Source organism: Streptomyces sp. NPDC048269, from assembly GCF_040652395.1.
GTDB lineage: Bacteria > Actinomycetota > Actinomycetes > Streptomycetales > Streptomycetaceae > Streptomyces.
Window position 1 is genome coordinate 114080 of record NZ_JBEZLW010000012.1, and the last position, 56461, is coordinate 170540.

Genomic DNA, 56461 nt, shown 5'->3' on the forward strand with positions numbered 1-56461 from the left:
CGGCCGGTCGAAGCCCGCCCAGTCGCCCTGCGGCACGGTGGCCGCGTCCGGGTTGCGGGCGGCGAACTCCGGCGGCACGGTACCGAAGTAGCCGGGCAGCACCGGGGTCATGCCGAGCCCGCGCAACTGGTCCGCGAGCCGGCCGCCCAGCTCGGCGCGCTCGCGCATCAGCCGCTCCGAGACCGGGCCGCCGAAGCCGCTCAGGTTCTGCAGCAGCCACCAGCTTTGGTGGCCGGGGCCGGGGATGAACCTGCGCAGCTCCTCGGCGGAGTAGCCGAAGTCCTGCAGCGCCCGGTAGTACGGGTACTCGGCGCCGACCTGGACGAACACCTCGTTGACGCCGTGCAGGGCGAGCAGGTCGATCTGCCGCTGATGCTCCTCGAAGGAGCGGTACGGGCCCGAATAGCCGTCGTCCGTGTCGTTGAGCGCGTACCGGTGCGGTACGAGCGCGCTGCGGGTCACCGGCGCCGGGACACCCGGCAGCTCGGCGGGCAGCATGCCGATGCTGTCGCCGGGCCAGCCGATGTCGGCCCCGGCGACGTGCTGGAGGTACCAGCCCACACCGGTGAGCAGGGTGGCGCCGGTGCTGCCGCGCACGGTGACCGCGCCCGGGGTGCCGGAGACGGTGAAGGTGTCGGCGGCGGCCGCGGTGTCGGGCACGAGGGTGAACTGCCCGGCGTGGCGCGGCAGCAGCCGCGCGAGGGCGGCCCGCGCGGGCGCCACGTCGAAGGTCCTGGGGCGCGGAGCCCCCGGCTGTACGGCGCCGGGTGCGGGGAGGCGTACGGGCCGCCCGGCCTTTCCGGGTCCGACCGCGTGCGCGCCTTCCCGCACGCCTTCCCGCGCACCGGTCCGCGCATCGGTCCGTACGCCGGCCTGTGCGGGCGATGCCGCGCCCGGCGCGGTCGCTCCGGGCGCGGGCGCCGCGCAGAGCAGGGCGACCATCGCCGCGGGGAGGGCGGCGAGGACGGCGGGGCGGGGGACCGGCAGCCGTCGGCCCAGCCGCACTCGCCGCACTCGCCGCACCCGCCGTGCCTCCGGCACGGGCACGGGGCCCGGCACGGGGTCCGGCGACTGCGACGGCACGGGCGACGAATCCGGCGGTCGCACCGGTTCGGCCACGGGCGTGGGCTCGGACGGGGGCACCGGCAGGAGTTCGCTTCGTGGTGCCGGTGCGGATGCCGGTGCCGGCAGGGGTAGGGGCTGGGGCTGTGACAGGGGCGTCGGGAGGCGCGCCGGAGCGGGCGCCGGCAGTGGCTCGGGCAAGGGCAAAGGCATGGGCATCGGCGTCCGGTTCGGCGTCGGGTTCGGGTTCGTCATCCGGGCGCCGTCAGGCCGGCAGGGCCCAGGCCTGGTCGACCCGGTGGTCGCCGCAGGGGGTCAGCCGCAGCCGCTCGGCCGGGGCGTCCGGGGTTGCGGCCGCGGCCGGGGCCGTCAGGCACAGTCCGCTCGCCTTCTCCACGACGGCCCCGCCGCGGCGGTGCGCCCAGCCCTGGCCCGGCTGCTCTGCCTCCGCGGACGCGCAGTCCGCCAGCTCCACCAGGCCGTCCTCGCCGGCCGACAGGCACTCGCCGGCCAGCCGCAGGCTCGCGTCCCCGCCCAGGGTCCACCGCTGGTCGGGGGCTCCGGTGCACGTCCCCATGACGACCGCGCCGACACCCGTGGTGTTGGCCCCGTCGGCGCACTTGGCGCCGTTACCGACGATCTGTCCGGTCGGTACGGCCTGGCCGCAGCCGCGCGGGGTGAGCCGCCAGACGGCCGTATCGTGACCGGCCAGCTTCCCGGTCAACGTCTCGGAGACCACCCGGCGTTCCCCGCTCCACAGGTCCCGCGCGTCGGCCGTGCAGGACGGCAGCCCGATCTCGTCCAGCGGCACGTTGATGTCCCGGGTGCTGCCCGAGCGGTTGAGCACGGCCACCGCGCGGTCACCGTTCGCGAGCGGCCGCACCAGGATCTCGAAGGTGGCGTTGGAGGAGACCACGGCCCCCTGCCGGCCCATGGGGTCCTGGTCCAGCTCGATCATCCGGGTGTTCCCGAGGGCCGCGACCCCCTCCGGGGTCAGCTTCGAGACCTCGGAGGACAGGATGAACGGCGCCGCCATCATGGCCCAGAGGGCGACCTGGCTGCGGCTCTCGGCCGCGGTGAGCCCGGGCGCGCCCGCGATCAGGAAGTCGGGGTCGTTCCAGTTGCCGGGGCCCGCGTACCGGCCCAGCCAGCGGTTGTAGCCGTAGTTGCCCATGACGGAACTCCACCGGGAGGTGGCGGGGGCGGCGGGCTTGTAGACCTGGATGTCGCGGCCCTCGCGCCACAGCTGGCCGGTCTCGCCGACCCAGTCGAGGACCTTGTGCCAGTCGGAGCCGCCCCATTCACCCTGCTGGAAGTAGGCGGGCGCGGAGGCGGACAGCACCATGTCCCGGCCGCTCGCGCGCAGGGCCGAGGCCACGGCGTTGTACGCGTCCCGGTAAGCCTGCTCCTTCGTCCTGCCCTCCGGAACCCACAGGTTGCAGCCGTCCATCTTGACGTAGTCGACGTTCCAGGAGGCGAACTGCCGGGCGTCCTGCGCGTAGTGGTCCTCGCCGCCGCCCTGCGGGGCGCCGCTTCCGGGGTACTTCTCGCAGGTGAGGGAGCCGGCGTCCTCGTAGATGCCGAACTTCAGGCCCTTGGCGTGCAGGTAGTCGCCGAGCCAGGCCATGCCGTGCGGGAACTTCTTCGTGTCGACGACCAGCGCCCCTTGCGCGTCGCGGCTCCTGGTCATCCAGCAGTCGTCGACGGTCACCGTGTCGTAGCCCTTGGCGGCGAGGCCGGTGGACACGAGGGCGTCGGCGTTCGCGACGACCTTGGCCTCGTCGATGTCGCACATGTAGTGCGCCCAGTTGTTCCAGCCCATGGGCGGGGTGAGCGCGAGCGGGGTGTCCGAGGTCGCGGTGGGCTCGGCCCCCGCCGGGGCGGGGGAGAGCGCCAGGGCGAACAGGGCGGCCGCGGTCAGACAGGGGAGCGAGGCACGCAGGCGAAGCGGCACGGAGTCTCCTTGACGTGGACGTGGGGCAGTCGTGCGCCCAGTGCAGCGATGCGACTACCGACTGTCAACACAAGTCGATGATTATCCGCCAATGACCAGCAATATGGCCGCAGTCGGTGCGCGCCGAAGGCGTGATACGGCGTATGTTACGGTGTATCTCATGCCGAGGAGATCAGCCGCCCTGGACCGGGCCACGCCCGAGACGATCGCCGTCGCCGCCTTGCGCATCCTTGACGAGGAAGGGCCCGCGGCCCTGAGCTTCCGGGCCCTCGCCGACCGGCTCGACGTCTCCCACGCCACCGTCCAGCGCCGCTGCGCCGACCTCGCCGGGCTGCTGGACCTCTGTACCGAGCACCTGGCCGCGCAGCTGCCCGACGTCCCCGCCGGAACGGACTGGGCGGACGCCGCCGAGCAGCGGTTCGGCGCGCTGTACCGGCTGCTCACCGCCCACCCCGGACTGCTGGTCCTGCGCGGTGGCCGCCCCTGGCTCGGGCGGCAGCTGCTGGCCCGGCTCGTGGAGCCCGCGCTCGCCGACAGCGTGGCCGCCGGGATGACCGCCGCGGAGGCGATGACCGTCTACCGCCGCATGTACCTGCTCACGCTGGGCAGCGCGGCCTTCGTGGACCACCGGGACGCCGCCGGGGCCACCGCCGCCTCCCGGGCGGCCCTGGCCGCGCTGGATCCGGCCGAGTTCCCGGTGCTCACGGGCGCCCTGGCCGAGGTACTGCCACCGCTGACGGACCACGAGGTGTACTACGGCGCCCTGCGCCAGTTGATCGAGGCCGCCCGGCCCGCCACGCCCGCCGCCTGAACGGGGAGACAGACCATGCAACCGGAACAGCAGCTCGACTACGCCGCCGTGCGCGCCGCCGCCGACCGGATCGCCGGAGCGGTACGGCCCGTCGCCGTGGCCCCGGCGGCCGAGGGCGTCTGGTACGCACTGGAACACCTCCAGCACACCGGCTCCTTCAAGGCCCGCGGCGCGCGCAACTTCCTCGCCGCCCACCGCGAGGCCGGCACCCTCCCGGCCGCCGGCGTCACCATCGCCTCCGGTGGCAACGCGGGACTCGCCTGCGCCTGGGCGGCCCGTGCCCAGTCCGTGCCCGCGACCGTGTTCCTGCCCGCCAGCGCCCCCCGGGTGAAGGTGGACCGGCTGCGCGGGTACGGCGCGGAGGTACGGCTCGTCGGGGACCGGTACGCCGAAGCGCTGGCCGCCTGCGAGGAGTTCGCCGCCGCGAGCGGTGCCCTGAGCAGTCACGCCTACGACCATCCGCTCATCGCGGCGGGCGCCGGCACCCTGCTCGACGAGATCCGGGCCGCCCTGCCCGGGCTGGACACCGTGGTCGTGGCCGTCGGCGGCGGGGGACTGTTCGCCGGCGTCGCCACCGCCGCCCGCGAACACGGCGTACGGGTGGTCGCCTCCGAGCCGGAGAACTGCCGGGCCCTGAACGCGGCCCTGGCGGCCGGCCGCCCCGTGGACGTCGCCGTGGACTCCGTGGCCGCCGACTCCCTCGGAGCCACCCGGGTCTCCGCCGATGCGCTGGCCGCCGCACGGGACGAGACCGTGCGGTCGGTGCTCGTCCCGGACGAGGCGATCACGGCCGCCCGGCGCGCGCTCTGGGAGGAACACCGGATCGTGGTCGAGGCGGGCGCCGCCACCGCGCTGGCGGCGCTGCGGGGCGCGTCCCGGCCGCTGGGCGAGCGGGTCGCCGTCATCCTCTGCGGGGCCAACACCGACCCCGCGGACCTCGTGGCCCCCGGGATCTGAGCGACGATCGTCGCGCCGGCCGACGACTTTGGAGGACAGCCCGCGGCCCGCGCCCCTTGCGAAGGTCGGAGTGTCCGGCGAACACCGCCGGACACGGTACGACTCGACACGGAGGAACGGGCGTGGCACAGCGCAAGGGTTGTCTGATCGGCTGCGGGGTGGCGCTGGTGCTGGGCACCGGCCTGGCCGTGGCGGCGGTCTTCGGGATGGGGAAGGTCCTCGACATGGCCGACAAGACCCTGGTCGACCCCGAGGTCTACGAGGCGGTGAAGACCGGCGACGCGGAGGGCGAGGTCCGCGCCAAGCTCCCGTCGGGCGACTCCTTCGTCAAGAGCGCCCTCAAGGAGGGCGGCCCGGCCGAGCCCGAGGGCAGCACCTGCTCCTGGTACGTATCCAGCGGCGCTCCCAAGAACGGCAAGGAGACCGTGCTCCGCTTCTGCTTCAAGGACGGCAAGCTCGCGGAGAAGACCGAGTACCCGATGAAGTAGGGGTTTAGCGGCGCGCGAGGTAAAGCGCATTAGTGCCGCGCCTCGCGAACCGTCGGTAAAGAGTCACATCATGACGGAGCGCCAGCTTCGTTATCGAATCGATACCCTCGTCAAATGCCTTGGAACTAAAGCGCATCAGTGCAGGTCGGGGTGGTTGTTCTGATGCTCTCTCCAGTGTGCGGAGGCCTTGTCATGCCATGAGGTACACGGGTGTCACCGGCCAATTGGACCTCTGCCTCATTGACGAGGTCTTGGTTTCGGACGACCGTGGGCACCGCCTCCGGCAATGAGGCCGGACTTCTGCGAAGGCGGCGACGATGAACGTTGCGAACCCGACCCGTATCGCCGTTGCCGCGCTGGCGGCAGGCATCCTCTTCTCGACCGCCGCGTGCGGCATGAGCGGCGGCTCGGGGGAGGTCGAGGAGGCCGCGAAGACGGGCCGGGTGGCCGGTGAGATCACCTTCCGCACACTCCAGTTGAAGCCCACCTTCACCGCGTACGTGCAGGGCGTGATCGACGGCTTCGAGAAGAAGTACCCCGAGGTCAAGGTCAGATGGGAGGACGTCCCGGGCGACGGCTACAACGAGAAGCTCGTCGCCGACGCCCAGGCAGGGGTCCTCCCGGACGTGGTCAACCTCTCCACCGACTCCTTCCAGCTCCTCGGCGACCGGGGCATGCTCGCCGACGTCGCCAAGCTCGACGGTGCGGTGGCCGGCGAGTACGTCCCGGGCGCCTGGGAGCAGTTCAGACTCCCGGGCAAGGGCGACGGCGTGTACGCGTACCCCTGGTACGTGACCCCGGAGATCCTCACGTACAACAGGGAGCTCTTCGAGAAGGCCGGCCTGGACCCGGCCAAGCCGCCCACCAGCGTGGAGCAGTTCTTCGACTACGCCGAGAAGATCGCCGCCTCGTCCGGCGGGCGGTACTCCGCCTTCATGGCCGATCCCAAGGGCCGGCTGCCCGGCGACTGGCAGAAGATGGGCGTCCCCCTCCTCGACGGGAAACGGGAACGGTTCACCTTCGACACCGACACCGCCGTCGCGTGGGTGGAGCGGATGAAGGACCTGTACGCCAAGGGCGCCATGCCCAAGGAGTCCCTCCTCAAGGCAGACGACATCAACCAGCTCTACGGCGGCGGAAAGCTCGTCTTCGGCCCCGGCTCCCCTGGCTTCGTCAAGGACATCAAGCAGAACGCGCCCCAGGTCTACGCGGGCACCCAGGTCGCCGGCGCCGTCACCGGCAAGCTCGGCCACATAGGCATCTACGCCCAGTGCCTCGGCATCAAGAAGGACACCAAGCACCTCGACGCGGCGACCGAGTTCGCCAAGTGGGTGACCAACGGCCCCAACCAGGTGGAGTTCTCCAAGAAGGCCACCATCTACCCGTCGAACGCCCGCGGCCTCGCCGACCCGTACTTCGCGGACAGGGGCGACGGCAAGGACGCGGAGACCCTCGCCCGCGCTGTCGGCGCCGAGCAGCTGAAGACGGCCGAACTCGACGCCAACACCCCCGTCGAGTGGACCAACCAGGTGGGCGACGCCGTCGTACGCGAGGTGCAGAAGGCGATCAAGGGGGAACAGGACGCCCGCACGGCGGTGAAAAAGGCCCAGGAGGAGGCCAACAAGCTGCTCGCCGACGCGGCCCGCAAGTGACCGGCGCGACCAGCGCGACCAGCGCGAGCGTGAGCGCGGACGGGAGCGTGGGCGTGAGCGCGGACGGGAGCCGGAGCGGCACCGGGAGCCCGACCCGTTCCGGGAGCCCGAACCGCAGGCAGCTGCGGAAGGCCAAGGCGGCCATGGAGACGGACACCGGACTGCCCCACCGCGCGTGGTGGACCCCCTACCTGTTCCTCGCCCCCGGCCTGGTGATGGTGTCGCTGTTCAGCCTCTGGCCGTTCGTCAACACCGTCATCCTCTCCCTCACCGACTCCCGGATCCTGCGCGGCGGCGCCTTCACCGGCTTCGACAACTACACCCGCGCCGTCGCCGACCCCGACTTCTGGGTCGCGACCGGCAACAGCGTCCTGTACCTCGTGGTCGTCGTGCCCTGCCTGGTCTTCCTGCCGCTGGCCCTCGCGGTCCTCGTCCGGACCAAGGTCCCCGGCATCGGGTTCTTCCGCTCCGCCTTCTACACCCCGGTGATCGCCTCCGCCGTGGTCGTCGGCCTGATCTGGCAGTGGGTCCTGCGCAGCGACGGCCTCGTCAACACCGTCTTCCTGAAGCTGCGCATCGTCTCGGAGCCGGTTCCGTTCCTGACCGACAGCACCATGCTGCTGGTCTCCGCGATGATCGTGACGGTATGGAAGGGCCTCGGCTACTACATGGTCTTCTACCTGGCGGCCCTCGGGAACGTGTCCGCCTCCCTCTACGAGGCGGCCGCACTCGACGGGGCCGGACCCGTCCGCCGCTTCTTCAGCATCACCGTCCCCCAGGTGAAGCCGATGATGCTGCTGGTCGGCACCCTCTCCGCCATCTCGGCACTGCGCGTCTTCACCGAGATATACATCCTCGGCGGCGAGAGCGGCGGTCCCGGTGGCGGCGCCCGCACCCTGCCCTTCCTCATCCGGCAGGTCGGCCTCGGTTTCTCCGGCGAGACGGGCTACGCCTCCGCGATCTCCATCCTGCTGTTCCTCCTGACGCTGGTCTTCAGCCTGCTGGGCCGCCGCCTGTCGAAGGGGGACGAGCGTTGAGGCGCCGCTGGACCGGGCCCGCGGGCCGGTACGCCACCCTGACCCTGATGCTCGGGGTCATGCTGGGCCCGATCGTGTGGCAGTTCCTGACCTCGATCCGCGGCCGTACGGAGAACGTGTACGACGGTGTGCTGCCCTCGCAGCCCACCCTCGACAACTACGTCCGGGTCGCCGAGTCCTTCCCGCTCCTGCAGTACGTGGGCAACACCCTGATCGTCGCCGTCCTCGCCGTCACCTCGAACACGCTGTTCGCCTCGATGGGCGGGTACGCCCTCTCCCGGGCCGGCTGGAAGGGCCGCAGGGCCGTCTTCACCGTCCTGGTGGCGTCCCTGATGTTCCCCTTCGAATCGGTGATGATCTCGATGTTCCTCACCGTCCGGGAGATGGGCCTGGTCGACACCCTCATCGGTGTCTGGCTGCCCGGCGCGGTCTCCGTCCTGAACATCATGATCATGCGGGCGGCCTTCCTGTCCGTACCCAAGGAGGTGGAGGAAGCCGCGGTCCTGGACGGCGCGGGCGAATGGACCCGCTTCACCCGGGTGTTCCTCCCCGCCGCCAAGGGCGCCCTGGCCGTCGTCTGCATCACCAGCTTCATGGGTGCCTGGGACGATTTCCTCTGGCCCCTGCTGGTCCTGACCAACAGCGAGCACTACACCCTGCAACTCGGCCTGAAGACCCTGGCCGGCGCCACCACCGTCAACGACCAGCGGCTCATCGCCGCCGGCGCGATGGCCGCGCTCATCCCGACGATGCTCCTCTTCTTCGCGCTCCAGCGTTTCTTCTTCAAAGGCGTGGGCGAGGGAGCCGTCAAGACCTGAGCAGATCCGTCCGCCGCCGCCCGTCAATGACCACACCTCCCCTGGAGCAGCCGTCATGCACGACGACCGCAGCATCACCGAACACCGCCTCCGCCGGGTCCTCAAGGAGCGCATCAAGCCCGCCGTCCACTCCCGCCCGGTCCCGCTGACCGTCGCGCGCTGGGAGGCCCCGGGCGAGCCCGTCCCCGTGGCCGAGGGTCTGGCGGCGGCGTACGAGCCGTGCGCGATCGGCGACACGTGGGGCCCGGCCTGGGGCACCACCTGGTTCAAGGTCACCGGCACCGTCCCGGCCGACTGGGCCGGCCGTACGGTCGAAGCCGTCCTCGACCTCGGCTTCGACCGGATGATGCCCGGGTTCCAGTGCGAGGGGCTGGTCCACCGGTCCGACGGCGGCGAGATCAAGGCGCTCAACCCGTACAACGACTGGGTGCGCGTCGCCGATCGCGCCGCGGGCGGCGAGCGCGTCGAGTGGTACGTCGAGGCCGCTTCCAACCCGATCCTGGTCGACCACTCGGCCACGTCCGAGGGCGACCGGCTGACCAGCGGCGACCAGCCCCTCTACCGGCTCGCCCGGATGGACCTCACCGTCTTCGAGACCGAGGTCTGGGAACTGGTCCAGGACCTCGAAGTCCTCCACGACCTCATGACGCAGCTCGACACCGCCGACGCCCGCCGGTACGAGATCCTGCGCGCCGTCGAAGCGGCACTGGACGCCGTGGACCTCGGCGACGTGGCAGGGACGGCGGCCGCCGCCCGCACGTGCCTGGCGGGCGTGCTCGCCGCCCCCGCCCACGCCTCCGCGCACCGGATCAGCGCGGTCGGCCACGCCCACATCGACTCCGCGTGGCTGTGGCCACTGCGCGAGACGGTGCGCAAGGTCTCGCGCACCTCGTCCAACATGGTCAACCTGATGGACGAACACCCCGAGTTCGTCTTCGCCATGTCGCAGGCGCAGCAGCTCGACTGGATCAAGACGTACCGCCCCGAGCTCTTCGAACGGATCAAGAAGAAGATCGCGGACGGGCAGTTCGTGCCGGTCGGCGGCATGTGGGTGGAGTCCGACACCAACATGGTCGGCGGCGAGGCCATGGCCCGCCAGTTCCTCTACGGCAAGAAGTTCTTCCTCGACGAGTTCGGCATCGAGACCCACAACGTCTGGCTCCCCGACTCCTTCGGCTACACCGCCGCGATGCCGCAGATCGTCAAGCTCTCCGGCTCCAAGTGGTTCCTGACGCAGAAGATCTGCTGGTCCCAGGTCAACAAGTTCCCCCACCACACCTTCTGGTGGGAGGGCATCGACGGCACCCGCGTCTTCACGCACTTCCCGCCCGTCGACACCTACAACTCGGACCTCGGCGGCGCCCAGCTGGCCCACGCCGCCCGCAACTACCGCGAGAAGGGCCGGGGTACGCGGTCGCTGACCCCCTTCGGCTGGGGCGACGGCGGTGGCGGCCCCACCCGCGAGCACCTCGCCCGCGCGAAGCGCCAGCGGGACCTCGAAGGCTCCCCGCGGGTCGAGATCGAGCGGCCGGACGCCTTCTTCGAGAAGGCGCACGCCGAGTACCCGGACGCGCCCGTCTGGGCCGGTGAGCTCTACCTGGAGCTGCACCGCGGTACCTACACCTCCCAGGCCAAGACCAAGCAGGGCAACCGGCACAGTGAATCGCTGCTGCGCGAGGCCGAGTTGTGGGCCGCCACCGCCGCGGTGAAGGCGGCGGGGTACGGGTATCCGTACGAGGACCTGGAGCGGATCTGGAAGACGGTGCTGCTGCACCAGTTCCACGACATCCTGCCCGGCTCCTCCATCGCCTGGGTGCACCGCGAGGCTCGCGAGACGTACAGGGCGGTTCGCGAGGAGCTCCAGGGGATCACCCTGGCCGCGCAGCAGGCGCTCGCGGGGGAGGGCACCGAGGAACTGGTCTTCAACTGCGCCCCGCACACTCGTCGCGGGATCCCGGCCGGAGGCGCGGGCCGCCCGGCCGAGGCGGATCAGCCCGTCACGGTCGAGGAGCGGCACGGCGGCGGGCACGTCCTGGCCAACGGCCGGCTGCTGGTGGAGATCGACGGACGCGGGCTGATCGTCTCCGCCTACGACCTGGAGGCGCGCCGCGAGTCGCTCGCGCCGGGAGCCGCGGCGAACCTGCTCCAGATCCACCCCGACTTCCCGAACATGTGGGACGCCTGGGACATCGATGCGTTCTACCGCAACAAGGTCACGGACCTCGTGGGGCTGGACGCGCTGGAGGTCACCGAGAGCGGCCCGTCCTCGGTCACCGTCCGGATCACCCGCTCCTTCGGCCGCTCGAAGGCGGTCCAGTCCCTCACCCTGCGGGCCGGTGCCAAGACGCTCGACATCGTCACGGACGTGGACTGGCACGAGACCGAGAAGTTCCTCAAGGCCGCCTTCCCGCTGGACGTGAAGGCCGAACGGACCGCCTCCGAGACCCAGTTCGGACACGTCTACCGGGCCACTCACACCAACACCTCCTGGGAGGCGGCCAAGTTCGAGATCTGCGCCCACCGCTGGATCCACGCGGAGGAGCCCGGCTGGGGGGTCGCGCTGATCAACGAATCGACGTACGGGCACGACGTGACGCGTGACGTGCGGGCCGACGGCGGCCAGACCACCACCATCCGGCTCTCGCTCCTGCGCGCCCCGCGCTATCCCGACCCGGAGACCGACCAGGGCTCCCACAGCCTGCGGTTCGCGCTCGCGCCCGGCGCGGGGATCGGCGACGCGGTCCGCGAGGGCCACGCGCTGAACCTGCCCGAGCGCGTGGTGCCGGGCGCGGGCCCGGTGGCCCCGCTGGTGGCGGTGGACGACGACGCGGTGGTCGTCGAGGCGGTCAAACTCGCCGAGGACCGCGGCGGCGACGTGATCGTCCGCCTCTACGAGTCCCGCGGCGGCCGCGCCACGGCCACGCTCACGGCGGACTTCCCGGTCACGGCGGCGATCGAGAGCGACCTGCTCGAACGTCCGCTGGAGGGCGCGGCGGTCGCCACCCCCACCCGGGACGGCGGGATCCCCCTGACCCTCCGCCCGTTCCAGATCCTCACGATCCGCCTGCGCCGCGGCTGATTACGCGGTGGGCGTGCCGCCGCCCGGCCCGCAGCGCGTCGCGCAGTGCGGCCAGGTGCGCGGTGTCCACGGGGATCCGCAGCCGTCCCGACAGGGCGATTGCTGCTCGGCCTGTGCGCGGCGACCCGGCTGCTCGCCATGGCAGCCGGGTTCGACCGGTACCTGGCCCTGGACACGCTCGGGACGAGCACGGTGCTGGGCACCGGGCCGGGCGCGGCCGGAGGCTGCCCGTCACCGCCCGGGCCGGCGGGTTCGGCGGGTCGCGGCTCCCGCCACCGATGGCCCCCGCGGCCCTCGTGGGTCGCAGGCCGGGAACCTGGTGGGCGCCGCCGCCACGACCGCGGACGCGAGGGGCGGCTCCGCGCTGGTGGCCGCGGACCTCTCTTCGCCGTCGCGGCGGGACTGGCCGTCGTCTTCGTGCGGCGCCTCTCGGCGATGCAGCCTGAGGCGTGAAGTCCGCCACAGGCGGGGAGGGGCCGGGCCCCTGGCGCCGGGGATTCCGGGCCGGACCGCTCGCACCCGGTTTTGCACCTAGTTGCAAAACCGGGCCGCCCTCGCTAGAACAGGGACATCACCCCCGCGCGAGGAGGCGCCCCCCATGTCCCAGAGCCGGTACCCGCACCTGCTGAGCCCCTTGGACCTCGGTTTCACCACCCTGCCGAACCGCGTGATCATGGGGTCGATGCACACCGGCCTCGAAGAGCACGAGGGCGGTTTCGAGCGCCTCGCCGCCTTCTACGCCGAGCGCGCCCGCGGCGGCGCCGGCCTGATCGTCACCGGCGGCATCGCCCCCAACGACGCAGGCCGCCCCTTCGAGGGCGGCTCCCGCCTCACCACGGAGGACGAGGCCGCCGAGCACCGGGTGATCACCGAGGCGGTGCACGCCGAGGGCGGGAAGATCGCGATGCAGATCCTCCACTTCGGCCGCTACGCCTACCACAAGGACCTGGTCGCCCCCAGCCCCCTCCAGGCCCCGATCAGCCCCTTCGTCCCCAACGAGCTCACCGACATCGAGGTCGAGCGGACGGTCGAGGACTTCGTCCGCGCCGCCCGCCTCGCCAAGCTCGCGGGGTACGACGGCGTCGAGATCATGGGCTCCGAGGGCTACCTGATCAACGAGTTCATCGCCGCAGCGACCAACAAGCGCACCGACCGCTGGGGCGGCGCGTACGAGAACCGCGTCCGCTTCCCGCTGGAGATCGTCCGCCGCACCCGTGAGGCCGTCGGTGAGGACTTCATCCTGATCTACCGCCTCTCCATGCTGGACCTGATCCCCGGCGGCTCCACCCTCGACGAGGTCGTCCACCTCGCCAAGGAGATCGAGGCGGCCGGCGCCACCATCATCAACACCGGCATCGGCTGGCACGAGGCCCGCATCCCCACCATCGCGACCTCCGTCCCGCGCGGCGCCTACACCTGGGTCACCAAGCGGCTGATGGGCGCGGTGGGCATCCCGCTCGTCACCAGCAACCGGATCAACACCCCCGAGATCGCCGAGGAACTGCTCGCCGACGGGCGCGCCGACCTGGTCTCCCTCGCCCGCCCCTTCCTCGCCGACGCCGACTTCGTCGCCAAGGCCGCGGCCGGCCGCTCCGAGACCATCAACACCTGCATCGGCTGCAACCAGGCCTGCCTCGACCACACCTTCAGCGGCAAGATCACCAGCTGCCTGGTCAACCCGCGTGCCTGCCACGAGACCGAGCTGGTCCTCGCCCCCACCCGGCTCAAGAAGCGCGTCGCCGTCGTCGGCGCCGGCCCGGCCGGACTGGCCTGCGCGGTCTCCGCCGCCGGACGCGGCCACGAGGTGACCCTCTTCGAGGCCTCCGGCCACATCGGCGGCCAGCTCGACATCGCCCGCCGCATCCCGGGCAAGGAGGAGTTCGAGGAGACCATCCGTTACTACGGCACCCAGCTCGCCGCCCACGCCATCGACGTCCGGCTGAACACCCGCGCCGACGTGGACACCCTCCGGGGTTACGACGAGGTCGTCGTCGCCACCGGCGTCACCCCCCGCACCCCCGACATCGAGGGCGTCGACGGGGAGAACGTCGTCACCTACCTGGACGTGCTGCGCGACGGCGCCCCGGTCGGCGAGCGCGTCGCCGTCGTCGGCGCCGGCGGCATCGGCTTCGACGTCGCCGAGTTCCTCACCGACAGTGGCGAGGGCGCCTCCCAGGACCCCGAGGTGTACTTCCGCCACTGGGGCGTCGACACCACGTACACCGGCCCCGGCGGGCTCGCCAAGCCCGAGCGCCCCGCCCCGCCGCGCCAGGTCCACCTGCTCCAGCGCAAGGAGACCAAGGTCGGCGCCGGCCTCGGCACCACCACCGGGTGGATCCACCGCGCGGAGCTCAAGCACCGCGGCGTGGTCTCGGTCGCGGGGGCGGCGTACGACCGGATCGACGACGAGGGCCTGCACATCACCGTCGGCGGCGAGCAGCGCCTCGTACCCGCCGACACGGTGGTCCTGTGCACCGGCCAGGAGCCGCGCCGCGACCTGTACGAGGCGCTGCGCGAGGCCGGCGTCGAAGCGCACCTGATCGGCGGCGCCGACGTGGCCGCCGAACTCGACGCCAAGCGGGCCATCCGCCAGGGCACGGAGCTGGCCGCGACCCTCTGAGACCCGCAGGCCGAAAGGGATTGTGGCGGCCCGGCCGGGCCGCCACAATCTCCCGGTGACGTTCTCACCCGCAGACGCAGACAAGGTCCTCGCCGACAACTTCGCCCCCTGGGTGCTCGCCCTCGGTCTCACCGTCCAGGAGACCGGCGACCGGCACGCCGTCCTGCGGCTGCCGTGGTCCGACACCCTGGCCCGGGACGGCGGCGGCCTCTCGGGCCAGGCCCTGATGGCGGCCGCCGACACCGCCACCGTCATCGCGATCTCCGCCGCGCGCGGAGCGTACGGGCCGATGACCACCGTTCAGCAGTCGACGAGCTTCCAGCGGCCGGTGGCCGGCGCCGACGTGCTGATCCACGTACGGGTCACCAAACTCGGCCGCCGGATGGCCTTCGCCGACATCACCATGACCCCCGAGGGCGCCGCCGAGCCGTCGGCCACGGCCTCCACCGTGTACGCCCTGCTCGGCTGAGCTCCTCGGCCACGGCCTCCACCGTGATGCCTTGCTCGGCTGAGCTCCTCGGCCACGGCCTCCACCGTGATGCCTTGCTCGGCTGAGCTCCTCGGCCACGGCCTCCACCGTGACGCCTTGCTCGGCTGAGCCTCGGCCATGGCCTCTACCGTGACGCCTTGCTCGGCTGAGCTCCTCAGTCACGGGCCGAGGCCGGCAGCCGGACCGCCAGCCGGGCCCCGCGCACGGACTCCTCTGCGGTGAGGGTGCCGCCGTGGTGGGCGGTCAGGTCCCGGGCGATGGCGAGACCGAGGCCCGCTCCGCCGTGGTCGCGGCTGCGGGCGTCGTCGAGCCGGGTGAAGCGCTCGAAGATCCGTTCCCGGTCGCCGGGCGGGATGCCCGGCCCGTCGTCGACGACCTCCAGCACGGCGGTCCGTCCGTGCGGTCCGCCGGTGGTGCGCAGCACGACGTCCACCCGCCCGACCGCGTACCGCTGGGCGTTGTCGAGCAGGTTGGTGACGACCCGGGTCAGCCACAGCTCGCTGCCCTCCACCTCGACGCCGGACGCCAGCTCGGTGCGTACGGGTACGCGGTCGCCCAGGCGTGAATCCACCGCGCCGCCGACCACGGCGCCCAGGTCCAGCCGGACCGCCGCGACGGGCTGAGCGGCGTCGATGCGGGCGAGCAGCAGGAGGTCGGAGGCGAGCTGCTGAAGCCGTTCGATGTCCTCCAGCGCTCCGCTGATCAGCTCCGGCCACAGCTCGGGGTCCCGGACGGCCAGGGCCACCTCCAGCTGGGTGCGCAGCACGGTGATGGGGCTGCGCAGTTCGTGGGAGGCGTCGGCGATGAACTCGCGCTGGCGGTTCCCGGCGGACTCCAGCCGGTCCAGGGTGGTGTTCATCGTCTGTGCCAGCCGGGCGACCTCGTCGCGGGTGGGCGGTACGGGGACCCGGCGGTGCAGGTCCCGGTCGGTGATCTCGGCGACCTCGGCCCGGATCGCCTCGACCGGACCGAGCGCCCGCCCGGTGACGCGCCAGGTGACGAGGGCGACGGTGGCGAGCAGCAGCGGGCCGCCGACCGCGAGGGCGGCGGTGGTGGTGTCGTCGGCGGCGTCCACATCGCGCAGCGAGGTCCCGACGAAGACGGTGACCATGCCCTGCGGGGTGTCGGTGGTGACCTGGACGACCCGCTGACGGTGCTCGCCGCCGAGCGTGCCGATCCGCCAGGTGTGGAAGGCCGTACCGGGCCGCATGGGTTTGACGGGCGCGATCGAAGGAGCCGCGGCCAGGTTCGGGGTCGCGCGCAGCACCCGGCCGCGGGCGTTCACCACCTGGACGAAGTCGACGCCGTGCAGCGGCGGCCGCATCCGTTCGAGGTCTCCGGTGGCCGCGAGCTGGGCGACCGTCTCGGCCTGCCGTTCGGCGTCGCGCTCGGCGTTGCGGAGCAGTTCGGCCTCCAGCAGCCCGAGCAGGGCGAAGGAGGCCAGGGCCAGGGCCGCGGCGACCACCACCACGGCGCCCACGGTGGCGCGGGCGCGGACGGTCGTGGGCCACAGCCGCCGCAGCGGCGGCCATCGGAGGACGTCTCGCAGGCGACGCCGACGGGCCGGGCCGGAGAGCGCTGTCTCAGCCACCGTCGGCCGCCAGGCGGTAGCCGGCACCGCGCACGGTCTCCAGGGCGGTGCGGCCGAACGGCGTGTCGATCTTGCGGCGTACGGCGCTGACGTGGACCTCGACCACGTTGGGATCCCCGGCGAAGGCGCTGTCCCACACCTGTTCCAGGATCTCCCGTTTGGGTATCACCTCGCCGGGGCGCCGGGCCAGGTACTCCAGGACAGCGAACTCCCGAGCGGTCAGCCGTATCTCGGTGTCGCCGCGGGCGCAGGAGTGCCGGGCGGGGTCCAGCGACAGGTCGCCGAACCGCATGGCCTGCGGGCCGCGCCGGCCCGTACGCCGCCCCAGCGCGCGCAGCCGGGCGACCAGCACGAGGTAGGAGAACGGCTTGGACAGGAAGTCGTCGGCACCGGTGTCCAGCGCCTCCGCCTCGTCGTACTCGCCGTCCTTGGCCGTGAGCATCAGGATCCCCGACTCGTTGCCGGCGGCGCGCAGCCGCGCGCACACCCGGTAGCCGTTCAGGCCGGGCAGCATGATGTCGAGCACGATCAGGTCGTAGTCGTGCTCGGTGGCCATCCACAGGCCCTGCGGCCCGTCGTGGGCCACGTCCACCGAGAACCCCTCCGACTGAAGTCCCCGCTGCAGGGCCACGGCCAGCCGTCGTTCGTCCTCCACCACCAGTACGCGCATGCCGACAGGGTCTCAGGCCCGGCCCGCGGCCGGCTGAAGAGGTCTTCAGCTGGCTTCAGGTGGGCTTCAGCATCCGCTCGGCATGCTCGGGAACGATCCGGGTGCGGTGCCCGGTTGTGTATGAGGAGTGCCGGTATGTCTGAGTCCGTCCCGCCGTCCGAGCAGCCCGAGACCGCCCGGGAATCCGGCGTTCGCAAGCGCGTGCCCCTGGGCCGTCTGGTGCCCCGGACCAAGGGCGCCCGCTGGGCGGCGCTGGGCGCGGCCGCGGTCATCGTCGGCGGGGGAGCCGTGGCCGTGGCCGTGGCCGAGCACCACGACGACCGGGCGAGGCCGTTCGGGGGCCCGCGCATGGCGTGGGCCGGGCCCGGTCACGAGGGTGTGGGCAAGCGCGGCCCCGGGGACGCCGCGGAGAAGCGGGAGCGCATGCGCTTCGACGTGAAGGGGCTGGGCCCGAAGGAGCTCGGCGCCCTCAAGGAGCGCGGCGGCAAGGGCGGCCACGGCGCCCCGGGAGACTCCGCGAAGGCGGCGGCGCCGCTGCCGTCGCTGGCCATCGGTCAGGCCGTCGAGAAGGCGGCCGGCGCGGTGGAAGGCGGCAAGGTCGAGAGCGTACGGGTGGTCGGCCAGGAGGGCGGCGGCAGCGCGTGGCGGGCCGTGGTCATCGGACCGGACGGGGTACGTCACGCGGTGACCGTGTCCGGCACCGACGGCACGGTCACCGGCAACACCACCCTCACCCACGGCCGGTAAGGGCGAGCCGGAGGAATAAATGCAGGGCGCACCGGGATCGCATCACGTAGCGTCCCGGTGTCGACGTCCTTTCCGTCGCACGCCACACACGCGCCGAGTGCGGAACGGGAGTTCGTCCGGTTTGACTGATCCGTGCCTTCCCCGTGAGCAGCGCCCGCTGGGGCGGAACAGGGACTTCAACATCTTCTGGCTCGGCCAGGCGCTGTCCGTCCTCGGCGGGTCCGTCTCGATGCTCGCGCTTCCCCTGCTGGTCCTCGAAGCCACCGGGTCCGTCGTGCAACTGGGCCTGATCACCGTCGTCTTCGGGGCCACCGCCATCGCCACGGGGCTGTTCGCCGGATACGTGGTGGACCGGGTGGACCGCCGCCTGCTGATGATCGTCTGTGATCTGACGCGGGCGGTGCTGCTCGGCGCCGTGCCGGTCGTCTGGTGGGCCGGCGGGCCGCGGATCTGGCTGCTGTACGTACTGACGGCGCTGGCGACCGTACTGAAGACGCTCTTCGACGTGGCCTACGTGACGGCCGTGCCGAACCTGGTACGGACGCAGGACCTCACCGCCGCCAACGCGCGGCTGATGGGCACCTTCGCCATCGGGACGCTCCTCGGGCCGGTCGCGGCCGGGTTCATCACGGCCGCGGTGGGCCCGGACTGGGCGCTGGGCGCGGACGGGGCGACCTTCCTCGTCTCCGCCGTCAGCCTGGGGTGGGTGAGGTTCCGGCGGGCCGCCGACGGCGGCGCGGACCCGGCGGGGCCGCGGGCGGGGATGCTGCGAGAAGTGTTCGTCGTGGGCTTCCGCTTCCTGTGGAGGCACGCGCTGCTGCGTCCGCTGACGGTGCTGCTCACCCTGTTGACCTTCGTCACCATGGGCGCTGTCGACCTGCTGATCTTCCACGTCCGGAGCGACCTGGACCGGGACGCCGCCACCGTCGGTTATGTGATCGCCGTCAGCGGGGCCGGCGTGGTCGCCGCGGCCCTCGGCGCCGGGAGGCTGCGCCGGATCCTCGGCTTCGGACCCTGCTGGCTGGTCTCCGTCACGTTGATCGGCGTCGCCGTGGCGGGGATCGGCGTCAGCCGCAGTGTGCCGGTGATCGCCGTGCTCGCCGCCGTGTTCATGTTCGGGATGACCCTGGGCGGGGTCTCCAGCATGACCCTGCGCCAGGAGGTGACCCCCGACCACTTGCTCGGCCGGGTCACCTCCGCCTTCTGGACGGTGCACAACGCCTCGGGCCCGGTGGGCGCGGCCGTGCTCACTGTGGTGGCCGACCGCCACGGGGTCCCGGCGGTCAGCCTGGCCGGCGGGGCGTTCTGCCTGCTGATCGTCGGCGCCGGGATGCTGACGCCACTGCGCGCCGCCCGCGGCGGTGCTGCCGGCGCCGTGCCCCCGGCCACCCGGAAGCAGGAAGTGACCTGCGACCCGGAGGGGCGTCCGGGATCGTGAAGGACGGGCGCCGGTCACCGCGGAGGGCGGCTACGACCTCGAAGCCCTCCCCGGCGACCGCACCCGGAGCCGTACCTTCAACACCCGCGAAGTCCAAGGCCCGGGCGAGTTGCTCGTCGGTTTCGCGGTGAGCGCGTCCCGCAAGGACGCCCCCGCCCCCCGGCCGCAGGATCAAGGCGGCCGCGGAGGCGTCCCTCAGGCGCTAAGCGGCTTTGGTGAAGTTGGCTGCTGATCCTTTGATTCGTGCCCGCTGACGTTCCAGGGCCTGATCGACTGCGGTGCCGACCGCTTCGGCGGTGGTGTGGACGCGCTCGGGGTAGTCCTCGTACTTCGCCGAGCGCCACACCCGCTCGATGTCGTTCAGTTCGGGGCTGCGAGGCGGGAGGTAGAAGATTTCGACGCCGTGTAAATCCTCCAGCTGGGCCCGGGCGGCCTGCTGGAGGACGGGGTCGGCCTTGTGCCGCAGCGTGTCCCGGGTCCGTTTCCACCGGAACCCGTCCCGGTGGAAACAACTCGGTGAGCCAGGCCGGCGAGACCCGCACCCCCCGTTCCGCGGCCAGCCAGTCACACAACGCGGCGGCAGGCAGGTACGGCCCTGCCGGGCGGACTCGTCCAGCAGGGCGGCCAGCGCCTCGCGGTCCTCACGGGTGACCGAGGCCGGGCGGCCCAGGCGCGGGGCGTCCGCCAACGCGTCGAACCCTCCCGCCGTGAAGCGGTGGACCGCACCACGCACGGTGACCTCGTTGCATTCGAGCAGGTCAGCCACCTCGGGCACGGTCAGGCCCCGTCCCATCAGCCGTATGCACTCCAGACGCAGTCTGGTACCGGGCACGAGATCACGTGCCCACAGGCGCTCGCGCACCTCGCGTTCCTGATCAGACGTCAACTCCACACGCAGGATCTTCGGCATGAGGCAGCCCCTCCCTGCCTCGTCTCAAACCCGAACAACAGCCCGCATCACCGAGACCGCTTTAGCGCGCGGCCGCGTCGAGGAGGATTCCCGCCAGTTCGCGGGGCCGGGAGAACATCGGCCAGTGGCCGGTGTCGATCCGGACCAGCCGCCAGTTCTCGCTGGTCAGCAGCTTGGCCACGTCCGCGCTCGGCTCGGGGCCGTCGAGCAGGCACTTGATGTACGTCGCCGGCAGCTCGTCGAGCGGGCGGGCCAGTACGGCAGGCTCGGTCAGGGTGGCTCCCGGGTGCGGTGTCGACCGGCCCACGATCCGCGCGACCTGCTCGGCGCCGAGGTCCTGGCCCGCGTAGTCGGGCGCGGGCCGCGGCGCCCAGAAGCCGTCGTTCGCGGCGATCGAGGCCTCCACCATCGCCCGGCCGGCAGGCCAGCCGTCGAGGAACGACTCCCCGTCGGCGGGGACGTTGGAGTCGGCGAAGACCACCCCGGCCAGCCGGTCCCCGATCCGCTCGGCGGCCTGGCCGACCGGTATGCCCGCGTAGCTGTGCCCGACCAGGACGACATCGCGCAGATCGAGACGCTCGATCTCCTCGACGATGTCCCGGACATGGGTCTGCTGCCCGGCCGGTACCCCCTGCCTCTCGGCGAGGCCGGACAGCGTCAGGGCGTGGGCCCCGTGCCCGGCCGCACGCAGCTCCGGCACCACCTCGTCCCACGCCCACGATCCGAGCCATACGCCTGCCACGAGTACGAAGTTCACCATGGCGGAACCGTAGCGGAGGGGTCTGACATTGATACTCGTAGCGGGTTCCGGTGGTCGTGGCTCAGGGTCTGACTGACCCCCTGCTGGGCTGTCTTCGGGCTGTACCGTCCGGCTGCCGGGGCCCGTTCTCATGGCTCCGGCCAGGTGGAGCATGACCTGATACGAGCCTGGCCACAGGCCCCCTCAATGTCCTGTCTGACCCACCCGGCCGGTGTCACCGCCAGCCAGGAAGGCAGCACACAGGATGACGCGACGACCACGCCCGCCACCGAGCTGGATGCGGTGTTCGGCGGAGTGGACTCCCACGCGGACACGATCCACGTCGCTGTCATCACCGACCGGGGCGGTCACGTCGCCGACGCCGAGTTCCCCACCGTGGCAGCCGGATACACCGCGGCGATCGCGTTCCTGAACGCGCACGGCACCGTGACCGCCGTCGGCGTCGAGGGCACCTCCTCCTACGGCCTGGGGTTCACCCGTTCCGCTCGCCGGGCGGGCATGACCGTGGTCGAGGTCAACCGGCCCGACAAGGCCGAGCGGCGCCGGATCGGCAAGTCGGATCCCATTGACGTTTATGCGGCTGCCCGCGCCGCTCTGTCCGGGCGGGCATCGGTCGTCCCCAAGGACGACACCGTCAGCGGCATACGTGCGTTACACAACGCCGCCCGGTCCGCCGTCAAGGCCCGCACCGCCACCCTGAACCAGATCGCGCACATCCTCATCACCGCCCCGGACGACATCCGCATCAAGTACACCGCCCTGCGAGGCAAGACGCAGGTCGACGCCCTCTCCCGGCTTCGCCCCACCGGCGACGGACCACGCGTCGCCCTCCTGACCGCGCTGAAGACCCTCGCCCGCCGGGTCCAGGCCCTCACCGCGGAACACGACACTCTGACCGCAGCCCTGGACGCCGCCGCCACCGAGCACAATCCCGGCCTCCGCGCCGCGTTCGGTGTCGGTCCGGACACCGCGGCCCAGCTCCTGGTGACCGCCGGCGGAAACCCCGACCGACTGCGCACTGAGGCATCCTTCGCAGCCCTCTGCGGCGGCGCACCCGTCCCAGCCTCCAGCGGCAGGACCAACCGTCATCGCCTCTCCCGGGGCGGCGACCGCGGAGCCAACGCCGCCCTCTACCGCGTCGCTCTCGTCCGCATGTCCAGCGACGCCCGCACCCGTGAATACGTCGCCCGGCAGACCGCCGCCGGACGCACGAAGAAGGAGATCATCCGCCTACTCAAGCGCGCGATCGCCCGGGAGATCTTCCGCTACCTCACCACACCGGTCAGCGTCCCGGACGTCTCCGACCTGCGGCCGGCACGCCAGGCCAAGAACATCACCCTGACCACCGTCGCCGAGCACTTCGGCGTCTGGCCGGCCGTCATCTCCTGCATCGAACGCGGCACACGCCGCGACGACGACCTCGCAGGCGCCTACCGAGACTGGCTCACCGCCGCATGACCTTGGCAACCAGACAACTCCTCGATCCCGAGACGTGACGTCATGGATGATGAGGCGATGTTCGTCCGCACAGAGAGCCTGCCCCAGGCCCGGCAGCAGCACATGACAGTTCGGGTTCACACCCCCATCGGATCCGCCGTCGTGCTCTGGCGCGGTGATCCGCAAGAAGCCGACGGCCAGCACCTCATCGAATGGACCGTCGACCCGGACATCCACTGGGGCCAGAACACCCGGCCGGCCTCTGCCACCGAGCCGGAACTCCGGCAGGAAGGCGACCGGGTGATCATGCGCGGCCGCCTTCATCTGACCGACGACGGAGCCGCTTATCTCCAGATGGGCTACTGGTCCGTGCTGTTCGACCTGGCGTCACCTATCCCCAGCAGCATGGACAAGTCCTGGGTGGAGATCAGCGTCGGATCGGAGAGCGTCGCTCTTCACCCCTACCAAACCTGACCGGACCACCATCAGGTTCTTGGCCCCCTTGACTGCCAATAGGAGCATCATCGCCCTGCGGCCAGGGCAATACAGCCAGGGCCTGAGCGGGCTCGGGGAAGTGAGTCACGTCCCCGAGCCGCCCGGCACGGGAACGCACCCTACTTCCCCGAGACCGCTTAGCGGTCAGAACCGGGCCGGGCCGGACGGGAACGGCAGCGGCTTCGACGGGGTCGGGGACACCCGCCGCCCGGCAGCGGCCGACGGGCTCTGGCAGGTCACGTCCTCGGCGGGCAGCCGGCCCGTCGCCAGGTACGTGTTGACCGGGGCGTTGACGCACGAGGCGGGGTCGACGAGGTACACGCCGTGGCCCTCACCGCCGGCCGCCAGCACCATCCGCGAGCCCTTCAGCGCCCGGTGCATGCCCTGGCCGCTGGTGAGCGGGGTCTGCGAGTCCCACTCGTTCTGCACCGTCAGCACGTTCGCCTTCTTGTTCATCGGCGTGGCCGCCTCGGCCGGCCTGTCCCAGAAGGCGCAGGGCTTGATGTTGGAGGCCATGTCCCCGTAGAGCGGGTACTTCGCCTTGTCCCTCGCCGCGTCGCGCTCGTACTGCTCGGTGTAGCGGGGCCAGCTGCCCGTGTCCCCGCAGGCCACGGCCCAGAAGACGGAGGTGCCGTTGTCCGACGCGGGTTCGCCCGCCCCGCCGCCCGAAAGCATCCGCATCAGCTCTGCCGGGGCCGGGCCCGCGGGCTGCGGCTTGCCCTCGGCAGCGGCCTTGAGGGCCACGACCAGGGGAGTGGCCTGCGCCGGGTAGAAGAACACCCCGCGCGCGGCACGGATGAGGTCGCCGGTGACCTTCAGCCCCTCGAAGTCGAAGGGCTCCCGGTCGGCGCGCTCGACCAGCGCCCAGAAGGTGTCGGACACCGCCTTCGGGGTCTCGCCGAGCCCGTACTGCGCCGAGCGCTCGGCCGCCCAGCCCGTCCACCGCGCGAAGGCGGGCTCGGCCTCGGTCGCCCACACCTGGATCATGCCGCGCCAGATCCGCTGCGGGTCCACGCCGCTGTCCAGCACGAAGCGGTCGGTCCGCTCCGGGAACATCTGCGAGTACACCGCGCCGAGGTAGGTCCCGTACGAGTAGCCCAGGTACGAGAGCTTGCGTTCGCCCAGCACCGCACGGATCACGTCCATGTCGCGCGCCGTGTTGCGGGTGGTGATGTACGGCAGCACGGAACCGGCTTTTTCGCGGCACTTGTCCGCGACCGTACGCGCCCACGTCACGTCGGAGGAGAAGGTCTCGGGCCGGTACGGCCGGTCGAAGTTCTGCTCGGTGTCGGTCAGTCCGCAGGTGATCGGGCTGCTGGCACCGACACCGCGCGGATCGAAGCCGATGAGGTCGAACTGGTCCCGTACCTCCTTGGGCATCAACTCGCCTGCCATCAGCGGCAGGTCGAGCCCGGAACCGCCCGGCCCGCCCGGGTTGAGGAGCATGACGCCGTGCCGCTTGGCGGGGTTCTCGGTCTTCACCCGGGATATCGCGAGGTCGATCGCGGGACCCTGGGGGCGCTTGTAGTCGAGCGGGACCTTCAGGGTGGCGCATTCGTACGAGGCCGGCTGACTGTCGGCGCACCGGTGCCAGGCGGGCTTCTGCTTCAGGTACTCCGCCTCCGGCGCGGCGGAGGCCTGGGTCGCGGTCAGCACGGGCACGGTGGAGGCGATGAGACCGGCGGTGGCGAGCAGCGGTGCGAGGCGTTTCAGGCGCACGGTGGCCGTCCTTGCTTTCGGTGAAGTCGCTTACCCCCTCACCCTGTTGCATGCCGAGACGAGGCGAATCATCCCGAAGGCCAGGCCTTGTGCGCCCCATGAATGAGCCGATATCCGGACAACTGGCTGACACGCCGCGTTCGTTGCCCGGTGAGAGCGCACCTGTTCAGTGGTGGCCGCTGTGCGCGGTGCCGATCTCGATGGTGCCCCCGATGTGGCCGCGCAGGGCGGCGAGCGCATCCTCCGACGGACCGGTGACCACCCATCGGCTCCCCACCAGATAGGTGCCGCCGTACATCCGCGACTCGGCCAGCCAGGAGCGCTGCCCCTCGTCGGCGGTGAAGGTGGCCATGCGGTAGGCGCCCTGCCCGGTCTCGCAGCCGCCCTGGCGCAACTCGTCCGCCTGGACTTCGACATGGGCCGTGCAGCCGACTGCCGCAGCGATCTCCTCGATCGACGCGGTCGGCGCTCCGGTCTCCTTCTCGGGGGTGATGTGGGTGACGTGGGCGCTGTGCGTACCCTGCGCCGCCGGGCTTCCGCCGCAGCCCCCGGTCAGCAGCACGGCGCACACCGCGGTGGCCGGCGCGAGGGCGCGGAGAACCCGGCGGTGCGGGCGGGGGGTCGGCAGCGGCATTGCTTCTTCCTCACTGGCTCATCGGCTGATCTGCTCGCGTGCTCATCGGCTCATCGGCTCATCGGCTGATCGGGGGGCGTGGTGCCCGGGCGGGGGAGGCGCCCGGGCACCACGGGTCGTCGCGGGCCGGTCCTAGCTCGCCGCCTTCGCCTTCTTTCCCTTGTCGGTCACGGCGAACCAGAGGCCCTGCTTGTTGTGCCCGAGGACATCGCCGGGCGCCTTGTCACCGGTGAACGAATAAACCGGCCAGCAGTCGATCGTCAATTGTTCCGAACCGTCGGGACGCTTCACCGAGCCGATCAGTTCGGCCGCAATTCCCGACACCTTCGTCTTGTCGACGGGCTTGGCGGGCTTCCAGGTGTCCAGGCAGGCATCGAGGCAACCGATTTTCATCGGCCAGGCACTGTCCTTGTCGAACCGGTAAAGCGTCCGGCCCTCCGCGTCCGCGATGATGTCGCCGAGCATGACGTTCTTCGTGATGGACAGCTCTTCGCCCTGCGCCGGCGCCTTCTTGGCGGCTGCTGCCGGCTTTCCGTCGGCTCCCAGCACGTGCCAGGTGCCGCCGACGCCCTCACCGAGCGCGTCGCCCGCCTTGGCGTCCTTCGCGTAGCGGTACACCGGCCAGCCCGCGAGGGTCAGCTGCCGGGTGCCGTCGGCGCGGGCGACCGAGCCGAGCAGGCCCGCTTCGATCCCCGCGCCCGCCGTCGCGTCGTCCGCCGCCACGGCCGGCCACGCCGCGGCGCAGTCCCCCTCGCAGTTGGACTTGGGGGGCTTCGCGGTGTCCTTGTCGAACCGGTAGAGCGTGAAGCCCCCGCTGTCGGTGACCGCGCCGCCCACGTTCGCTACCTCCGCCACCTTCAGCTCCCCGGCGGGGCTGTTCTTCCCGGCCCCGCCCGCAGGGTTGGCGCCGGAACCGCTCCCGTACCCCGCGTCCGTTCCGGAATCCGCATCCGATCCGTACGAGCCGTCGGCGCCGTAGGCGGACCCGATCTTCTTGCTGTCACTGACCGGTTGCACCGAATTCCCCTTTCCCGGGGAATTGTCGCCGAGGCCGCATCCAGCCGTAAGCAGCAGTACCGCGACCGCCGACCCGGCGAATATCTCACGACGCATTCTCTTCACGATCTCTCCTTCAGGTTCGGTCCCGCGTTTCCGTTCGTCCCTCCGGTAATTCATACGGGGCCCGGGGCGGTGAAAACGGATGAGCGTTGGAATTTGTCAGATCGCGCCAAGGTTGAACCCGCGAGCGGTCCGCAGCCGTGCACCGACTCATTCCTGGATGCGCAGCGCGAGGGCGGGGCAGCGTCGTACCGCGCGCAGCGCCTTCGGCCGCAGCCGGGCCGGCACCGGCATGGACGCCTTCGCCGGGTAACCGTCCGCGTCGAGCCGTACGACCTCGGGAAGGACGTCCACGCACAGGCCGTGCCCCTTGCACAGGGTCCAGTCCACGACCAGCCGCTCCGGACTCTCGTCCCGCGGCAGCGGCAGGGCTCCCAGCACCCGCCGGCCGCACCCGCCGCCGAGGGCGTGGTCGTGGAACTCGTCGGGGAAGGCGGCGAGCGCCGAGGCCACGAAGTGCGAGGTGCCGTCGGGATGGCTGCACGCACCGCGGCCCCGCACCGCCGTCAGCCGCGCCTCCACCATCTCCAGGGCTTCGCCGCCCCCTCCCCGGACGGCGTCCTCCAGGACGTCGGCGAGCCCGGGCAGCCCGCGTACGCAGGGCCCGCACTGGCCCGCCGACTCCTTCGCCATCCACCGGGTCACCCGGGCCACTTCGCCCGCCGGGCAGGTGTCCTCGGGCAGTGGCAGCACTGCCCCCGCCCCGAGCACCGCGCCGAACGACGTCAGGGACTGCCGCGACACCTGCGCGGAGCGCGCGGACATCGGATCCAGCCATCTGCCGTGGTAGCCGCCGACCAGGACGCCCTGGCCGGGACCGGTACCGCACAGCTCCAGGACGTACGCCAGGGACGTACCGGTCGGCGCCTCGACCACCGTGGATCCGGCGACGGTCAGCAGTACGGTGCCCGGCTCGGCCGGCAGGCCGGTGCCGCGGTACTCCCGGGCGCCCAGCCGTGCGGCCAGGCCGAGTTGGGCGAAGGTCTCGGTGTTCGACAGCAGGGTGGGCACCCCGCCCAGGCCTCTCTCGCTGGTCCGCACCTTCTGCCCGGACGGCAGCGTCGCACCACCGTTGAGTCCGCTGACCATGGCGGTCCCCTCCCCGGTCACGAAGCGTTCGGGAAGCCGCGTCACACGCACCCGGCGGCCGGCCGGGCCGCGTTCGGCAACGGCGTCCCGTACCGACTGCTCCACGTCCTCCCGGGTGACGGCCACCACGATGTCCTCGGCGCCGAGCGCGGCGGCGGCCAGCAGGGCCCCGTCGAGCACCAGATGCGGAGCGTGCAACAGCAGTGCTTTGTCCTTGAGGCAACTCGGCTCGCCCTCACTGCCGTTGACGACGACAGCGGTGGGCGCGTCCTGCCCCCGGGCCGACCGGGTGACCGCCCGCAGCTTCCGTGCGAAGGGAAACCCCGCTCCGCCGCGGCCCCGCAGGTCGATGTCCTCGGCGAGGGCGACGAGCTCGTCCGGGCGGTACCGGGGCAGGGTGCCGTGGGCGGCCAGATGGGCGGCGCGGTCGAGTCGCGGAAGCTGGTCGAGTCCGGCCAGCAGCCTGGGAGCGCCCACACAGCCGAGGCTGGGCCGCGGCCCGCCGTTCACAGCCACCGCTCCGCGCCGGCGGGCTGTTCACCGTACAACTGCCGTCTCCCTCCCGCACCGCCCGGTGTGGACGCGGCGTACGGCCGGGGCGCGGGCCGGGACAGCGGGGCCGGCCCCGTGGACACCAGCGGACGCACCCCGCCCACCGCGCCCGGACGCGGGCCCGAGCGCAGACGCGGACGTTGACGCGGGCCCGGGACGGCGGCCGCCGGGCGGGAACGCGCACTCCGCGCCCTCGTCTTGACGCGGAGCAGGAGGACGCCTGCGACGCCGATCAGACAGAGCGCGTAGGCCGCAGTCACCCAGACGCCGCCCGAGCGGCCGGACTTCAGCCCGTGCACGAGGGACGCGCCCCACGCCGGATAGGCGCCGAAGTGCAGGGCTCGCCACCACAGCGAGCGGCTCTTGGTCGCGAACACGCTGCGCACCGCGCCGGAGACGGCGACGGACACGAAGAGGTAACCGGCGAGCGTGCCGAGTCCGATGAGGACGGGCCGGTCGGCGTCCGCGAACGGCAGCACCGCCGCGGCCGCCGACGCCTGCTGCTCCGCGACCTTGACCCAGATGTGCAGGGCCAGGAAGGACAGCCCCGCCACGGCCAGGCCGCGGTGTGCGGCCTGGGCGAGCAGCCTGTGGCCCGGCCCGAGGAGCACCCGGTCGGTGGCCAGCAGCCCCCACAGGACGGTGGCGGTGAGCGAGACGAGCGAGAGCACGCCCGCCCCGAAGTCGAGGAAATCCCATACATGGGTCAGGGCGCCCGCGCGGGCCACCACGATGACGGAGACGACGGCCGCGGCGACGGCCGGGACCGTCGCCGGGTGACGACTCCTGCGGCGCGCCCGGTGCGAGCGGCGTATGTGCGGCTGGGGCAGGGGCATCCAGATCTCCTGTGCGCCTGGGATCCGAGCACGTGTCACCTGGCGCTCGGCACCCGGGGGTTGTTGTCGGTCGAGCCCGGCAGCGCTGTGAATTCCTGCGCCGGCCGAGGAGCGTGGGGCCGGAGTGCAGAAGCATCGTGGAGCTGCGTGGCACCTCCACAGGATTTATCGAAACGTGATAATTTCTCGCACCGCGTCTACGGCGCATCGAACAACCCCGGAAGATTCCCCTCCAGCGGAGGTTTCGACAGGCCACCGCACCGCCCGCCGGCTACGCGTCCTCCATGGCAAAATCACGGCAAAACCACGGGACCGTAGCTGGCCGGACCCCTCCAGGAGGGAGTACGAGGACCGCAACTCTCTTGTTCAACAGGGCTGTTGGCGAGAGAGGCAACCTCGGCGGGCTTGTCGCTCAGCCACCGGACAGGCCTCACCCCGGCACGAACGAGGAAACGATGTGCGAACTTCTGAACCGCATCTGGTCCCGCCCCCGAGGCGAGTGGACCCGCGTCCTGCGCAGGGAACTCCCCGCGCTGGCCGCCGAGATAGTGGAGGAGCTTCTGCATGGAATTCCGGGATTTTCCACACTTACCGATGACAACGATGCCATCGACGACGAATTGCTCAGACAGTGCGTGGAAGAGGCCCTTCTCACCGCTCTCGGCTACCGCGACGCCCGCGGTTGCCACTCGGGCAAGGAACCGGAACAGCACGAGGACCGGCAGCAGGGCCGGCACGTGGAGCAACACGAGCAGCAGTCAGTGGACTTGGAACCCGGACCGGACGAACGCGTGTGCGCGAGCGAGGAGCAGCACGAGCGCGCGAGCGAGATCGGGGCGGAGGTCAGACAATACGGCGGGCAGCACGGCGGGCAGCACAGTGGTCCCCACGGCGGCCAGCACGGTGGTCCCCACGGCGGCCGGCCAGGCCGGCCCGGCGGCGACCGGGCGCGCCAGGACCTCTTCAAGGCCCTCACCGATGACCGTGCCCCCTCCGAGAGTTCCCTCGCCGAGCTCGCGGAGGCGGCCGGCTGGCCCCTCCCGGTGGCCGTACGGGCCATCGTGCCGGCCACGCCCGGCGAGGCCCAGCAGCTGGCGGCCGTCCTGGACGACGCCCTCCCCGGCATGTTCGCGGGCCGCCCCTGCCTCCTGGTCCCGAGCCCCGATCCCGACACCCGGGCCCCTCTCGAACTCCCGCTGCGCGGACGGTTCACAGCCGTCGGCCACGCGGTCCCGCTCCGGGACACCGCGTCCTCGCTGCGCTGGGCGCTGCGCCTGCTCGCCCTGACCCCCGCCCGCGCCGGTCTGGAGGCCCGCGCGGTCTTCGTGGACGACCACCTCTCGACCCTGCTGCTGCTCCAGGACGAGCCCCTGGCCCACGCGCTGGCCGCCCGCTGGCTCCGGCCGCTGGCGGATCTGACCCCGCGCCAGAGCGAGCGGCTGGAGGTGACCCTGCTCGCCTGGCTGGAGGGCGGCGGCGCCCCCGAGGCGGCCAAGGCCCTGAGCGTGCATCCGCAGACCGTGCGGTACCGCATGCGACAGCTGGAGAAACTCTTCGGACCCGGCCTGCGGGACCCCCGCACCCGGTTCGAACTGGAGATGGCCCTGCGCAGCCGCCGACTGATGGCCCAGGTACGGCGTCAGCACTCGCGGGTGGGACGCCGGACGGCACGCGTGGTCACGGCGGACTTCACGCCCGTGGTCGTCGGGCGGATGGCGCGCGTCAACGGCCTGTGAGCAGCCACGTACGACCGGCCCGGCCCCGTCCGCACGGGGGCCGGTCCGGTCGTACGGAGGGCCGGGCCGGATGTACGGAGGGCCGGTCCGGTCGTACGGAGAGCCGGTCCCGATGTACGGGCGCCGGGCCGGCCCGTACCTACCCGGCGGCGGGAGCCGCGGATACCGCCCCCCGCATCGTGGAGTTGAGGTCCAGCAGCTCCTCGTACGCCCGGGCGCACGGCCCGCACGCCGCCAGGTGACGGGCCAGGCCGGGGGGCTGGTGCGTACGGCTGCGCCGGACCGCCGAGCCGAGCATGTGGCTGTAGTGGTCGCACCGGGCGTCGGCCGCGGTGTCCAGATGGGCGAGCAGGAACGCCTCGCGCAGCCCTTCCCTGGCGCGGAAGGCCAGCGAGGTCACCGCGCTGGGGGTGATGCCCAGCAGCGCGGCGACCTCGTGCGGCGAGTCCTCCTCGACGAGCGTGTGCCACAGGACGGCCTGCCAGCGCGCCGGCAGCGTGTGGAAGGACCGGGCGATGAGCCTGCGGTCCTCGCCGGCCAGCAGCCGGCGCTGCGGGTCACCGCTTGCGGCGGCCTGCTCGCACCAGGAGTCGAACTCCGCTGTGAGCAAGGTCCTTTCGTCACCGTCGCTCCACTTCATGGCGGTGTGCCGGACGACGGCCAGCAGGTACGCGCGCCAGGGGCCGCGCGGCCCGGCGCCGGAGCGGACGGCCTGCAGGGTCCGCAGGAAGGCCTCCGACACGAGGTCCTCCGCGTCCTGCGGGGTGCGGCAGCAGGTGCGCGCGTACGCGAGGGCGGCCCGCCGGTGGCGCCGGTAGAGGAGATCGCACACGGCCGCGTCCGCGGCGCCCGAGCCGAAGCCCCTCCTGAGCCGCCGGGTGAGTTCCCCGTCGGAGGGCGGCGGCGCCTTGCCACCGCCCGGGTGGTGCGGACCGTCCGCGGATTCACGAGAGCCGGACACGGAGCCGGACATGGAGCCGGACATGGCACTCCTCGTAGGGTCGGGACCCGGCTGGGCGCAGGTATGCGGTGTTGGCCCGAAGTCGGCTTCGGGCCAACACCTGTCCCGGGCGGGGCGCCGCGCATGGGGAGGGAGCGTCTCGTCCGGGAGCTGGGGGAGGGGACGTGCGCGCGGCGTCAGCGGCAGGTGCGCCCGCCGTTGATGCAGCCCACCGCGGTGGCCATGAGCCGGTCCGGCATCACGTTGATGAAGTCGTCGTGGTCGGTCACCGGCTTGTGCAGTTGCTCGGGGAAGCTGTCCACGGCGAACCGGGCCCCCGGCGCGACCCCGTACGTGATCCGCTGCACCAGCTGCGGAATGGCGCTGAAGCCCTTCGGGCAGCGGCCGCTCTTGTCCGGGAAGGCCACGTGGGTGCGGTGGTTGGCGCTGTCGGTGTTGCGCCCGTCCCAGCAGCTCTGGAAGGTGAAGGTGCGCACCACGTCGCTGCCCTTGGGGCAGACCGGGTACTTGTCCTTCAACTGGCGGTTCTCGAAGCCCGTGCAGCTCCACGAGGCGTTGGCGTTGGCGTTGCCGTTGGCGAATGCCTTGGCGTCACCGGTGATGATCCGCAGGAAGCGGGGCATGGCCTTGACCTTGCCCACGGGACTGCCCTTGAAGGTGATCGTCACCTGCTTCGGCCGCAGGATCGTCCCGACGTTCGCGTCCTGGCCGCCTCCGGGCGCCTTCGCGTCCTTCTCGGCCTTCCCGTCGCGCAGCCGCAGAACCGGCCAGTAGTAGCTGGAAAGGTCGCCGTTGCCGCAGGTGGTACCGGCCTTGGCGAGGCTGTCGTTGGTGGAGAAGGCGTCGGTGGACTTGTTGCCCACGTAGTCGTGCATGTGGTGGGCGCCGTTGGAGACTCCGGGGGCGACGATCACGTTGTCGGGGTTGAAGTGGCCGTTCTCGTTGCGTCCGCACTGCGAGCTGAAGGACCCCGTGGACGCTCCGGCCGACGCCCCGGGGGCGCGGACGTTCGGCCGGATCCTGGTGATGTCGACGAAGTCGCTCCGCGCCGGTCCGCCCTTCCCCCCGATGCTCCGGGCGGCGCCCGCGTCCGCCGGGCCCGCAGCCGCAGCCGCGGCCGGATCGGCTGCCGCGTCGTCCTGGGCGGAGGCCTGCTTCATCTCGCACCCGCTCAGGGACTTGAGCTCCTCCGGGCGGGCGGCGGAGCGGGCTATCGCGTCGGACATGCGGCTGATGGTCCCCTCGCGCTGCACCCGGAGCTCGCCGAGGAGGGCGTCGCCCCCGGCCTCTCCGGCGGCGAGGCGCCGGTAGGCGTCGGCCACCTGGACGTCCAGCTGGGCGAGGCTCTCGTCGACCTCGGTCCGCGCCTGGTCGGGTACGGCGGTCAGCCGGTCACCCACGTCGGGGCAGTCGATGGTGGCGACCACCTGCGCCGCGCGGTCGCCGGTCCGGTTGCCGTCCTGGCCCGCGTTCGCGTTGCCTGCCACGACGGCGACCCCACCGCCGCCCAGTACCAGGGCGGAGACCACGGCCAGGAGCTTGTTCGACAAACGGGGGCGTTTATGGCCCTTTTCACTCATGCGATCACTTCACTTCACTTCGTCGGTCGGACAGTGGACGGAGCAGGGGTCTTGTCGGGGACGGCGAGCGCGTCGAAGTCGACCAGCCCGGTGTCCTCGAGGACCGTGATGTGGTCCAGGACCGTGGTGTTGGCGGATGTGGCCAGGGCGCGGACCTTGGAGTTCCTGGTCTGCGCCCGTATCTGGGCCACCAGCGCGAACACCTTCCCGTGCGCTCGGCGCAGCAGCTGTACGAACAGTCGTTCGTATTCGTCCCCCTGGGCCTGGGTCAGCTGGTCCAGCCATCCCCGCTGCTGCTCGGAGGGCTGGTTGGGCAGGTCGATCCCGAGGGCCTGGCCGGCCTGGATGACCTGCCGGTCCAGGTCGGCGTGGCCCTCGATCAGGTGCTCCCCGGCCGTCCGCACCGACGCGCGCGTCCCGCGCTGCTGGGCCTGCCGACCGGCGGGCAGCTCCCACAGGCCGGCGAGCCGTACCTTCCGTACGAAGTCCCGGTCCGCGGGGGTCAGCGGTCCGTACGCCGTACTCAGGATCCCGGCGCCGTCGTCCTCGGCGGCGGGCTGCCCGGCCGCGGCCGCGGCCCGGCCGCCGAACTTGTCCACGGGGACCAGCAGCGCGATCAACGTGAGGACGAGAGCGGTGATGACGAAGCCGGTTCCGACCATGTATCTCGTGGCGACCGAATAGCTGCTGAGGGGTCGCCGCCGGAATGACAGCACAGTGCCTCCTTGGTCCGAGGCCGGGAGGGGTGGCGGGGCCGGAGGTTCCGCACGTGCCGTGCGGTGCACACCCGCATTCCCGGGGTGTCACGGGACGCTAGTGGCACGGGTGGTGTCCCGGCGGGAGGACCATCACCATTGGATAAACATCCGGGCAAGCCCCCGAAGGGCTGATATCTTGCCGCGCCCGCAGGTGTCGGTGAGCAAGCCCCGCAGTGGCGGCTTAGAGGGACATCTTTCCAAGGCAGCCATCAGGGCCGAGCCGTCCCGGTATCACCGCGGATGTCCGCCGAGTGGCAGGCGCTCCCCAGAGCATTCCTGTGAGTGAGCTGTACAGTTCCGCTGACCTGACGGCGGTAACCGGACAGCCGTCCATGTGAGGGGCGGTCGAAGGATGAGCGCGCGCAGTTCTGACGGCGGACCGCAGCCGATCGGCGGCCGGAGCCGCGCCGGCGCCGGCGGGCGCCTGGCGGCTCTCGACGGCGTTCGGATACTCGCCGCGCTCGCCGTGGTCTTCTACCACTACGTGGTGCTCGAGAGCGCATGGGGCGAACCGACCGTGGGCGTCTTCCCGGTCGCCAGCAGGCTCGCCGTCTACGGCTGGCTGGGCGTCGAAGTGTTCTTCCTGGTCAGTGGCTTCGTCATCTGTATGAGCGCCTGGGGTCGCACCGTGGGGGACTTCGCGGTGTCCCGGGTCTCCCGGCTGTTCCCCGCCTACTGGACGGGCATCGCCTTCACCTCCCTCGTCCTGTTCACATGGCCGGAGGTGAGGCCGGTCGAGGCTCTCAGCGACGTCGTGGTGAACCTCTCGATGCTCCAGGGCGGCGTCGGGGTTCCCCACGTCGACGACGCGTACTGGACACTCTTCGCCGAGCTCAAGTTCTACGTGCTCTTCTCGGCCGTCGTCATCCGCGGCGTTACCTACCGCAACTGCGTGCTCTTCTGCGGGCTCTGGACCGTCGCCGCCGTCGTGGCCCCCACCGTCGACAACCGTGTGCTGTCCTTCTTCGCGATCACGCCCTACTCTCCGTACTTCATCGCCGGGATCGCCTTCTACCTGATGCGCCGGTTCCGGCCGAGCGCCGTCACCTGGGCGATCGTCGGCGTCCAGTTCGTGCTCGCACAGCACTACGTACACTCCCGCATGCTGACCAGCCTCGGCCGGGGCGTCACCGAGCGGACACCCGCCTGGCCCGCCCACGTGATCATCACGCTCGGCTTCCTCGTCATGGCCGCCATAGCGCTGGGCCTCCTCGACGGCATCCGGTGGCGCTGGCTGCCCCACGCCGGCGCGGTCACCTACCCGTTCTACCTGATCCACATGATGGCCGGGCTGACGATCATCCACCACTTCCGGGACAGGGTGGCGCCCGTCCCACTGGCGCTCGGCGTGACCGCGCTCATGCTGACGCTCGCATGGATCATCCACCGGCTCGTCGAACGCCCGCTGGGCCGCGTGCTGCGCGACGGCCTGCGCCGCGGACTCCAGGACATCCGGTCGGGGACCCCCGTCCCACCGGCTCTCCCCCGGCTCCCCGCACAGCCCTCCGCGCCCGAAGCGGAACGTATCCCCTCCATCCGCTAGACGAGTCATTCCGAAGTGATCGTGCTCAGCTTGCCGATGGGCCAAGGGGCCATTCGATGGCTCGCTGCTGGCCCGTGGACATGCATGCTGCCTGCGCCAAGGCGGGCTTTGCGTCCCTCGAGAAGCCGGCGAAGTAGATGACGCTCGCCGCACAATGGAGGCCGGAGCTGGTGCTGCTTGTCCCGGGCCCCTCACGGCAGCTGCCGAATCCCTCCCCGGGGCTTCAACTTAGCTGGTCGCGCACGAGATCAAGGAATGCCTGTCGGCTCGGATGGATGTGCGCCCAGACCTTCTCATCCTGTGGCTCTCCCGAGTCTTCGGGGCCCTTCCTGATCACCTCCTGTACTGCCCACGCGAGGCTGCGTGCCGCTTCGCTGACCTCGGACGCGCACAGTACGTGGATCGTCTTCTGCGTCACCCACACCCTGTCAAGGACCTGCCTTGCCCGGGCCTGCCACTGCTCGTCAGCCAGGTTGTGGTGATACCGATCCACCGCGACTCGTTCTGCTTCCTGCACCGCAGACAGAAATGCGATGAGGTGCGTGAGACGCTCGTTGCGGCGCGCCTCGGCAAGTTCACGGACACTGCGGCGCGCCTCGCCGCGTTCCAAGGCGCGTCCTGCCGAGCGTTGGGCCAGCATCGACATGAGCCCGCCGAGCAGGACGCCGATGAGCGGCGCAAGCGTTGTCCACACAACGTCCGATTATGACATCGATGGCATGAACACGGCACGGGGTTCGGGCAATATCGGGCCGGGACCGGGACGCGCAGACGGCCAGGTTGTCGCAGCCTTCGACAACGGCGGGCAGCAGACGGCGGAAGATCTGAGATCTTCGCGCTGCCCTGGGCGCTCTTGGCCACAGCGCGGACCGGGAGGTCCGGTACTGGGCATGAGGTGGCGTCCGGTCTCCCGTGTCTTGTCGGCCTGCTCAAGCGTGAAGCCGGGCAATCGGGCAGCCCCCTGCCGGCGGCCGGAGAGACAGACAGGGCGGCCAAGATCGTTCTGTGACGAATGACCTGGACGCCCTGCTCACCGCACTGTATGTGAAGATCGACGACGAGATCACGGACACCCGGTGGCTGGGACGCCCTCCCCGGCTGACCGCTTCCGAGCTCGTCTGCCTCGCCGTCGCCCAGGCGATGCTGGGCTTCACCTCGGAGTCCAGGTGGCTGCGGTTCGTCCACTCCCGCCTCGGCAAGATGTTCCCCTTCGTGCCGAAGCAGCCGGGCTGGAACAAGCGGCTGCGGGCTGCGCTGTCGCTGGTCAAGCGGGCTGTACGGCTCCTTGCGACGGACACCGACTTCTGGTTCGACAACCACTGGATCATCGACTCCACCCCGGTCGAGTGCGGCCGGTCACGCCCCACCGTGAAGCGGTCGGACCTGGCCGGCTGGGCCGGATACGGGTACTGCGCCAGCCATTCCCGATTCTTCTGGGGCCTGCGGCTATACCTGGTGTGGACCCGAACCGGTATGCCGATCTTGTGGTCCCTTGCGAACCCGAAGCTGGACGAGCGCGAGGTGCTGACGGCGATGTTGGATCGTGAGCCGGACACAGTCACCGACCGCCCCGGCCTGCTGGTGATCACGGACAAGGGCTTCGCCTCCAAGGAATTCGAGACCGATCTGGCCATGCGCGGGGCAGAGCTGCTGCGGCCCTCGTTCAAGCGGGAGAAGCGCCGCAAGGGCGAGTCACTGCTGAAATCGGTGCGGCAACTGATCGAGTCGGTGAACGACACCCTCAAAGGCCAGCTCGACCTGGAACAACACGGCGGCCGGACCTTTGAGGGCGTCGCCGTCCGCGTCGCCCAACGCGTCCTCGCGCTGGCCGCAGCAATCTGGCACAACCACAAGACCGGACAGCCAATCACACGGTCCCTGATCGCCTACGACCACTGATCACTTCGGAATGACTCATCTAGAGCCCGCCCTCCCGGACAGCGCCACCCGTTCCCACCCGCGGGAGGGGCTCCGCAGCCCCTCCCGCGGGCACTCCCCGGAGATCAGCTGACCGACGCCATCAACGACGTACGGGCGCGGGCCACGCGCGAGCGGACGGTGCCGATCGGGCAGCCGATGGCCGTGGCCGCCTCGGCGTAGGGGAGGCCGAGGAGCTGGGTGAGGACGAATGCCTCCCGGCGCTCGGACGGTATCGCCTCCAGCAGCTCCGCCAGCGCGATGCCGTCCTCGAAGCCGGGGACGCCGTACGGCTGGGTCTGCTCGGCGGCCGTCTGCCAGTCGTGCCTGTCCGAGAGTCTCGGCCGGGCGGCGGCGTGGCGCAGGCTGTCCACGACGGTGCGCCGGGCGATGGACAGGAGCCAGGTGCGTGCCGAGGAACGGCCTTCGAACCGGTGGAGGCCGGCCAGCGCCCGGAGGAACACGTCCTGGGTGAGGTCGTCGGCGGCCTGGGTGTCGGCGCTGAGGTACGCCACGTACCGCCAGACGTCGCGGTGGAGCGCGCGGACGAAGCGGTCGGCCTTCGCCGGGTCGCCGTCACGGGCGGCGAGCGCCAGTCGGGTCACGGCCTCGTCCGAGCCGGGGGTGTGCCGGCCCGGCCTTTCGCCGGCGGGACGGTGCTGGGTGGTCAGGGCAGGAGTCATCGCCACAGGTCCTTACGGGCAAGGGATGTCCGGCGCCGCCCGATGGGGGGCGGGGCCGGTGAGGGGGTACGGCCTGCCGGAGGGCACGGCCGATGCCCGAGGCGCGAGGCGGGCGCGCGGGAACGCGGCCGCCGTGCGTGCTCGGGGAACCAGCTGTCAGAGGACAGCGGTTCCCGTCGGCGGCCCCCGTGAGGTGATGGCGTGGACGAGGAAGAGCTGCCGCGGCGTGCGGCGTCGGCGCGGACGGTGTACGCGGACGCGCGGCCGGTGCGCGGTCGCGGGGAGGTGCAGCAGCAGGCGCAGCGGCGTCCAGAGCCATCCGGCGACGGCGCGCACGACGCGGAAGACGGCCCGCTCTCCGTAGGCGAGCCACAGACCGCACAGCACGGCGGCCAGCAGGTGGGCGGTCAGCATCCCGGCCGGTGACATGGCGGCCGCCCCATGGCCGGCATCCGGGACCGGCCCGGAGGTGGGGGCGGACAAGGTGTGCGCCATCCCGTGCGCGGCGTGGTGTACGTGGGCGGCCGTCTCCGGCACGGCGGCTACCGGCGGCACCGCGGTGACGGGCGGCAGGGAAGGCCGGACGAGCGACTGGGCCAGGGAGAACCCGCCGTGCAGCGCCGCCTGCACGGCGACGGCCGCCCCGGTGACGGCGAGCGGTCCGCGCTCGCGGCCCGCCAGCGCCCAGGCCGACGCCGCCGTGGCGGCGAAGGCGGCGGACAGCGCCCACCAGGGCACCGCCCTACCCGACATGAGGATGTGGCCGGTGGCCGTGAGCAGCACGCAGACGGCTGCGAACATCGCAGCCCGTGCGGCTCGGAACAAGTGGCCTGGCGTCATTGCGGGCTCATCCTCGCACCGGCTTTCCGAGCCGCGCACCGAGGTGCGCACTTCCGGACAACTTCCCGTGTGGTGCAGGGCACAACGGCGGCGAGGGAACCGATCCGCCACTCCACCCGACTGCCTACCCGGCCGGTCGAAGGGTTCAACGTCCGGGGAACGGAGACTTCTGTGGCGGGGGAGGGGACGGCGACCGCGTCGTCGGCGGGGACGAGGGACGGTGGGGCGGGCCGGTGGCTGACCGCGCTCCTCACCTGCGCCATGGCTTTCTCCATGCTGCAGCTGTTCCTGCTCGGGGCGCTCGGGCCGCGCCTGGTCGACGAGTTGGGGGTGTCGCCCGCGGTGCTGGGGCTGACGACCACGATCGGCTTCGGGACCGCCGCCGTACTGTCCCCGGCGGGCGGCCGGATCGTGGACCGCATCGGCCCGCGTCGCTCCTTGGTGGTCCTGCTGCTGGTCTCCGCCGCGGCGCTCGCCCTGATCGGCGCCGCGCCCGGCACCGGTGTGCTGCTGGGCGCCGTCGCGCTGGGCGGCGGACCGCAGGCGCTGGCCAACCCGGCCACCAACAAGGCCGTCCTGCGCGCTGTTCCGCCCTCTCGGCGGGGCGCGGTGACGGGCCTCAAGCAGTCCGGTGTCCAACTGGGCGCCTTCGCGGCCGGATTGCCCCTGGCGGCGCTCGCGGGCGGGATCGGCTGGCGGGGCGCCGTGTGGACGGGCGCCGGTGCGGCACTGCTCGCCGGGCTGTGGGCGCTGCGCGCACTGCCGGCCGACCCTCCGCCGCCCCCGGCAGGCGCCCGTACGTCGCTCGTTCCGCGCGGAATGGTGGCCTGGCTGGCGGCCTTCTCCCTGTTCCTCGGCGCCGGGATCGCCTCCGTGAACACCTATCTCGCCCTGTTCGGCACGCAGCGCCTCGGCATGGGCCCGACGACGGCGGGCGCTCTGGTCGCCGTCCTGGGCGTGGCGGGGATCGTGGGCAGGGTGAGGTGGTCGAAGGCGGCCCGGCCCGGGCGCGCGGAGTGGCTGCCGGGATGGCTCGCGTGCGGCGCGCTCGGGGCGGCGGTCCTGCTGGGAGCCGCTCTCGGCGCGAGTCCGCTGGTGTGGGCAGGCGCCGTTGCCGTCGGTGTGTTCGCCGTGTCCGGCAACGCCGTCTCGATGGTGCTCGTCATGCAGCGGGCCGCGCCCGGCCGGGCGGGACAGGACTCCGCGCTGGTCGCGGCCGGGTTCTTCGCCGGATTCGCGGTGGGGCCGCCCCTGTTCGGCCTGCTCGCGCAGAGCGGCCGGTACGGGTCCGGCTGGCTGCTGGTGGCGGGGGAGTTCGCGGCGGCGGCAGCGGTCGCGTTCTTCTGGGCCGTACGGGACCGGCGGGGTCAGCGGCAGGACCGGCGGCTCCGGCGGGGTCCGCGGGAGGAGGAGGCGGCGTGAGCGCCGCGACGACCGACGACGACTGGGCCCGCCGCGCGCTGGCCGCCGTCATCGAACGGGTCGCGGTGACCGCGGCCGAAGTGGGCACGCGCTTCCCCTTGTACGCGGGGCCCGGCGACGGGCGGTGGACGACGACCGGCCGCGGTTCGTGGACGGGCGGGTTCTGGGCCGGTCTGCTGTGGCTGCGCGCGCGGCACACCGGTGACGCGGCCGACCGGCGGGCCGCCGCCGCGTGCACGGCCCGGCTCGCGCCGTGGGTGGACGCCGACACCGCCACCCGCGGGCTGATCCTCTGGTACGGGACCGCCCCGGCCGGGGACGACCCCGGAGCCACCGCCCTGCGCGAGCGAGCCGCCCGTGCCTGCCTGTCGGCCTGGGATCCCGGACTCGGGCTGCTGCCCTGGGGGAACGCGCTGGGCGGGCCGCGCCTGCTGGCCCGCGCGGACGGGGTGCCCGGTACGGTCCCGCTCCTGGCCGGCGCCGGGCCGCAAGGGGCCGCCGCCGCAGCGGCCCATCTCCACCGGCACCTCGACCTCTGCCTCGGCGAGGACGGGCCGCCGCACCGCTCGATGCGGCCGGCCTGGCGTTTCGACGAGGGCGCGGGCTGGCAGCCGTGCCCGGATCCGCCGCCGGGCTGGAGCCGGGGAGCGGCCTGGCTGCTCCTCGCGCTCGCCGACGCCCTACTGCGCCCGGAGGTCGCGCGGACCGGCCGGGTCCGGCTCGACGGAGCCGCCGAACAACTCCTGGCCGAGGGAGGCGGATCGGCCGGACCGCTCGTACCTCCCGCCGGCGCGTCCCGGCCGGACGGGCCCCTCGACACCTCGGCCGCAGCGATCACCGCGGTCGCCCTGCTGAAGCTCGCGCAGGTGCCCGGCCCGCGGGCGGCGGCGTACGCGGACCGGGCCGCGGCGGTCCTTCGCCGCCTCGCGAGGGCCCATCTCACCGGGCCCGGCCCCTGGCCCCGTCCGGGATCCGGCCCGGGGACCAGCCGCCCGGCCGGGATGCTGCTGGACGGCTGCTACGACGCCGGGAAGGAGCTGGCGGTCCGGCACGAACTCGTCTGGGGCGACTTCTTCCTCGCGCTCGGGCTGGCCGCGCTGGAAGGAGCCGTCGACATCACCCGCGTGTAGGTCCTGCCCCGCCGGGTTCCCGGCCGCCGTGCTCGCGCAGGACGCGGCGGGCCACGGAGGTGATGTGGAGCTCGTCCGGGCCGTCGAGGATGCGGGCCGCCCGGCCGGTACGGAAGAGCGCGGGCAGCGGGGTGTCCGGCCCGAGCCCGGCGGCGCCGTGCACCTGGATGGCGGAGTCCGCGACCCGCTGGAGCATGCGGGAGGCGGCGACCTTGGCCAGCCCCACCTCCGTGCGCGCGTCCTGCCCGGAGCCGATCAGGGCCACCGCCTCGTGGACGAGCGGCCGGGTGGTCCGCAGCGCGAGCAGGGCGTCGAAGACGTGCTGCTGGACCAGTTGGTGGCCGGCGAGCGGTCCCCGTGATCCGCGTCGGGTGGCGGCCCGTTCGCACATGAGGTCGAAGGCGCGCTGGGCTTGGCCGAGCCAGCGCAGACAGCGCAGCGTACGGCCGAGCTGGAGCCGCTCGCCCGCGAGGGAGAGAGCGCTGCCGGGCTCGCCGAGGAGATGGTCCGCGGGCACCGGGACCCGGTCGAGCGCGATCTCGTACTGGCCCGCCGTGCCGAGCACGGGAAGACCGCGGACCACCCGGAAGCCGGGGGAAAGGGTGGGCACCAGCAGCAGGGACAGCCCCTCGCGGTCTCCGGTGGATCCGTCCGTGCGGGCCATGACGGTCACCAGGTCGGCCTCCGCCGCGCCGGAGGTGAACCATTTTCGCCCGGTGACGACCCAGCTGCCGTCCGGCCGGCGTTCCGCCCGGGTGCCGGTCAGGAGGGGGTCGGTGCCCGGCACGTCAGGCTCGGTCATGGCGTAGCAGCTGCGCAGCTCCCCGGCGACCAGGGGTTTCAGGTACTCCTCGCGGACCCGCGGCCCCCCGTGCCGGGCCAGCATCGTGACATCGAGCAGGGGTGCCGACCCCAGCGCGGCGGGGCCGTGATCACTGGCTCCCTCGGCCTCGGCCAGCTCGGCGTACGCCTCGAAGGTCAGCCCGCCGCCGCCCAGTTCCGCCGGGAGCGGCAGCGCCCAGAGTCCCTCGCTCCGGGCCTGGCGGCGCAGTTCGGCCAGGGCGGCGGCCGCCTCGGGGCCGCCCGCGTCCAGTACCGATTCCTGCGGGATCACCCGGGTACGGACGAACCGGTCCACCCCGGCCCGCAGCTCCCCCTTCTCCACCGTGTGTGGTGCGCAGCCGATGACGGGGGCCGGGTCCGGTCCTGTCACTGCTCTCCTCCTCGTTCCCGCCCGTTCCCGGGAACTCGTGGGAACGGCTGTCCGACTCTCTGTCCGTGGAACTGGTCGGGTGCGGAGGCTCCCGGGTTCCCCGCGTTCCGTAAGACCCGGGCGACGGCCACCGCCGCGCCAGGAGAGGAGAGGCATGGCGTCACCAGCAACCACGCAGACGGTCCGGCCGCTCGACACACTGCGCTTCGACACCTCGGGGCCCCCGCAGATCACCAGCGTCGTCACCGACCACCTGCGCATGCTCGGCGCACGAACGGACCACCCCGGCCGGGGAGAGGGCGCCGCCACGGGCGGCATCACGCTCGACGGAGGCGACTTCGCGCCGGTCCACGCGCTCGCCACCTGGGCGGATCCCGGGAGCGGACTCGCCGACGAGGCCACGGTGCAGGCCGCCACCGGCATCATGGCCGTGCACGGCCGCAGGGACGGCAGCCCGCGCGGCCTGGCCGCCGACTTCGCGGCCACGGCCACCGCCGTCCTGACGGTGCAGGGGCTGCTCGCGGGTCTGGTGGGCCAGGCCCGCGGCGGCGGCGCCGCCGGCCACGTGACCACCAGCGCGGGCCGGGCCGGACTGCTCACGGTGTCCCAGTACCTCGCCGCTGCCGGAGCCGACGAAGGTGAGGAAGCCGAACTCGCCCCGGGGGGACCTCCGTTCACCTCCTCCGAGGGCGTTCTCTTCGAGCTGGAGACACTCGATCCGGGTGCCTGGGCCGGCTTCTGGCGGGCCCTGGAGGCACCCGCCGATGCGATCCGGAAGGGCTGGCGGCCCTTCCAGTTCCGCTACGCCACGGCCTGTGCCCCCCTCCCGGCGGCCCTGCACACGGTGACGCGTGCCCACGGCTGGGCCCGGATCAGCCAGGCGGCGGCCCGCTCCGGAGCCCAGGTGTGCGCCCTGCGCACGCTCGCCGAACGGGCCGGTGAACACGACGGCGCCGCCCCCTGGTCCCTGACCCCGCTGGGTTCCGGGCCCGTGATCAGCAAGCCGGGCCCCCCGACACCGGGCCCCCCGACACCGGGCCCCCCGACACCGGGCCTCCCGACACCGGGCCGTCCGCTGGCCGGACTGACCGTGCTGGAGGCCGGCCGCCGGATCCAGGCACCGCTCGCCGCCCACCTGCTGCGTCTGCTCGGCGCCGAGGTGATCCGGATCGAGCCGCCGGGCGGTGATCCGCTGCGCGGAATGCCCCCGGCCTGCTCCGGAACCTCGGCCCGCTGGCTCGCTCTCAACAGGGGCAAACAGGCCGTCGAGATCGACATCAAGGCGGAGGGGGACCGGGCCCGGCTGCGGGAGATGGCGGCGCAGGCCGACGTGTTCCTGCACAACTGGGCGCCGGGCAAGGCCGCCGAACTCGGACTCGACGCCGAAGACCTCGCGCGGGTCAACCCGGCGCTGGTCCACGCCTACACCAGCGGATGGTCCGGCCGGCTCCAAGACGCCCCGATGGGAACCGACTTCATGGTTCAGGCGCGTACCGGGGTCGGCGAATCCGTCCGCCCCGAAGGCGAGCCCGCGGCCCCTTCGCTGATGACCCTGCTCGACGTGCTCGGCGGACTGCTCGGCGCCGAGGCCGTACTCGCCGGACTGCTGCTGCGTGAGCGCACCGGCCGCGGCGTACGGGTGGACTCCTCCCTCCTCGGCGCCGCCGACACGCTGACCGGTCCCGCTGTGCGCCGGGCGGCCCGGGGTGAGAACCCCCGCATGCCCGCCGGCTTCCGGCAGCCACTGCCGACGGCCGACGGCTGGATCGCCCCCACCGACGCCTGCGCCGCCGCGGTCGCCGCGTACGACCTGCGCGCGCTGGCGACCGACGAAGCCCTGCGGCAGCTGCACGACCACGGACTGACCGCGACCGCCGTCACCACCGAGCTGTCCGACCTGCACCGCGACCCGCGTTTCGCAGGCTCCATCAGCCGCGACGCGCACGGCGCCCCCGCAGTTCCCGACCCCTGGAGCTTCGCGTGACCGTCGAACTGCACGACCTGTTGCCCGCCGCGCTCCGCCGCTCCTGGGTGGTCGACGGCACCTGCCCGGACCTCGATCTCTACAGCCTCTTCCGGGCCCGTCAGATCGCCGACCTGCACCGGACCGCCGTCCTCGATGCCAAGGGCGCGCTCTGCTACACCGCGCTGGACCGCAAGGTGCGGTGTCTGGCCACCGGTCTCGGAGACCTCGGCATCCGCCCGGGCGACGTCGTCGGCGTGCAGCTCCCCGGCAACCGCAATGCCGTCATCGCCGATCTGGCGCTGGCCGCCCTCGGGGCGATCGCCCTCCCGTTCCCCGTCGGCCGGGGCACCCTGGAGGCCGAGTGCCTGCTGCGCCGGGCCGAGGCGGTCGCCGTCATCGCCGCGACCGAGCACCGCGGATTCCGGCACGCGGAGGCGCTGCTGACCCTCGCGGGAACGCTGCCGGCGCTCCGCCACGTCGTTGCCGCGGGCCCGGGCACCGCACCTGAAGGAACGATTCCGTTCACGCGGCTGCTGCGCTCCGACCCCAGCGGGTTCGTCCCCGCCCGGCCCGACCCCGACAGCGCGGCACGCATCCTCGTCTCGTCCGGCTCGGAGGCCGAGCCGAAGATGATCGCGTACTCGCACAACGCGCTGGCCGGCGGACGGGGGAACTTCCTCGCCTCCCTCATCCCTGACCGGACCCCGCCGCGCTGCCTCTTCCTCGTACCGCTGGCCTCCGCCTTCGGTTCCAACGGCACCGCCGTCACCCTCGCCCGGCACGGCGGGACCCTCGTCCTGCTCGACCACTTCACCGCGGAGGCGGCGGTCGCGGCCGTACGCGCGCACGAGCCGACCCACGTCCTCGGCGTTCCCACCATGGTCCGCATGATGCTCGAACGCCTCGACGAGACGGGCGAGAAGCTGCCCGCGCCCACCGCGCTGATCCTCGGCGGAGCGCCGCTCGACGAGACCACGGCCGCGGGCGCGGCGCAGGCTTTCGGCTGTCCGGTCGTGAACCTCTACGGCTCCGCCGACGGGGTCAACTGCCATACCGGGCTGGGCCAGACGGTCCCGCCCACTGATGGTGCGGGTGTGGTCGCGGGCCACCCCGACCCCCGGGTCGCCGAGATCCGCATCGCCGACCCCGACACCCACGAACCGCTGCCCGACGGGGACATCGGGGAGATCATCTCGCGTGGCCCCATGACCCCGCTGTGCTACGTGGGCGCCCCCGACCTGGACGCCCGGTACCGGACGCCCGACGGCTGGGTCCGCACCGGCGACCTGGGCTATCTCGACACGGACAGCGTCCTGCACGTCGTCGGCCGCCTCAAGGACATCGTCATCCGTGGCGGCGCCAACATCAGCCCCGCCGAGGTGGAGCGCGAGCTCACCGCGCACCCCCGGGTCCGGGACGTGGTCTGCGTCGGCGTCCCCGACCCGCTGATGGGGGAGCGGCTGGCGGCCTGCGTGGTGGCGCGCGGCGGGCGGCCTCCCACCCTGGCCTCGCTCGGCGACCACCTGAGCGGGCGCGGGCTGGAGCGGCGCAAACACCCGGAGCGGCTCCTCGTACTCGATGAGCTGCCGCTCACGGCGGCCGGTAAACCGGACCGGGCGGCGCTGCGCGAGCGCCTGACGGAGAGCCGGACGGAGAGCCGGACGGATGGCGTGACGGAGAGGCTGACCGAGCGGCCGGCGGATGGCCCGACCGAGAGCCCGACCGAGCGGCGTGCGGACGGCGTGAGCGAGAGCGTGCCGCAGTCGCGCAGCGGCGCGGGCGCCGAGGTCCCGCTCGCGAAGGCGGGATGACGGCGGGGCCCGGCGGCTCCACGCCGCCGGGCCCCGTTCTCCTGGTGCCCTCCGCTCAGGAGGTGCCCATGGCCTTCTTCAGCTCGGCGGCCGCGTTGCGGTAGACCGGCAGCAGGTCGAGGTCCTCGCCCGGGTAGTTGACGATCTTCACCTGCCTGGCGCCCGAGTCGGGCAGGACCGTGCCGGTGGACATGTGCGCGTTGTCCAGCACGAGTGCGGGCTTCTTCGCGGAGAGCTCGGCGAGCTGCGCCGGGGTCACGGCCTCGGGCCCGTACGTGCCCACCGTCGTGGCGCCCGACAGCTTCGCCGACCACGCCGTGAAGACCTGGGTCACCACCGAAGGGCTCTTGCCGTCCGGCCAGGCGGCCCGGAGCTCGTTGTTCAGCTGCGCGTACTCGGTGTCGAAGCCGGTCTTCCACCGGACGGCCGCATCCTCGGTGCCGAACAGCTTCCCCAGCTCGGCGACTTCGGCGGTCACCTTGTCGGGGTCGTTGTCGAGGTTCACCTCGACCAGCTTCGCCCGGGAGCCGGCCGCCTCCTTGATCTTCGCGGCGTACGGCTCGAAGGGCGCGTACAGCACGAAGTCGGCCTCGGCCACGGCGGCGAGGTCCGAGGGCTTCGGGTCGTAGTCCGGGGCGTGGTGGACGGACTGCGGCACGATGACCTTGATGTCCTCGGCGCCGGCCGCCTTCGCGAAGGCGCCCTCCCATGTGGTGGTGACGACCACGACCGGCTTCCCGTCGTGCTGGTGCTTGCCGGCCCCGGACGAGGCGTCGTTACCGCAACCGGCGGCCAGGAAGAGCGCCGCGCTCAGTGCGAGGAGGGCATGGATACGGCCGCGGGTGCGCGCCATGAGCTGATTCTCCGTTCGGGTACGAGATGGACGGCGAGGACCAGTACCCCCGCCGTCAGGACGAGGACCGGCCCCGGCGGCCAGTCCAGCCACAGGGCCAGGAGGAACCCCGTCAGATTCACCGCGACGCCGATGCCGACCGCCCAGAGGGTGATGGACTTCAGCGAGCTGCCCAGGCGGCGCGCGGCGAGTGCGGGCAGCAGGGTCAGGGCGTCGACGAGCAGAGCGCCGGTGAGTTTGATCGCCCCGGCGACCGCGACGGCGACCAGGACCAGGAGCGCCGCGGTCAGTGCCCGCACCGGGACGCCGGAACACTGGGCGAGCTCACGGTCGTACAGCAGCAGGGCGATCTCGCGCCGCCGCCACCAGAACAGGGCGGGTACGACGACGGCGAGTACGCCCAGCACGACGAGGTCGGGGGTGCCGACGGACAGGATCGAACCCCACAACAGGGCGAAGGCGCCGGAGGCGTTGACCCCCGACACGGCCAGCACGAGCAGCGCGGCGGCGATGGCCAGACTCATCAGCAGGCCCATCGCACCCGACAGCCCGTCCGGGGTGCGGGCGAGCGGTGCGACGCCCGCCCCGGCCAGGGCGCAGGCCACCAGCGCGCACAGCACGGGGTCGAGTCCGGTGAGCAGGCCGACGGCGATGCCCAGCAGCGCGACGTGCATCATCGCGAACCGGACCGGCATGATGTCGAGCCCGACGATGACCACCCCGATGACCGGCAGGCCGATCGCGGCCAGCAGCAGGGACAGGCCGGCCCGCTGCACGGGCAGCAGTTGGAGGAGCGTGCCGAGATCGGCGGTGGCGAGGGTCACCGGACCTCCCGCAGCCGGCCCGCGGCCATCTCCAGTACGCGGTCGCAGCGTTCCGCCAGCGCGCGGTCGTGGGTGACCACCACGAGGGTCACCGGCAGGGAGGTGAGGACGTCCGCGGCCTCCGACTGGCCCTCGAAGTCGAGGGCGGCGGTGGGCTCGTCGGCCAGGAGCACCTGGGCGCCCGAGGCCACGCACCCGATCGCCCGGGCCAGGTACATGCGCTGCAACTGGCCACCGGAGAGGGTGTGCAGGGGCCGCCCGGTCAGCGGACCGACCCCGAGCCGGTCCGCGGCTTCGGCCGCCTCCGCCGGAGCGCCGCCGGCGGCCAGCAGTTCGGCGCCGAGGAGGGGGAAGCGGCCGGCGGCGGGCTTCTGCGGGATCCAGGCGCAGGCCCGGCGCCGCCACGCCCACTCGGCGGGCGAGCGGGTGTCCCGGCCGCCGACCACGATCGAGCCCGTCACCTGGCGGTGCAGGCCGAGCACGGCACGAAGCAGCGTGGTCTTGCCCGAGCCGTTGGTCCCGGTCAGCGCCACGTGCTCACCGGCGGCAATCTCCAGATCCACGTCGGCGACGGCCTCCACCCGGCCGTGCCGGCAGGTGACCTCCCGCATGCGCACATCCAGCCCGCCCATCACACGCCCCTCGCTCGTCCACTGCGGCGTGGGAAGCGGGGCTCCGCCTCCCACGCCGCAGTAGTCGGATGCCGGGCGCCCGGGGTTCCCGCTGGGGGCAACCCGTTTCCGTACGGGTTACAGGCCGGCGGCCGGGCGGCCCGGGAGTGGCGCAGTGCGCAACGAGCCCAGCGGGTAACGAGGTTGGGCGCCGGGCGGGCGGACTCCGCAGCGGCTCGCGGTCGCTGGTCGCCGGTGACGACTCTTGCGCGCTCAGACCGGGTGGCCCGTCGGAGTCCGTGTGGTCCTTCTGGCTGGAGAACTTGTTCAGGAACACGTCGTACCGGCCGTCGGGTCGGCGGGTGTGGGTCGCGCCGTCCTGCCGGATGCCGTTCTCCTCCCACCGGTCGCTGCCGTGCGGGTCGCCCTGGTTCTGGTGGATGTTGTGCATGCCCATCAGGGCTCGGCCATGCGGATGCAGGGGCTGCCGGGCTGCCGCTATCGCTCCATCAGGCATGCGTGCGGCGTGAACGGTCTCGCGTCGGGGTGGTGGTTCTCGACGAGGCAGGGAAGACCGGTCGTACTGCTCACCGACAGACGGGGCTTCTGCATCTCCATCCCGGACTGGAGCTCCCGGTAGATGTCCAGGGCGTTCAGGTGAGCGGGTGCGCCGGGTACTCCCTCACGCAGCACCTTGGCCAGCGTCGTGTTGAACCCGCTGTGGAGGAAAGCGGCTTCACGGGGCCCGCAGGAGGAGATGACCGTGCAGTCCTCCAGCCTGGCGGCGCCGATCATCACCGACCCGGCGTGGGAGCAGTCGAGGAAGAGAACCACGTGCGCCCGGGTGCGTCCGACGGTCCCGAGCAGGTCGGAGATGTTGACCTGCGACCACGGCTCCGAGGCGAGCGAGTCGCGGGCCGCGACGTACAGCTCTCCGGTGTCACTCAGGTCTCCATGACTCGACACGTGGACGAGCAGGAGATCCTCCGCCTCCTCCCCCGCCCTGACGAGCGTCCGCATGATGCGGTCGCGGCTGACGTTCTCGAGGACGGAACAGTGGTCCGGCGCGAAACCCGCTCCTGGCGGTTCCACCAAAGCGTCTCGGAGTTCGGCGATGTAGCTCTCTTGGAGATCGGGGAAAGCCGGGTCGTCGAAGCGGAACGATTCCACGATGACGGCCCGGGACCGGGACATGTTCAGTCGCTGCGGATGGTCCGGAGAGCCGGTCCCGGAGGCGTGCGCGACATTCCTGACGATCACTGTCCGGTTGGCGCTGTGCGTGTTGTACTGCTCGGGCAGCGGCCAATTGCTGCGGCGCATGCGCTGCCGGGTCTCCTGGTAGAGAGCCTCCATGGAGAGCCCCGCGCCGACTCCGGGAATTCCCTCGCCGATCACATCCAGCAACGTCCCGGTGAAGGCCGTGTACGTGGCGCCGATCGGCGCCTTGGCCTTCTTCGTGCCGGACGTGGCGGTGAGGACGTAGACGCCCTCCGCCTTCAACTGGTCCGAGATCTCCGAAGCCTCGTTGCTCATGAGGTCCTTCGCGCCACGGCCACTGAAGCAGCAGTCCAGGACGATGATCTTGACCGGCGCCGGTGCTGTTTTGACCACATCGGCGACATAGGCGAACGGGAGGGTCGTCCATGCCCTCCCCGGATCGCTGTCACGAAACGTCAGATGCAGTTCGGACTGGCTTCCCACGAGCACGCCGTGGCCGGAGTAATAGAAGAGGAGGACGCCTTCCGCGCCCTTCGCGGATTGCTCCAGGGTGGCCATCGCGTCGGCGGGCCGGGCGTCCGCGTCCACCACGGCCACGCGTTCCGCGGGAAAGCCGACGATCGCGGGGTCCGACAGGACCGACCCGAAGCGGAGGACGTTGTTGGGGACGGCAGGCAGATCCGGGAGCCTGTCGTGCTCGAACGCATCGATCCCCACGAGCACGGCGCTCGACTGCGACAGGTCCGGGAAGTCGTCCGGGATCACTTCTCCTGGATCTCCCGGAGGATCGACTCGACGACCGCCTCGGCGTCGTCCACGTCGGCGCTGTCGATCTCCACCTCGGTGTTCCCTTGCCGCACGCGGATGCGCGTGCGCCGGCCACGGGACTCCAGCCAGACGCCCACGGCGGTCACGACGGCGACCAGAACCCCGTCCGGCTCCAGCAGGATCTGAACGGCGTCCGCCAGGGGCCCGAGTTCGTCCGGCCGCGGCTCCGACTCCAGTACGTCGACGGTGGCCTTGGCCTCACGTACGTCCGCGTCCCGCGCCAACCAGTCGGCCAGGCTCCTGACCTCCGCCCCCGTCGGATCGGAATCCACCCGAACCTCGAACTCCATGACCGCTCCTCCCCGTTCATCTCCCACGTAGGCGCGACCGTACCCCCGCCGCAGCGGGAAGGCGGCCGGTTCCCCGAAATTGGATCACTGTGCCGCGCCGCACGGCGGTGGGGCCGGGATGCGCCTGAGCAGCGGCTCATCGGGACCGGCCCGGGCGAGCGGCTCAGTCTTCCTCGCCGGCGACGAGGAGTTCGCCCACCGTGTCCGCGAGGACCGCGCGGGCCGGGGCCGGCATTGCGGCGTCGGTGACGAACCAGTCGGCCCGGTCCAGTGCGGCGAAACCGCTGAGCCCGACCACCCCCCACTTGCTGTGGTCGGCCACGACGGCGACCCGTCGTGCCGAGGCGACCAGGGCCCGGTTGGTCTGGGCCTCCATGAGATTGGGGGTGGTCAGCCCCGCCTCCTCCGCCACCCCGTGCGCGCCGAGGACGAGCAGGTCCACGTGGAGGGAACCGATCACCAGGTCGGCGAGCGGGCCGACCAGCGCGTCCGAGGGGGTCGGGGAGCCGCCGGTGAGCAGCAGGGTCGGGGCTCCGGCCCCCGGATCCCGGCCGGCGGCGCGCACCAGCTCCGCCACCGGAAGGGAGTTGGTGACGATCGTGAGTCGCGGGACGCCGAGCAGCCGGGCGGCGACCGCGTGCGCGGTGGTTCCGCCCGAGACCGCGACCACGCTGCCCGGTTCCACCAGGGCCGCGGCCGTCTCCGCGATGGCGGCCTTGGCGGCGCCCTCCAGATCGGACTTGGCGTCGAACCCGGGCTCGTGGCCGCTGGCCCCGACCGCGGCGACGGCCCCGCCGTAGACCTTCTCCACGGCGCCGCGCCGGGCGAGGGCGTCCAGGTCCCGGCGGACCGTCATGTCCGAGACGCCGAGCCGCCCGACCAGGTCCGCCACCCGTACCGCGCCGTCGCGCCGGACCGCGTCCAGGATCAGCGCACGCCGCTGGTGGGCCAGCTGGGCAGCCTGCTCGGCCACGTTCGACTCCCGGGATCGGCAAATCCGGTCAGAAGGCAGCAAGATAGCACAGCAATATTGTGGGAGTCTGGGGAAGTGTGCGGGTGGGCTCCTATCGTGCTGGTGATTGATGTTGGGGTCTGTTTATTCTTGGCGGGTGAAGAAAACACGCGCGAAACTCGCGGACGGCCGCGAACTGATCTACTTCGACGCCGACGAGAGCGCCGTACGCGAGGCGCCCGACCTGCGTCCGCTGGACCGCGTGCACAGCCACCCGGAACTGCGGCGGGACGAGGCGACCGGCGACTGGATCACGATCGCCTCCCACCGGCAGGGCCGCACCTACCACCCGCCGGCCGGTGAGTGCCCGCTCTGCCCCTCCCGGGACGGCCGGCTCGGAGAGATCCCCGCCGCCGACTACGAGGTCGCCGTCTTCGAGAACCGCTTCCCCTCCCTCGCGGGCGCGGCCGGCCGCTGCGAGGTCGTGTGCTTCACCCCGGACCACGGGGCCCGCTTCGCCGACCTCACCCCGGCCGCCGCCCGCCTGGTGCTGGACGCGTGGACCGACCGCACCGCGGAGCTCTCGGCCCTCCCGGGCGTCGAGCAGGTGTACTGCTTCGAGAACCGGGGGACCGAGATCGGGGTGACGCTCGCCCACCCGCACGGCCAGATCTACGCCTTCTCCTTCGCCACGCCCCGCACCGCCAAGATGACCGCCGCCGCGGCCGCCCACCGCGCGGCCACCGGCCGCAACCTCTTCGAAGACCTGCTGGCGGGCGCCCGGGCCGCCACCGAGCGTGTGGTGACGGCCGGGGAGCACTGGACCGCTTTCGTGCCGTACGCCGCCCGCTGGCCGTACGAGGTGCACCTCTATCCGCACCGTCGCGTCCCCGACCTGACCCGCCTCACCGAGGCGGAGCGGGCCGAGTTCCCCGGTATCTACCTGGACCTGCTGCGCCGCTTCGACCGGCTCTTCCCCGTACCCGGACAGCCGGAGGGGGCGGCTCCCACGCCGTACATCTCCGCCTGGCACCAGGCGCCGCGCACCGACGGCGCGGAACTCGCCCTGCACCTGGAACTGTTCACGGTCCGCCGGACCGCGGACAAGCTGAAGTTCCTCGCCGGGACGGAGTCCGGCACGGAAGCCTTCATCAACGACGTGGCCCCCGAGGCCGCCGCGCGGCGACTCCGGGAGGCCCTGTCGTGAACCGGACGGACCAGTGCGACGATGAGAACCGGGCGGCGGACCGGGTCGCGGACGCCTTCCGACAGCTCTTCGGCGGCTCGCCGGACGGGGTCTGGGCGGCGCCGGGCCGGGTCAACCTGATCGGCGAACACACCGACTACAACGACGGGTTCGCCCTCCCGATGGCCCTCCCGCAGAGCACCCTGCTCGCCGCCCGCAGCCGGGCGGACGGACGGCTGCGGCTGCACAGCGCGCAGGGTGACGGCCGGATCACCGAGCTGGCCGTGGCCGCGCTGGCCCCCGGCACCGTGCCGGGCTGGGCCGGCTACCCGGCCGGCGTGGTCTGGGCACTCGCCGAGGCGGGGCACCCCGTCGGGGGCGCGGACCTGCACTTCGACAGCACGGTGCCCACCGGCGCCGGACTCTCCTCCTCCGCCGCGCTGGAGTGCGCGGTCGCCGTCGCGTACGACGAGCTGTACGGGCTGTGCCTGCCCGGGCCCGCACTGGCCCGGATCGCCCAGCGCGCGGAGAACGCCTTCGTCGGCGTTCCGTGCGGGATCATGGACCAGATGGCGTCCGTCTGCTGCACCGCCGGGACCGCCCTCCACCTCGACGCCCGGAGTCCGGAGCGCCACCGGCACGTGCCGTTCGACCTGCGGGGCCAGGGGCTGCGGCTGCTGGTGATCGACACCCGGGTCAGCCACGACCTCGGCGACGGGGCGTACGCCGCCCTGCGCGCGGGCTGCGAACGCGCGGCCGCCCTGCTCGGCCTGCCCGCCCTGCGCGACCTGCCCGAAGGGGAACTCGCACGGGCCCTGGACGCCCTGCCTGCGGAACTGGCCCCCCTGGTCCGCCACGTGGTCACCGAAAACGCCCGCGTCGGCGAAGCCGTCTCCCGGCTGCGGGAGGGGAACGCGGCAGCGCTCGGCCCGATCCTCACAGAGGGCCACGCCTCGCTCCGCGACGACTACCGCGTCTCCTGCCCGGAGACCGACCTCGCCGTGACCGCGGCGCTGGACGCCGGGGCGCTCGGCGCCCGGATGACGGGTGGCGGCTTCGGCGGCTCCGTCATCGCCCTGGTGCGGGCCGGCCAGGAGAGCGCGGTGGGCGGCGCCGTCACGGCCGCGTTCGCCGCCGCCGGCCACCGCCCCCCACACATACTCGCCACCACCCCCTCCGCGGGCGCGCGCCGGCTCGAGCCCGAAAGCCGTCAGCAGCCGCCGCAGTTGTAGTAGAGGACGTCCCAGTGGCTGCCTTCGTCGGCGTAGACGTTGCCGGAGCCGGACCGCCACATCGGCGCGCCGTCGCCGCGGACGCCGATGTACGTGAAGGTGTTCTTGATGTAGTTGGTGAGGCACGTGCCCTTCGCGTAGTCGAGCTTGTAGCCGTTCCAGTGCGAATACGTGCCGCTCGCGTGCCCGGTCTCGGTGCCGCCGGTGATGTTGAGGGCGCATCCGGTGGCGCGCTTGAGGGTCTGCGCGCCTTGCGCGGTGGCGAGGTTGAGCTGCTCGAAGGACGTACAGGTCGGGTTGTTCCGGTCGGAGCAGTTGCCGGACGACGACCATGTGATGCCGACCTGCCGGAACATCGAGGTCGCGGTCGCATGGCTGATCTTGGTGGTGGCGGCGTGGGCACCGGTCGTGGCGACCAGGGCCCCGAAGCCGGGTGCGAAGAGAGCGCCGAGGACGAGGGCGAGAGCGGTGAGGACGGAACGGGTCTTCACTGAACGGCCTCCTGCGGGTGACGGCCGGTCCGGTGGACCGGGACGGGGCGGTGCAGGTGGTGCGTCGAGCACAGCGATGGTGCCCGACAGCCGGGCGTGAAGGCCAGAGGGCCTCGCCCTCACCGGTCATCGGGGTGTGCGACCGTTCGCCGCGCCATGGCGCGGTGAGGTGAGGAGAACGGCAGAGACGCCCGAAAGGCCGTGGGCCTCTCCGGCGTCTGCTGTCCGGTGGGGTGGCTCGCCGGGATCTGCTCCCCGGGGGTCTGCGGGACCGTCGCCGCTCAGTGGGCGAGCTTCGCCTTCAGGTCCTCCTTGAGCTGGTTCTTGATCACCTGCTTGACGACCTGGCTCACCGTGCCGCCCGTACCGGTGCCGTCGCCGCCCACGGAGGTGGCGTCGCCGGAGTTGATGGCGTCGGCGCTGGCGTTGCCGCCGGTGGCGGCACCGGTGGTGATCGTGCACCCGCCCGTGCATTCGCCCACACCGGAATTGGCCCGTCCGCCGGTGGCCGTGCCGCCGACCGTCGTGTTCCCGGCGTTGGAGTCGCCGCCGACGCCGAGGCCGTCGGCGCTGTCGCCGGGGGCCAGGGTGACGGCGTGCTGAGGGACGGCGGCCGGCGCGGCCATCGCGGTCGCCGGCAGGGCCATGCCGCCACCCACCAGGGCCAGGAAAGCTCCGGCCAGAACAATACGGCGGGTCGAGAAACGCTCGAACATAAGAATTCTCCATTCGATGTAAAAGTGGGGTTCGTATCCCTCGGGAGTTCCCCCATGAGGGCGTGCTTCAAGTGAAAAACGCGAGATCGCGTGCGTCACGACACTCGAATACGTGGCTTGACGCCGAAAACCGATCTTGGTAAAGACTCCGCCGTACCGGATGGCGTGCTTTTCCGGGCTCGTCCCCGGGCACTCGTGTGGATCACTGGATAGACTGGTAGGGAAGGCGGCCTTGCCGCGTCGACGGCGCGTCCGAGCCGCCTCAGTCGAGGACGGGGTCGGCATGATCGGCACGTTCGCCCACGAGCACCGCAGCGGCGCTGTGCCGCCTTCGGGCCGGCCGGCCGGGTGCGGGGGCGCCTGATGGGCACGGCATCGAACCTGAGCGTGTACATGGGCCGGGCCTCGGGCCTGATCGGGAAGCAGATCGCCGGCTACCGGGTGGAGCGCATGCTCGGCCGCGGTGGCATGGCCGTCGTCTACTGCGCCAAGGACCTGCGCCTGGACCGTACGGTCGCGCTCAAGCTGATCGCCCCCGAGCGCGCCCGTGACGACACCTTCCGGCGCCGCTTCACCCACGAATCGCGGGTGGCCGCGTCGATCGACCACCCGCACATCGTGCCGATCTTCGAAGCCGGTGAGACCGAGGGCGTCCTGTACATCGCCATGCGTTACGTCCCCGGTCCCGACCTGCGGGCCTTGCTGGACCAGGAGGGCCCGCTCCCCGTCCCGACT

50 protein-coding genes (2 of these 50 cut by a window edge) are annotated in these 56461 nt (G+C 72.3%); 23 read left to right on the top strand and 27 right to left on the bottom strand.

Annotation, left to right across the window (positions count from 1 at the left end):
* A protein-coding gene (locus AB0D48_RS16475) for an alpha-N-acetylglucosaminidase (protein ID WP_362396333.1) crosses the window boundary here: on the bottom strand, positions 1-1014 show its start. 1392 nt of this gene lie to the left of the window's left edge; 1014 of the gene's 2406 nt are visible here — the first part of the coding sequence; it begins with the start codon at positions 1012-1014; the stop codon falls past the left edge of the window.
* 313 nt (positions 1015-1327) lie between these two features.
* Positions 1328-3016 (bottom strand): ricin-type beta-trefoil lectin domain protein, encoded by a 1689-nt coding sequence (locus AB0D48_RS16480; protein WP_362396336.1) that lies wholly within the window; start codon positions 3014-3016, stop codon positions 1328-1330.
* Between the two features lie 160 nt (positions 3017-3176).
* Here AB0D48_RS16480 and AB0D48_RS16485 point away from each other — a divergent pair, with 160 nt between their 5' ends.
* The 9 genes from AB0D48_RS16485 to AB0D48_RS16525 all read left to right on the top strand — a co-directional run bounded on the left by AB0D48_RS16485 (position 3177) and on the right by AB0D48_RS16525 (position 14947).
* Positions 3177-3827: a TetR/AcrR family transcriptional regulator C-terminal domain-containing protein gene (locus tag AB0D48_RS16485; RefSeq protein ID WP_362396339.1), complete on the top strand. Its 651-nt coding sequence runs from the start codon at positions 3177-3179 to the stop codon at positions 3825-3827.
* A 15-nt stretch (positions 3828-3842) separates the two neighbouring features.
* On the top strand, positions 3843-4784 hold the full coding sequence (locus tag AB0D48_RS16490) for a serine/threonine dehydratase (protein ID WP_362396342.1): 942 nt from the start codon (positions 3843-3845) through the stop codon (positions 4782-4784).
* Between the two features lie 122 nt (positions 4785-4906).
* Positions 4907-5272 (top strand): hypothetical protein, encoded by a 366-nt coding sequence (locus tag AB0D48_RS16495; RefSeq protein ID WP_362396345.1) that lies wholly within the window; start codon positions 4907-4909, stop codon positions 5270-5272.
* Positions 5273-5589: 317 nt separating this feature from the next.
* The gene (locus AB0D48_RS16500; protein WP_362396348.1) at positions 5590-6924 is read left to right on the top strand and encodes a sugar ABC transporter substrate-binding protein; all 1335 of its coding nucleotides are present in this window, start codon (positions 5590-5592) and stop codon (positions 6922-6924) included.
* A 143-nt stretch (positions 6925-7067) separates the two neighbouring features.
* Positions 7068-7961 carry a sugar ABC transporter permease gene (locus tag AB0D48_RS16505; RefSeq protein WP_362396538.1) on the top strand — a complete coding sequence of 298 codons (894 nt, stop codon included), beginning with the start codon at positions 7068-7070 and terminating at the stop codon, positions 7959-7961.
* Positions 7958-8779 carry a carbohydrate ABC transporter permease gene (locus AB0D48_RS16510; protein WP_362396351.1) on the top strand — a complete coding sequence of 274 codons (822 nt, stop codon included), beginning with the start codon at positions 7958-7960 and terminating at the stop codon, positions 8777-8779. The genes AB0D48_RS16505 and AB0D48_RS16510 overlap by 4 nt, the downstream gene beginning before the upstream one ends.
* A 55-nt stretch (positions 8780-8834) precedes the next feature.
* Positions 8835-11858: a glycoside hydrolase family 38 C-terminal domain-containing protein gene (locus tag AB0D48_RS16515; protein ID WP_362396354.1), complete on the top strand. Its 3024-nt coding sequence runs from the start codon at positions 8835-8837 to the stop codon at positions 11856-11858.
* Between the two features lie 598 nt (positions 11859-12456).
* Positions 12457-14478, top strand: coding sequence for an NADPH-dependent 2,4-dienoyl-CoA reductase (locus AB0D48_RS16520; protein ID WP_362396357.1), 2022 nt, complete (start codon positions 12457-12459; stop codon positions 14476-14478).
* Between the two features lie 55 nt (positions 14479-14533).
* Positions 14534-14947, top strand: a complete 414-nt coding sequence (locus AB0D48_RS16525; RefSeq protein ID WP_362396360.1) for a PaaI family thioesterase — start codon at positions 14534-14536, stop codon at positions 14945-14947.
* A 175-nt stretch (positions 14948-15122) separates the two neighbouring features.
* On the opposite strand, the gene AB0D48_RS16530 is transcribed toward AB0D48_RS16525, so the two are convergent.
* Both AB0D48_RS16530 and AB0D48_RS16535 read right to left on the bottom strand, forming a co-directional pair.
* A complete protein-coding gene (locus AB0D48_RS16530; RefSeq protein ID WP_362396363.1) occupies positions 15123-16559 on the bottom strand; it encodes an ATP-binding protein in 1437 nt (478 codons plus the stop codon).
* Positions 16552-17229 (bottom strand): response regulator transcription factor, encoded by a 678-nt coding sequence (locus tag AB0D48_RS16535; RefSeq protein WP_362396366.1) that lies wholly within the window; start codon positions 17227-17229, stop codon positions 16552-16554. The genes AB0D48_RS16530 and AB0D48_RS16535 overlap by 8 nt, the downstream gene beginning before the upstream one ends.
* A 135-nt stretch (positions 17230-17364) precedes the next feature.
* Between AB0D48_RS16535 and AB0D48_RS16540 the strand changes: the two genes are divergently transcribed.
* Together AB0D48_RS16540 and AB0D48_RS16545 are read left to right on the top strand one after the other, a co-directional pair.
* The gene (locus AB0D48_RS16540) at positions 17365-17976 is read left to right on the top strand and encodes a hypothetical protein (RefSeq protein ID WP_362396369.1); all 612 of its coding nucleotides are present in this window, start codon (positions 17365-17367) and stop codon (positions 17974-17976) included.
* 121 nt (positions 17977-18097) lie between these two features.
* Positions 18098-19414, top strand: a complete 1317-nt coding sequence (locus AB0D48_RS16545; protein WP_362396372.1) for an MFS transporter — start codon at positions 18098-18100, stop codon at positions 19412-19414.
* 202 nt (positions 19415-19616) lie between these two features.
* Here the strand turns inward: AB0D48_RS16545 and AB0D48_RS16550 are convergent, their stop codons facing one another.
* A complete protein-coding gene (locus AB0D48_RS16550; RefSeq protein WP_362396375.1) occupies positions 19617-20324 on the bottom strand; it encodes a helix-turn-helix domain-containing protein in 708 nt (235 codons plus the stop codon).
* A 61-nt stretch (positions 20325-20385) separates the two neighbouring features.
* Positions 20386-21084 carry an alpha/beta fold hydrolase gene (locus AB0D48_RS16555; RefSeq protein ID WP_362396378.1) on the bottom strand — a complete coding sequence of 233 codons (699 nt, stop codon included), beginning with the start codon at positions 21082-21084 and terminating at the stop codon, positions 20386-20388.
* A gap of 186 nt (positions 21085-21270) precedes the next feature.
* On the opposite strand from AB0D48_RS16555, the gene AB0D48_RS16560 reads away from it, so the two are divergent.
* Together AB0D48_RS16560 and AB0D48_RS16565 are read left to right on the top strand one after the other, a co-directional pair.
* Positions 21271-22542: an IS110 family transposase gene (locus AB0D48_RS16560; RefSeq protein ID WP_362396381.1), complete on the top strand. Its 1272-nt coding sequence runs from the start codon at positions 21271-21273 to the stop codon at positions 22540-22542.
* Positions 22543-22584: 42 nt separating this feature from the next.
* Positions 22585-22995, top strand: a complete 411-nt coding sequence (locus tag AB0D48_RS16565; RefSeq protein ID WP_362396384.1) for a hypothetical protein — start codon at positions 22585-22587, stop codon at positions 22993-22995.
* 165 nt (positions 22996-23160) lie between these two features.
* Here the strand turns inward: AB0D48_RS16565 and AB0D48_RS16570 are convergent, their stop codons facing one another.
* The 5 genes from AB0D48_RS16570 to AB0D48_RS16590 form a co-directional block, all read right to left on the bottom strand.
* Entirely contained in the window at positions 23161-24735 is a 1575-nt protein-coding gene (locus tag AB0D48_RS16570; RefSeq protein WP_362396387.1) for an alpha/beta hydrolase, read from the bottom strand.
* 166 nt (positions 24736-24901) lie between these two features.
* Entirely contained in the window at positions 24902-25369 is a 468-nt protein-coding gene (locus tag AB0D48_RS16575; RefSeq protein ID WP_362396390.1) for a hypothetical protein, read from the bottom strand.
* Between the two features lie 132 nt (positions 25370-25501).
* Positions 25502-26545 carry an SCO0930 family lipoprotein gene (locus AB0D48_RS16580; protein ID WP_362396393.1) on the bottom strand — a complete coding sequence of 348 codons (1044 nt, stop codon included), beginning with the start codon at positions 26543-26545 and terminating at the stop codon, positions 25502-25504.
* A gap of 93 nt (positions 26546-26638) precedes the next feature.
* A complete protein-coding gene (locus tag AB0D48_RS16585; RefSeq protein ID WP_362396397.1) occupies positions 26639-28054 on the bottom strand; it encodes an NADH-ubiquinone oxidoreductase-F iron-sulfur binding region domain-containing protein in 1416 nt (471 codons plus the stop codon).
* A gap of 29 nt (positions 28055-28083) precedes the next feature.
* On the bottom strand, positions 28084-28965 hold the full coding sequence (locus tag AB0D48_RS16590) for a hypothetical protein (RefSeq protein ID WP_362396400.1): 882 nt from the start codon (positions 28963-28965) through the stop codon (positions 28084-28086).
* 455 nt (positions 28966-29420) lie between these two features.
* Between AB0D48_RS16590 and AB0D48_RS16595 the strand changes: the two genes are divergently transcribed.
* Entirely contained in the window at positions 29421-30701 is a 1281-nt protein-coding gene (locus tag AB0D48_RS16595; RefSeq protein ID WP_362396403.1) for a helix-turn-helix domain-containing protein, read from the top strand.
* A 139-nt stretch (positions 30702-30840) separates the two neighbouring features.
* On the opposite strand, the gene AB0D48_RS16600 is transcribed toward AB0D48_RS16595, so the two are convergent.
* The 3 genes from AB0D48_RS16600 to AB0D48_RS16610 all read right to left on the bottom strand — a co-directional run bounded on the left by AB0D48_RS16600 (position 30841) and on the right by AB0D48_RS16610 (position 33958).
* Positions 30841-31686, bottom strand: a complete 846-nt coding sequence (locus tag AB0D48_RS16600) for a sigma-70 family RNA polymerase sigma factor (protein ID WP_362396406.1) — start codon at positions 31684-31686, stop codon at positions 30841-30843.
* 152 nt (positions 31687-31838) lie between these two features.
* Entirely contained in the window at positions 31839-33242 is a 1404-nt protein-coding gene (locus AB0D48_RS16605) for a DUF1996 domain-containing protein (RefSeq protein ID WP_362396409.1), read from the bottom strand.
* A gap of 14 nt (positions 33243-33256) precedes the next feature.
* Positions 33257-33958, bottom strand: coding sequence for a DUF4142 domain-containing protein (locus AB0D48_RS16610; RefSeq protein WP_362396412.1), 702 nt, complete (start codon positions 33956-33958; stop codon positions 33257-33259).
* A 394-nt stretch (positions 33959-34352) separates the two neighbouring features.
* Here AB0D48_RS16610 and AB0D48_RS16615 point away from each other — a divergent pair, with 394 nt between their 5' ends.
* Complete coding sequence (locus AB0D48_RS16615; protein WP_362396415.1) at positions 34353-35543, top strand: acyltransferase; 1191 nt, start codon at positions 34353-34355, stop codon at positions 35541-35543.
* 223 nt (positions 35544-35766) lie between these two features.
* Here AB0D48_RS16615 and AB0D48_RS16620 read toward each other — a convergent pair whose 3' ends face one another.
* The gene (locus AB0D48_RS16620; protein WP_361761053.1) at positions 35767-36237 is read right to left on the bottom strand and encodes a hypothetical protein; all 471 of its coding nucleotides are present in this window, start codon (positions 36235-36237) and stop codon (positions 35767-35769) included.
* A 311-nt stretch (positions 36238-36548) separates the two neighbouring features.
* Here AB0D48_RS16620 and AB0D48_RS16625 point away from each other — a divergent pair, with 311 nt between their 5' ends.
* On the top strand, positions 36549-37442 hold the full coding sequence (locus tag AB0D48_RS16625; protein WP_362396419.1) for an IS982 family transposase: 894 nt from the start codon (positions 36549-36551) through the stop codon (positions 37440-37442).
* 104 nt (positions 37443-37546) lie between these two features.
* Here AB0D48_RS16625 and AB0D48_RS16630 read toward each other — a convergent pair whose 3' ends face one another.
* Positions 37547-38143 carry a sigma-70 family RNA polymerase sigma factor gene (locus AB0D48_RS16630; RefSeq protein WP_362396422.1) on the bottom strand — a complete coding sequence of 199 codons (597 nt, stop codon included), beginning with the start codon at positions 38141-38143 and terminating at the stop codon, positions 37547-37549.
* A gap of 156 nt (positions 38144-38299) precedes the next feature.
* The gene (locus AB0D48_RS16635) at positions 38300-38983 is read right to left on the bottom strand and encodes a hypothetical protein (protein ID WP_362396425.1); all 684 of its coding nucleotides are present in this window, start codon (positions 38981-38983) and stop codon (positions 38300-38302) included.
* Between the two features lie 273 nt (positions 38984-39256).
* Between AB0D48_RS16635 and AB0D48_RS16640 the strand changes: the two genes are divergently transcribed.
* Positions 39257-40405, top strand: a complete 1149-nt coding sequence (locus AB0D48_RS16640) for an MFS transporter (protein ID WP_362396428.1) — start codon at positions 39257-39259, stop codon at positions 40403-40405.
* Positions 40402-41535 (top strand): sugar ABC transporter permease, encoded by a 1134-nt coding sequence (locus AB0D48_RS16645; protein ID WP_362396431.1) that lies wholly within the window; start codon positions 40402-40404, stop codon positions 41533-41535. Before AB0D48_RS16640 ends, AB0D48_RS16645 begins: the two co-directional genes overlap by 4 nt.
* On the opposite strand, the gene AB0D48_RS16650 is transcribed toward AB0D48_RS16645, so the two are convergent.
* Positions 41522-42700 (bottom strand): acyl-CoA dehydrogenase family protein, encoded by a 1179-nt coding sequence (locus AB0D48_RS16650; RefSeq protein ID WP_362396541.1) that lies wholly within the window; start codon positions 42698-42700, stop codon positions 41522-41524. The two genes, AB0D48_RS16645 and AB0D48_RS16650, sit on opposite strands and share 14 nt — an antisense overlap.
* A 202-nt stretch (positions 42701-42902) precedes the next feature.
* Between AB0D48_RS16650 and AB0D48_RS16655 the strand changes: the two genes are divergently transcribed.
* Together AB0D48_RS16655 and AB0D48_RS16660 are read left to right on the top strand one after the other, a co-directional pair.
* Positions 42903-44732, top strand: coding sequence for a CoA transferase (locus AB0D48_RS16655; RefSeq protein ID WP_362396434.1), 1830 nt, complete (start codon positions 42903-42905; stop codon positions 44730-44732).
* Positions 44729-46525, top strand: a complete 1797-nt coding sequence (locus AB0D48_RS16660) for a class I adenylate-forming enzyme family protein (protein ID WP_362396437.1) — start codon at positions 44729-44731, stop codon at positions 46523-46525. Before AB0D48_RS16655 ends, AB0D48_RS16660 begins: the two co-directional genes overlap by 4 nt.
* 55 nt (positions 46526-46580) lie before the next feature.
* Here AB0D48_RS16660 and AB0D48_RS16665 read toward each other — a convergent pair whose 3' ends face one another.
* From AB0D48_RS16665 to AB0D48_RS16695, 7 genes are all read right to left on the bottom strand, one after another.
* Positions 46581-47378, bottom strand: a complete 798-nt coding sequence (locus tag AB0D48_RS16665) for a zinc ABC transporter substrate-binding protein (RefSeq protein WP_362396440.1) — start codon at positions 47376-47378, stop codon at positions 46581-46583.
* Positions 47336-48202 (bottom strand): metal ABC transporter permease, encoded by an 867-nt coding sequence (locus tag AB0D48_RS16670; RefSeq protein WP_362396443.1) that lies wholly within the window; start codon positions 48200-48202, stop codon positions 47336-47338. Before AB0D48_RS16670 ends, AB0D48_RS16665 begins: the two co-directional genes overlap by 43 nt.
* Positions 48199-48834 carry an ABC transporter ATP-binding protein gene (locus AB0D48_RS16675; protein ID WP_362396446.1) on the bottom strand — a complete coding sequence of 212 codons (636 nt, stop codon included), beginning with the start codon at positions 48832-48834 and terminating at the stop codon, positions 48199-48201. The genes AB0D48_RS16670 and AB0D48_RS16675 overlap by 4 nt, the downstream gene beginning before the upstream one ends.
* On the bottom strand, positions 48740-49330 hold the full coding sequence (locus AB0D48_RS16680) for a DUF2278 family protein (RefSeq protein ID WP_362396449.1): 591 nt from the start codon (positions 49328-49330) through the stop codon (positions 48740-48742). Before AB0D48_RS16680 ends, AB0D48_RS16675 begins: the two co-directional genes overlap by 95 nt.
* On the bottom strand, positions 49312-50796 hold the full coding sequence (locus AB0D48_RS16685; protein WP_362396452.1) for a caspase family protein: 1485 nt from the start codon (positions 50794-50796) through the stop codon (positions 49312-49314). The genes AB0D48_RS16680 and AB0D48_RS16685 overlap by 19 nt, the downstream gene beginning before the upstream one ends.
* Positions 50793-51149: a hypothetical protein gene (locus AB0D48_RS16690; protein WP_362396455.1), complete on the bottom strand. Its 357-nt coding sequence runs from the start codon at positions 51147-51149 to the stop codon at positions 50793-50795. The genes AB0D48_RS16685 and AB0D48_RS16690 overlap by 4 nt, the downstream gene beginning before the upstream one ends.
* 163 nt (positions 51150-51312) lie before the next feature.
* Positions 51313-52122 carry a DeoR/GlpR family DNA-binding transcription regulator gene (locus AB0D48_RS16695; RefSeq protein ID WP_362396459.1) on the bottom strand — a complete coding sequence of 270 codons (810 nt, stop codon included), beginning with the start codon at positions 52120-52122 and terminating at the stop codon, positions 51313-51315.
* Between the two features lie 136 nt (positions 52123-52258).
* Here AB0D48_RS16695 and galT point away from each other — a divergent pair, with 136 nt between their 5' ends.
* Together galT and galK are read left to right on the top strand one after the other, a co-directional pair.
* Positions 52259-53308, top strand: coding sequence for a galactose-1-phosphate uridylyltransferase (gene galT / locus AB0D48_RS16700; protein ID WP_362396461.1), 1050 nt, complete (start codon positions 52259-52261; stop codon positions 53306-53308).
* Positions 53305-54519: a galactokinase gene (gene galK, locus AB0D48_RS16705; RefSeq protein WP_362396464.1), complete on the top strand. Its 1215-nt coding sequence runs from the start codon at positions 53305-53307 to the stop codon at positions 54517-54519. Before galT ends, galK begins: the two co-directional genes overlap by 4 nt.
* Here the strand turns inward: galK and AB0D48_RS16710 are convergent.
* A complete protein-coding gene (locus AB0D48_RS16710) occupies positions 54498-55010 on the bottom strand; it encodes a hypothetical protein (RefSeq protein WP_362396467.1) in 513 nt (170 codons plus the stop codon). The genes galK and AB0D48_RS16710 overlap by 22 nt on opposite strands.
* A 281-nt stretch (positions 55011-55291) precedes the next feature.
* Positions 55292-55726, bottom strand: coding sequence for a hypothetical protein (locus tag AB0D48_RS16715; protein ID WP_362396469.1), 435 nt, complete (start codon positions 55724-55726; stop codon positions 55292-55294).
* Positions 55727-56089: 363 nt separating this feature from the next.
* On the opposite strand from AB0D48_RS16715, the gene AB0D48_RS16720 reads away from it, so the two are divergent.
* On the top strand, positions 56090-56461 hold the 5' portion of the coding sequence (locus AB0D48_RS16720) for a serine/threonine-protein kinase (protein WP_362396472.1). 645 nt of this gene lie beyond the right edge of the window; the window shows 372 of its 1017 coding nt (coding positions 1-372); the start codon lies at positions 56090-56092; its stop codon lies beyond the right edge, outside the window.

What these genes read in the sequence shown, in the direction of transcription:
- AB0D48_RS16485 (WP_362396339.1), top strand. Translation starts at nt 3,177, where the DNA reads ATGCCGAGGAGATCAGCCGCCCTGGACCGGGCCACGCCCGAGACGATC.
- AB0D48_RS16490 (WP_362396342.1), top strand. Translation starts at nt 3,843, where the DNA reads ATGCAACCGGAACAGCAGCTCGACTACGCCGCCGTGCGCGCCGCCGCC.
- AB0D48_RS16500 (WP_362396348.1), top strand. Translation starts at nt 5,590, where the DNA reads ATGAACGTTGCGAACCCGACCCGTATCGCCGTTGCCGCGCTGGCGGCA.
- AB0D48_RS16505 (WP_362396538.1), top strand. Translation starts at nt 7,068, where the DNA reads ATGGAGACGGACACCGGACTGCCCCACCGCGCGTGGTGGACCCCCTAC.
- AB0D48_RS16515 (WP_362396354.1), top strand. Translation starts at nt 8,835, where the DNA reads ATGCACGACGACCGCAGCATCACCGAACACCGCCTCCGCCGGGTCCTC.
- AB0D48_RS16520 (WP_362396357.1), top strand. Translation starts at nt 12,457, where the DNA reads ATGTCCCAGAGCCGGTACCCGCACCTGCTGAGCCCCTTGGACCTCGGT.
- AB0D48_RS16535 (WP_362396366.1), bottom strand. Translation starts at nt 17,229, where the DNA reads ATGCGCGTACTGGTGGTGGAGGACGAACGACGGCTGGCCGTGGCCCTG.
- AB0D48_RS16540 (WP_362396369.1), top strand. Translation starts at nt 17,365, where the DNA reads ATGTCTGAGTCCGTCCCGCCGTCCGAGCAGCCCGAGACCGCCCGGGAA.
- AB0D48_RS16550 (WP_362396375.1), bottom strand. Translation starts at nt 20,324, where the DNA reads ATGCCGAAGATCCTGCGTGTGGAGTTGACGTCTGATCAGGAACGCGAG.
- AB0D48_RS16555 (WP_362396378.1), bottom strand. Translation starts at nt 21,084, where the DNA reads ATGGTGAACTTCGTACTCGTGGCAGGCGTATGGCTCGGATCGTGGGCG.
- AB0D48_RS16560 (WP_362396381.1), top strand. Translation starts at nt 21,271, where the DNA reads ATGTCCTGTCTGACCCACCCGGCCGGTGTCACCGCCAGCCAGGAAGGC.
- AB0D48_RS16565 (WP_362396384.1), top strand. Translation starts at nt 22,585, where the DNA reads ATGGATGATGAGGCGATGTTCGTCCGCACAGAGAGCCTGCCCCAGGCC.
- AB0D48_RS16575 (WP_362396390.1), bottom strand. Translation starts at nt 25,369, where the DNA reads ATGCCGCTGCCGACCCCCCGCCCGCACCGCCGGGTTCTCCGCGCCCTC.
- AB0D48_RS16580 (WP_362396393.1), bottom strand. Translation starts at nt 26,545, where the DNA reads ATGAATTACCGGAGGGACGAACGGAAACGCGGGACCGAACCTGAAGGA.
- AB0D48_RS16590 (WP_362396400.1), bottom strand. Translation starts at nt 28,965, where the DNA reads ATGCCCCTGCCCCAGCCGCACATACGCCGCTCGCACCGGGCGCGCCGC.
- AB0D48_RS16595 (WP_362396403.1), top strand. Translation starts at nt 29,421, where the DNA reads ATGTGCGAACTTCTGAACCGCATCTGGTCCCGCCCCCGAGGCGAGTGG.
- AB0D48_RS16600 (WP_362396406.1), bottom strand. Translation starts at nt 31,686, where the DNA reads ATGTCCGGCTCCATGTCCGGCTCCGTGTCCGGCTCTCGTGAATCCGCG.
- AB0D48_RS16605 (WP_362396409.1), bottom strand. Translation starts at nt 33,242, where the DNA reads ATGAGTGAAAAGGGCCATAAACGCCCCCGTTTGTCGAACAAGCTCCTG.
- AB0D48_RS16615 (WP_362396415.1), top strand. Translation starts at nt 34,353, where the DNA reads ATGAGCGCGCGCAGTTCTGACGGCGGACCGCAGCCGATCGGCGGCCGG.
- AB0D48_RS16630 (WP_362396422.1), bottom strand. Translation starts at nt 38,143, where the DNA reads ATGACTCCTGCCCTGACCACCCAGCACCGTCCCGCCGGCGAAAGGCCG.
- AB0D48_RS16635 (WP_362396425.1), bottom strand. Translation starts at nt 38,983, where the DNA reads ATGACGCCAGGCCACTTGTTCCGAGCCGCACGGGCTGCGATGTTCGCA.
- AB0D48_RS16640 (WP_362396428.1), top strand. Translation starts at nt 39,257, where the DNA reads ATGCTGCAGCTGTTCCTGCTCGGGGCGCTCGGGCCGCGCCTGGTCGAC.
- AB0D48_RS16655 (WP_362396434.1), top strand. Translation starts at nt 42,903, where the DNA reads ATGGCGTCACCAGCAACCACGCAGACGGTCCGGCCGCTCGACACACTG.
- AB0D48_RS16665 (WP_362396440.1), bottom strand. Translation starts at nt 47,378, where the DNA reads ATGGCGCGCACCCGCGGCCGTATCCATGCCCTCCTCGCACTGAGCGCG.
- AB0D48_RS16675 (WP_362396446.1), bottom strand. Translation starts at nt 48,834, where the DNA reads ATGGGCGGGCTGGATGTGCGCATGCGGGAGGTCACCTGCCGGCACGGC.
- AB0D48_RS16680 (WP_362396449.1), bottom strand. Translation starts at nt 49,330, where the DNA reads ATGCCTGATGGAGCGATAGCGGCAGCCCGGCAGCCCCTGCATCCGCAT.
- AB0D48_RS16690 (WP_362396455.1), bottom strand. Translation starts at nt 51,149, where the DNA reads ATGGAGTTCGAGGTTCGGGTGGATTCCGATCCGACGGGGGCGGAGGTC.
- AB0D48_RS16715 (WP_362396469.1), bottom strand. Translation starts at nt 55,726, where the DNA reads ATGTTCGAGCGTTTCTCGACCCGCCGTATTGTTCTGGCCGGAGCTTTC.